Annotated in this window: 34 protein-coding genes and 2 pseudogenes; 10 read left to right on the forward strand and 26 right to left on the reverse strand. The window is 64.7% G+C overall.

The features are described 5' to 3' along the window. Window positions 1-495: 495 nt before the first annotated feature. From HWY30_RS32375 to HWY30_RS32390, 4 genes are all read left to right on the forward strand, one after another. Window positions 496-1341 (forward strand): IclR family transcriptional regulator, encoded by an 846-nt coding sequence (locus HWY30_RS32375; RefSeq protein ID WP_090804023.1) that lies wholly within the window; start codon window positions 496-498, stop codon window positions 1339-1341. Window positions 1342-1773: 432 nt separating this feature from the next. Further along, window positions 1774-3135, forward strand: coding sequence for an MdtA/MuxA family multidrug efflux RND transporter periplasmic adaptor subunit (locus HWY30_RS32380; RefSeq protein ID WP_090804022.1), 1362 nt, complete (start codon window positions 1774-1776; stop codon window positions 3133-3135). 23 nt (window positions 3136-3158) lie between these two features. Beyond that, window positions 3159-6293: an MdtB/MuxB family multidrug efflux RND transporter permease subunit gene (locus tag HWY30_RS32385; protein WP_090804020.1), complete on the forward strand. Its 3135-nt coding sequence runs from the start codon at window positions 3159-3161 to the stop codon at window positions 6291-6293. A gap of 3 nt (window positions 6294-6296) precedes the next feature. Continuing rightward, complete coding sequence (locus HWY30_RS32390) at window positions 6297-9623, forward strand: efflux RND transporter permease subunit (protein ID WP_090804019.1); 3327 nt, start codon at window positions 6297-6299, stop codon at window positions 9621-9623. A gap of 17 nt (window positions 9624-9640) precedes the next feature. Here HWY30_RS32390 and HWY30_RS32395 read toward each other — a convergent pair whose 3' ends face one another. The 3 genes from HWY30_RS32395 to HWY30_RS32405 all read right to left on the reverse strand — a co-directional run bounded on the left by HWY30_RS32395 (window position 9641) and on the right by HWY30_RS32405 (window position 12209). Next, window positions 9641-10105, reverse strand: coding sequence for a hypothetical protein (locus HWY30_RS32395; protein WP_090804017.1), 465 nt, complete (start codon window positions 10103-10105; stop codon window positions 9641-9643). Window positions 10106-10172: 67 nt separating this feature from the next. Further along, window positions 10173-10736, reverse strand: a complete 564-nt coding sequence (locus tag HWY30_RS32400) for a peroxiredoxin (protein ID WP_090805681.1) — start codon at window positions 10734-10736, stop codon at window positions 10173-10175. Between the two features lie 171 nt (window positions 10737-10907). Beyond that, window positions 10908-12209, reverse strand: a complete 1302-nt coding sequence (locus HWY30_RS32405) for an EAL and HDOD domain-containing protein (RefSeq protein ID WP_090804016.1) — start codon at window positions 12207-12209, stop codon at window positions 10908-10910. A 353-nt stretch (window positions 12210-12562) separates the two neighbouring features. On the opposite strand from HWY30_RS32405, the gene HWY30_RS32410 reads away from it, so the two are divergent. Both HWY30_RS32410 and HWY30_RS32415 read left to right on the forward strand, forming a co-directional pair. Further along, the gene (locus HWY30_RS32410; protein ID WP_090804014.1) at window positions 12563-14377 is read left to right on the forward strand and encodes a putative bifunctional diguanylate cyclase/phosphodiesterase; all 1815 of its coding nucleotides are present in this window, start codon (window positions 12563-12565) and stop codon (window positions 14375-14377) included. Window positions 14378-14472: 95 nt separating this feature from the next. Next, window positions 14473-15930, forward strand: coding sequence for an HDOD domain-containing protein (locus HWY30_RS32415; protein ID WP_090804012.1), 1458 nt, complete (start codon window positions 14473-14475; stop codon window positions 15928-15930). A 100-nt stretch (window positions 15931-16030) separates the two neighbouring features. Here HWY30_RS32415 and HWY30_RS32420 read toward each other — a convergent pair whose 3' ends face one another. The 15 genes from HWY30_RS32420 to HWY30_RS32490 all read right to left on the reverse strand — a co-directional run bounded on the left by HWY30_RS32420 (window position 16031) and on the right by HWY30_RS32490 (window position 33477). Beyond that, a complete protein-coding gene (locus HWY30_RS32420) occupies window positions 16031-17407 on the reverse strand; it encodes an EAL and HDOD domain-containing protein (protein WP_090804011.1) in 1377 nt (458 codons plus the stop codon). Window positions 17408-17657: 250 nt separating this feature from the next. Beyond that, window positions 17658-18452: an ABC transporter substrate-binding protein gene (locus HWY30_RS32425; RefSeq protein ID WP_090804009.1), complete on the reverse strand. Its 795-nt coding sequence runs from the start codon at window positions 18450-18452 to the stop codon at window positions 17658-17660. A 146-nt stretch (window positions 18453-18598) separates the two neighbouring features. Further along, window positions 18599-19681, reverse strand: coding sequence for a succinylglutamate desuccinylase (gene astE, locus HWY30_RS32430; RefSeq protein WP_090804008.1), 1083 nt, complete (start codon window positions 19679-19681; stop codon window positions 18599-18601). Further along, entirely contained in the window at window positions 19665-21005 is a 1341-nt protein-coding gene (astB, locus tag HWY30_RS32435; protein WP_090805678.1) for an N-succinylarginine dihydrolase, read from the reverse strand. The genes astE and astB overlap by 17 nt, the downstream gene beginning before the upstream one ends. Window positions 21006-21017: 12 nt before the next feature. Next, the gene (gene astD, locus HWY30_RS32440; RefSeq protein WP_090804006.1) at window positions 21018-22481 is read right to left on the reverse strand and encodes a succinylglutamate-semialdehyde dehydrogenase; all 1464 of its coding nucleotides are present in this window, start codon (window positions 22479-22481) and stop codon (window positions 21018-21020) included. Beyond that, a complete protein-coding gene (astA, locus tag HWY30_RS32445; RefSeq protein WP_090804003.1) occupies window positions 22478-23521 on the reverse strand; it encodes an arginine N-succinyltransferase in 1044 nt (347 codons plus the stop codon). The genes astD and astA overlap by 4 nt, the downstream gene beginning before the upstream one ends. Next, window positions 23518-24570 carry an arginine/ornithine succinyltransferase subunit alpha gene (gene aruF, locus HWY30_RS32450; protein WP_090805680.1) on the reverse strand — a complete coding sequence of 351 codons (1053 nt, stop codon included), beginning with the start codon at window positions 24568-24570 and terminating at the stop codon, window positions 23518-23520. Before aruF ends, astA begins: the two co-directional genes overlap by 4 nt. Before the next feature lie 67 nt (window positions 24571-24637). Then, window positions 24638-25873, reverse strand: a complete 1236-nt coding sequence (locus HWY30_RS32455) for an aspartate aminotransferase family protein (protein ID WP_090804001.1) — start codon at window positions 25871-25873, stop codon at window positions 24638-24640. A gap of 157 nt (window positions 25874-26030) precedes the next feature. Beyond that, a complete protein-coding gene (locus HWY30_RS32460; RefSeq protein WP_090803999.1) occupies window positions 26031-27074 on the reverse strand; it encodes a GlxA family transcriptional regulator in 1044 nt (347 codons plus the stop codon). Window positions 27075-27102: 28 nt separating this feature from the next. Beyond that, on the reverse strand, window positions 27103-27894 hold the full coding sequence (locus tag HWY30_RS32465) for an ABC transporter ATP-binding protein (RefSeq protein WP_090803998.1): 792 nt from the start codon (window positions 27892-27894) through the stop codon (window positions 27103-27105). A gap of 91 nt (window positions 27895-27985) precedes the next feature. Beyond that, complete coding sequence (locus tag HWY30_RS32470; RefSeq protein WP_090803996.1) at window positions 27986-28699, reverse strand: ABC transporter permease; 714 nt, start codon at window positions 28697-28699, stop codon at window positions 27986-27988. 5 nt (window positions 28700-28704) lie between these two features. After that, entirely contained in the window at window positions 28705-29394 is a 690-nt protein-coding gene (locus HWY30_RS32475) for an ABC transporter permease (RefSeq protein ID WP_090805677.1), read from the reverse strand. Window positions 29395-29749: 355 nt separating this feature from the next. Continuing rightward, window positions 29750-30703, reverse strand: coding sequence for a patatin-like phospholipase family protein (locus HWY30_RS32480; protein ID WP_090803995.1), 954 nt, complete (start codon window positions 30701-30703; stop codon window positions 29750-29752). A gap of 59 nt (window positions 30704-30762) precedes the next feature. Continuing rightward, window positions 30763-31314 carry an outer membrane protein assembly factor BamE domain-containing protein gene (bamE, locus tag HWY30_RS32485; protein ID WP_090803993.1) on the reverse strand — a complete coding sequence of 184 codons (552 nt, stop codon included), beginning with the start codon at window positions 31312-31314 and terminating at the stop codon, window positions 30763-30765. A 561-nt stretch (window positions 31315-31875) separates the two neighbouring features. Then, window positions 31876-33477 carry a rhodanese-related sulfurtransferase gene (locus HWY30_RS32490; protein ID WP_090803992.1) on the reverse strand — a complete coding sequence of 534 codons (1602 nt, stop codon included), beginning with the start codon at window positions 33475-33477 and terminating at the stop codon, window positions 31876-31878. Window positions 33478-33802: 325 nt separating this feature from the next. Between HWY30_RS32490 and HWY30_RS32495 the strand changes: the two genes are divergently transcribed. Next, window positions 33803-34798, forward strand: a complete 996-nt coding sequence (locus HWY30_RS32495; RefSeq protein WP_090805675.1) for an LLM class flavin-dependent oxidoreductase — start codon at window positions 33803-33805, stop codon at window positions 34796-34798. Between the two features lie 126 nt (window positions 34799-34924). Here HWY30_RS32495 and HWY30_RS32500 read toward each other — a convergent pair whose 3' ends face one another. After that, window positions 34925-35716, reverse strand: a complete 792-nt coding sequence (locus tag HWY30_RS32500; RefSeq protein WP_090803990.1) for an SDR family NAD(P)-dependent oxidoreductase — start codon at window positions 35714-35716, stop codon at window positions 34925-34927. A 357-nt stretch (window positions 35717-36073) separates the two neighbouring features. Between HWY30_RS32500 and HWY30_RS32505 the strand changes: the two genes are divergently transcribed. Further along, window positions 36074-36274 carry a hypothetical protein gene (locus HWY30_RS32505; protein ID WP_090803988.1) on the forward strand — a complete coding sequence of 67 codons (201 nt, stop codon included), beginning with the start codon at window positions 36074-36076 and terminating at the stop codon, window positions 36272-36274. Between the two features lie 51 nt (window positions 36275-36325). Here the strand turns inward: HWY30_RS32505 and HWY30_RS32510 are convergent, their stop codons facing one another. After that, window positions 36326-37243 carry a LysR family transcriptional regulator gene (locus tag HWY30_RS32510; protein ID WP_090805674.1) on the reverse strand — a complete coding sequence of 306 codons (918 nt, stop codon included), beginning with the start codon at window positions 37241-37243 and terminating at the stop codon, window positions 36326-36328. 129 nt (window positions 37244-37372) lie between these two features. Between HWY30_RS32510 and HWY30_RS32515 the strand changes: the two genes are divergently transcribed. Further along, the gene (locus HWY30_RS32515; protein ID WP_090803986.1) at window positions 37373-38305 is read left to right on the forward strand and encodes a DMT family transporter; all 933 of its coding nucleotides are present in this window, start codon (window positions 37373-37375) and stop codon (window positions 38303-38305) included. A gap of 159 nt (window positions 38306-38464) precedes the next feature. On the opposite strand, the pseudogene HWY30_RS32520 reads toward HWY30_RS32515, so the two are convergent. From HWY30_RS32520 to HWY30_RS42025, 6 genes and pseudogenes are all read right to left on the reverse strand, one after another. Beyond that, window positions 38465-38730: pseudogene (locus HWY30_RS32520) on the reverse strand (alpha/beta fold hydrolase); the annotation flags it as partial. Between the two features lie 5 nt (window positions 38731-38735). Next, window positions 38736-40997 (reverse strand): two-partner secretion domain-containing protein, encoded by a 2262-nt coding sequence (locus HWY30_RS32525; RefSeq protein WP_090803985.1) that lies wholly within the window; start codon window positions 40995-40997, stop codon window positions 38736-38738. A gap of 484 nt (window positions 40998-41481) precedes the next feature. Beyond that, on the reverse strand, window positions 41482-41811 hold the full coding sequence (locus HWY30_RS32530) for a hypothetical protein (RefSeq protein ID WP_090803983.1): 330 nt from the start codon (window positions 41809-41811) through the stop codon (window positions 41482-41484). A gap of 598 nt (window positions 41812-42409) precedes the next feature. Then, the gene (locus HWY30_RS32535; protein WP_090803982.1) at window positions 42410-44017 is read right to left on the reverse strand and encodes a hypothetical protein; all 1608 of its coding nucleotides are present in this window, start codon (window positions 44015-44017) and stop codon (window positions 42410-42412) included. A gap of 34 nt (window positions 44018-44051) precedes the next feature. Beyond that, window positions 44052-45506, reverse strand: coding sequence for a flavin monoamine oxidase family protein (locus tag HWY30_RS32540; RefSeq protein WP_143037147.1), 1455 nt, complete (start codon window positions 45504-45506; stop codon window positions 44052-44054). A gap of 503 nt (window positions 45507-46009) precedes the next feature. Continuing rightward, on the reverse strand, window positions 46010-46750 hold the full coding sequence (locus HWY30_RS42025; protein ID WP_090803979.1) for a hypothetical protein: 741 nt from the start codon (window positions 46748-46750) through the stop codon (window positions 46010-46012). Between the two features lie 224 nt (window positions 46751-46974). Here HWY30_RS42025 and HWY30_RS32550 point away from each other — a divergent pair. Continuing rightward, window positions 46975-47184, forward strand: a pseudogene (locus HWY30_RS32550) (IS4/Tn5 family transposase DNA-binding protein); the annotation flags it as partial. Window positions 47185-47343 lie beyond the last annotated feature (159 nt).

Genomic DNA, 47343 nt, shown 5'->3' on the forward strand with positions numbered 1-47343 from the left:
CTTCCCCTTGCCGGGTGTGCAGAGGACTTTCACCCCCAAGTCATCCGGCTCGCCACCACAGCGGGTCGGACAGCGCCAGTCACGGCGCTACGCGCCATGCCTGGCGCACCAAAAAAAAAGCGTCACGTTGCCGTGACGCCTTAAAAAGTTCTAGCCATTCCGAGGGCCGTGCTAGAACCTGAGAGAAGGTCATTCGAAAGGCGCAAGCGCATTGGACGGGCAATCGATCCTGGATTTCGGGATTTTTCCGCTCGCGCGCACCAAAATGCAGCGGAGACAAGCGACTTTCGAAATGCGGTTCCATTTTTTATGGTTATGCTGACTAAGTCAAGCAAAAAGATGTAGTCGGCCATCGATCGGCAATTTCTTCCGATACAATGATTTTTCTTAAAAATGTATGAATGGGTGCCCCGGTTTGGAGATGTCCCTGCCTCTGTGAGCGGCCATCAACAGGTTGTCGCACGAACAATTTGAAATGCTGTTCCAAAAAAACGCATGAACCGATCCACTCCCAACCAACCCGTCGCCGCCAAGGTCACCGCCAGCAAAGACCGAGACGGTCCGGGCGATGAAGTCACCGCGCTCGCGCGCGGCCTGACCGTACTGCGCGCCGTCGCCGCCGCACACGCACCACTCAGCAATCGCGAACTCGCCGAGTTGACCGGCATCCCGAAGCCCACCGTGTCGCGCATCACCGCGACGCTCGTGGGCACAGGTTTTCTGCTGCGACTACCCGACAGCGAGCGCTTCGTGCTGACTTCGTCGGTGCTCGAACTGAGCAACGGCTTTCTGCGCAACTTCGACATCCGCTCGCGCGCGCGGCCGTTTCTGATCGAACTCGCGGAACGCACCGCGTTGTCGGTGCATCTGGCGGTGCGCGACCGCTACGACATGGTCGTCATCGACGCGATCCGGCCGCGTTCGGCGGTGCTCGTGTCGCGACTCGAAATCGGCTCGCGCATGAGCTTGACGCGCACCGCCGTCGGCCGGGCGTACCTCGCGGCGCTCGCGCAACCGGACCGCGACCGTCTGCTGGTCGGCCTGCAGACGGCCGAAGGTGACGATTGGGGCTATATCGGCAGCCGTCTCGCAAGCGCGATCCAGGACACCCTCGAGCGCGGCTTCGCAATCGCCACCGGCGAGTGGTACAACGGGCTGAACGCGATCGCGCTCGGCTTCGTCGGGCCGTCGGGCGAGCGCTACGCAGTCAATTGCGGCGGCTCGGCCGACCAATGTCCGCGCGACTGGCTGATCGCGCGCGCCGCGCCCGCGCTGCTCGAATGCATCGACAAGATCGTCCTGGAGATCGGCGGCACGCCGGGGCGCCGGCTCGACGAATAAGCCGTCGGCGGCAACGGGCGCCAAACGGCGCCCCGCGCGGATCGAACGCGGCGCCAGCCGCCCGTGATCTGCGAGAGTGGCGACGGCGGCCCGCCCTCGCCCGACGATGCGCCGACATGCTGTAACCTTCGTAATCAACCGAAAAATACGCGGCTGGACTGTTACAGACGCCGCAACGTACGATCACGCATCCCGTTGCGGGACCGCGCGCCGCGAGCCGTGAGCCTCGTCGAACCGGCCGCGTCCAGCCGTGATGATTCCGCATTGCGTTAACATCCCTGTCCCGCGCCTCGGGTAGCATCGCGCTGAACATTGCGCGGCGCCCGCCGCCACGACCGCCTGACATGCCGCCCATGTGCCGGCCCACCGCCCTTCGATGGCGGCGACCGCATCGGCGGCTCACATCATCAAGCCAGCCACCCGACCGAACCAATGGACGAACAACAAAAGCACCCGGAAACCGAACGCCCTGCCGCTCCCCAGCCGTCCGCGAACGGCGCGCAATCGAGCGCGCCCGGCGCGGTGAAACGCCACCGCGGCCGCACCGTCGCGCTGATCGTCGCGGCGCTGGTCGTGTTCGGCGTCGTGCTGTGGCGCTGGCATCCGTGGGGCGGGCCCGGCAGCGGTGCGAGCGCGCCGGGGGCGGCGAGCGGCGCGCGCAGCGGCCGCTTCGGCCGCGGCGGTCCGAACGCGATGGCCAACATGGCGCAGCCGGTGCACGTCGCCGCCGCGACGCAGGGCGAGATGCCGGTCGTGCTGACCGCGCTCGGCACGGTCACGCCGCTCGCCACCGTCACCGTGCTGCCGCAACTGAGCGGCGTGCTGCAGGACGTCTATTTCAAGGAAGGCCAGATGGTCAAGAAGGGCGACGTACTGGCCCAGATCGACCCGCGCCCGTACGAAATTTCGCTGCGCAACGCCGAGGGCACGCTGGTGCGCGACGAGGCGCTGCTCGCCACCGCGCGTCTCGATCTGAAGCGCTATCAGACGCTGCTCGCGCAGGACTCGATCGCGAGCCAGCAGGTCGACACGCAGGCGTCGCTGGTGCGGCAATACGAAGGCACGGTGAAGTCCGACCAGGCCAACGTCGACAGCTTCAAGCTCGACCTCGTGTACGCGCGCATCACCGCGCCGGTGTCGGGACGCGTCGGTCTGCGTCAGGTCGACCCGGGCAACTACGTGACCTCGGGCCTCACCAACGGCATCGTCGTGATTACGCAGCTCGATCCGATCAGCGTGGTGTTCACGACTTCCGAAGACAATCTGCAGCAGATCATCCAGCACATGCAGAACGGCGAGTCGCTGTCGGCCACCGCGTACGACCGCAGCAACACGCATCCGCTCGAAGTCGGCTCGCTAAAGACGATGGACAATCAGATCGACACGACCACCGGCACGATCAAACTGCGCGCGATCTTCGAGAACAAGGACAACGGCCTGTTCCCGAACCAGTTCGTCAACACTCGCCTGCTCGTCGATACGATCAGGAACGCGGTGATCGTGCCGACCTCGGCGGTGCTCAACGGCTCGATGGGTACCTTCGTGTACGTCGTGAAGCCCGACAACACGGTCACCGTGCGCCAGGTCAAGGTCGGCCCGGTCGACGGCGAGCGCACCAGCATCCAGTCGGGCCTCGCGGTCGGCGAGCGCGTCGTGATCGACGGTTCGGACCGGCTGCGCGAAAGCGCGAAGATCACGATTCCGGCCGAGCGGCCGCGTGGCGCGTCCGGCGCATCGGCCGCATCCGGCGCGCACGCGCATCGCGGCCGGCACGCGGCGCAAGCATCGCAATAAAGTAAAGGCACGGCACTTACCGCATGAATCCATCCCGCGCTTTTATTCTGCGTCCTGTCGGCACCGCGCTGCTGATGGCGGCGATCATGCTGGTCGGCCTCGTCGCGCTGCGCTTTCTGCCGCTGTCCGCGCTGCCCGAGGTCGACTATCCGACGATCCAGGTGCAGACCTTCTATCCGGGCGCGAGCCCGGACGTGATGACGTCGTCCGTGACGGCGCCGCTCGAGAGGCAGTTCGGGCAGATGCCGTCGCTGAACCAGATGTCGTCGCAAAGCTCGGCCGGCTCGTCGATCATCACGCTGCAGTTCAGCCTCGACCTGCCGCTCGACATCGCCGAGCAGGAGGTCCAGGCGGCGATCAACGCAGCGGGCAACCTGCTGCCGTCCGACCTGCCCGCGCCACCGATCTACGCGAAGGTCAACCCGGCCGACGCGCCGATCATCACGCTCGCGATCACGTCGAAGACACTGCCGCTCACGCAGGTGCAGGATCTCGCCGACACGCGTCTCGCGCAGAAGATTTCGCAGGTCGCCGGGGTGGGTCTCGTGAGCCTGTCGGGCGGCCAGCGCCCGGCGATCCGCATTCAGGCGAACCCGCGCGCGCTCGCCGCGTACGGCCTGAATCTCGACGACCTGCGCACCACCGTCTCGAACCTGAACGTCAACACGCCGAAGGGCAATTTCGACGGTCCGACGCGCAACTACACGATCAACTCGAACGACCAGTTGACCGACGCCGACGAATACAAGAGCGCCGTGGTCGCGTACAAGAGCGGCCGTCCGGTGATGCTGACCGACGTCGCGAGCATCGTGGCGGGACCGGAGAATACGAAGCTCGGCGCGTGGGTCGACAACACGCCCGCGATCATCCTGAACGTGCAGCGCCAGCCAGGCGCGAACGTGATCCAGGTGGTCGACAGCATCAAGGCGCTGCTGCCGCAGTTGCAGCAGTCGCTGCCCGCCGCGCTCGACGTCGAGGTCGTCACCGACCGCACCACGACGATCCGCGCGTCGGTGCGCGACGTGCAGTTCGAACTGGCGATGTCGGTCGTGCTGGTCGTGCTGGTGATGTACCTGTTCCTCGCCAACATCTACGCGACGATCATTCCGAGCCTGTCGGTGCCGCTGTCGCTGATCGGCACGCTCGCGGTGATGTATCTGTGCGGCTTCTCGCTCGACAACCTGTCGCTGATGGCGCTGACCATCGCCACCGGCTTCGTCGTCGACGACGCGATCGTGATGATCGAGAACATCGCGCGCTACGTCGAGGAAGGCGACACGGCGCTCGACGCCGCGCTGAAGGGCTCGAAGCAGATCGGCTTCACGATCATTTCGCTGACGGTCTCGCTGATCGCGGTGCTGATTCCGCTGCTCTTCATGGGCGACGTGGTCGGGCGCCTGTTCCACGAATTCGCGATCACGCTCGCGGTGACGATCGTCATCTCCGCGGTCGTCTCGCTGACGCTCGTGCCGATGATGTGCGCGAAGCTGTTGCGCCACACGCCGCCGCACGACAGTCACCGTTTCGAGGCGAAGGCGCACCGCTTCATCGACTGGGTGATCGCGCGCTACGCGGTCGCGCTCACGTGGGTGCTGAACCGTCAGCGCTCCACGCTGGTCGTCGCGGTGCTCACGCTGGTGCTGACCGGCCTGCTGTACGTGTTCGTGCCGAAGGGCTTCTTCCCGGTGCAGGACACCGGTGTGATCCAGGCGATCACGCAGATGCCGCAGTCGGTGTCGTTCGCATCGATGGCCGAGCGTCAGCAGGCGCTCGCCGACCAGATCCTGAAGAACCCGGACGTCGAAAGCCTGACCTCGTTCATCGGCGTGGACGGCAGCAACATCACGCTGAACAGCGGCCGCATGCTGATCAACCTGAAGCCGCGCGACGACCGCAGCAATACCGCGAGCGAGGTGATCCGCCAGTTGCAGAAAGACGTCGCGCATATTCCGGGCGCGTCGCTGTACATGCAGCCGGTGCAGGACCTGACGATCGACTCGACCGTCAGCCCGACGCAGTATCAGTTCATGCTGACCGATCCGAACATCAGCGAATTCACCACGTGGGTGCCGAAGCTGGTCGACCGGTTGAAGCAGTCGCCCGAGCTCGCGGACGTCGCGACCGATCTGCAGGACAACGGCCGCTCGGTATTCATCGAGATCGACCGCGCGACCGCCGCGCGCTTCGGCATCACACCGGCTACGATCGACAACGCGTTGTACGATGCGTTCGGCCAGCGCATCATTTCGACGATCTTCACGCAGTCGAACCAGTACCGCGTGATTCTCGAAGCGCAGCCGACGATGCAGCACTACACCACGTCGCTGAACTCGATCTACCTGCCCTCTTCCACGTCGACGGGCGGACAGGTGCCGCTGTCGTCGATCGCGAAGTTCATCGAGCAACCCGCGCCGCTGCTGGTCACGCACCTGAGCCAGTTCCCGGCCACCACGGTGTCGTTCAACCTCGCGCCGGGTTCGTCGCTCGGCGCGGCGGTCAAGGCGATCCAGCAGGCCGAGAAGGACGTCGGTCTGCCCGCGTCGTTCCAGACGCGCTTCCAGGGCGCGGCGCTCGCGTTCCAGGCGTCGCTCGCCAACGAGCTGTTCCTGATCCTCGCGGCGATCGTCACGATGTACATCGTGCTCGGCGTGCTGTACGAGAGCTTCATCCATCCGATCACGATTCTGTCGACGCTGCCGTCGGCCGGCGTCGGCGCGCTGCTCGCGCTGCTGATCACCGGCCACGATCTCGACATCATCGGCATCATCGGCATCGTGCTGCTGATCGGTATCGTGAAGAAGAACGCGATCATGATGATCGACTTCGCGCTCTACGCCGAGCGCGAGGAAGGCAAGCCGCCGCGCGAGGCGATCTACCAGGCGTGTCTGCTGCGCTTCCGGCCGATCCTGATGACCACGCTCGCCGCGCTGCTCGGCGCGCTGCCGCTGATGCTCGGCACCGGCGCGGGCTCGGAGCTGCGCCGGCCGCTCGGCATCGCGATCGCCGGCGGTCTGATCGTGAGCCAGCTGCTGACGCTGTTCACGACGCCGGTGATCTACCTCGCGTTCGATTCGCTCGGCCGCCGGCTGCGCGAGCGCTTTAACCGCGGCGATTCGTCCGGTAGCGCCACGCCGCCCGCCACCGATGCAGGGAACTGAGCGATGAACCTGTCGCGTCCGTTTATCTCCCGTCCGGTCGCCACCACGCTGCTGGCGATCGGCATCGCGTTGTCGGGGGTATTCGCGTTCACGAAGCTGCCGGTCGCGCCGCTGCCGCAGGTCGACTTCCCGACCATCTCGGTGCAGGCGACACTGCCGGGCGCGAGCCCGGAGACCGTCGCGACAAGCGTCGCGAGTCCGCTCGAGCGGCATCTCGGCTCGATCGCCGACGTCACCGAGATGACGTCGCAGAGCTCGGTCGGCTCGACGCGCATCACGCTGCAGTTCGGCCTGAACCGCAACATCGACGGCGCCGCGCGCGACGTGCAGGCGGCGATCAACGCGGCGCGCGCCGACCTGCCCGCGAGCCTGCGCAGCAACCCGACCTACCACAAGGTCAACCCGGCCGACGCGCCGATCCTGATTCTCGCGCTGACGTCGAGCACGCTGACGGCGGGCCAGCTCTACGATTCGGCCGCGACGGTGCTGCAGCAGTCGTTGTCGCAGGTGCAGGGGGTTGGCGAAGTGGATGTCAGCGGTTCGGCGAATCCGGCCGTGCGCGTCGAATTGCTGCCGCATGCGCTGTCGCATTACGGCATCGGCCTCGAGGACGTGCGCGCGGCGCTCGCCGCGGCCAATGCCAACAGCCCGAAGGGCTCGATCGAGTTCGGCGAAAACCGCGTACAGCTGTACACCAACGACCAGGCGAGCAAGGCGTCGCAATACAAGGACCTCGTCATTGCCTATCGCAACGGCGCGCCGGTCAAACTCTCCGACATGGGCGAAGTCGTCGATTCGGTCGAAGATCTGCGCAACCTCGGTCTCTTCAATGGCAAGCGCTCGGTGCTCGTGATCCTGTACCGGCAGCCGGGCGCGAACATCATCGAGACCGTCGACCGCGTGAAGGCGATGCTGCCGCAACTGCACGCGTCGCTGCCCGCCGACGTCGACATCGCGCCGACCTCGGACCGCTCGACGACGATCCGCGCGTCGTTGAGGGATACCGAGCGCACGCTCGTGATCGCGGTCACGCTCGTCGTGATGGTGGTGTTCCTGTTCCTGCGCAACTGGCGCGCCACGCTGATTCCGAGCGTGGCCGTGCCGATCTCGATCGTCGGCACGTTCGGCGCGATGTACCTGATGGGCTTCTCGATCGACAATCTGTCGCTGATGGCGTTGACCATCGCGACCGGCTTCGTCGTCGACGACGCGATCGTCGTGCTCGAAAACATCTCGCGCCACATCGAAGACGGCGTGCCGCGCATGAAGGCCGCGTTCATCGGCGCGCGCGAGGTCGGCTTCACGGTGATGTCGATCAGCATCTCGCTGGTCGCCGTGTTCCTGCCGATCCTGCTGATGGGCGGCATCGTCGGGCGGCTGTTCCGCGAGTTCGCGCTGACGCTGTCGCTCGCGATCGCGGTGTCGCTGGTCGTATCGCTGACGCTCACGCCGATGATGTGCTCGCGCCTGCTGCGCGAGCCGCACGAAAAGCATGAGGAAAACCGCTTCGGCCGCTGGCTCGAACGCGGCTTCACGTCGATGCATCGCGGCTACGAGCGCACGCTCGGCTGGGCGCTCGTGCATCCGCTCCTGATCGTCATGGTTCTGCTGCTGACCATCGCGCTGAACGTGGCGCTTTATATCATCGTGCCAAAGGGCTTCTTCCCGCAGCAGGATACGGGGCGCCTGATCGGCGGCATCCAGGCCGACCAGAGCACGTCGTTCCAGGCGATGAAAGGCAAGTTCTCGGAGATGATGGCGATCGTCGGCAAGAACCCCGCGGTCGACAGCGTGGTCGGCTTTACCGGCGGCCGGCAGACCAACTCAGGCTTCATGTTCGTGTCGCTGAAGTCGAAAAGCGAGCGCAAGCTCTCCGCCGACCAGGTGATCCAGCAGCTGCGCGCGCCGCTCGGTGACGTGGCCGGCGCGCGCACGTTCCTGCAGGCGGTGCAGGACATTCGCGTGGGCGGCCGGCAGTCGAACGCGCAGTATCAGTTCACGCTGCTCGCCGACTCGACGCCCGATCTCTACAAGTGGGGGCCGAAGCTCACCGAGGCGCTGCAGGCACGCAAGGAGCTCGCGGACGTGAACTCCGACCAGCAGCAAGGCGGTCTCGAAGCGATGGTGACGATCGACCGCGCCACGGCATCGCGCCTCGGCATCAAGCCCGCGCAGATCGACAACACGCTGTATGACGCGTTCGGCCAGCGCCAGGTGTCGACGATCTACAACCCGCTGAACCAGTATCACGTCGTGATGGAAGTCGCGCCGCAATACTGGCAGAGCCCGGAGATGCTGAAGCAGATTTTCGTCAGCACGTCGGGCGGCAGCGCGAGCGGCGCGCAGACCACCAACGCGCCGGCCGGCACCGTGACGTCCAGAGCGACCAGCACGTCGACCACGACGAGCGCGGCAACCGGCGGCATGGCCGCCACCACCGCGACGAGCGCGGCCAGCATCGCAGCCGACTCCGCGCGCAATCAGGCCATCAACTCCATCGCGGCGAGCGGCAAGTCGAGCGCGTCGTCGGGCTCGGCGGTGTCGACCGCGAAGGAGACGATGGTGCCGCTGTCGGCGATCGCGAGCTTCGGGCCGGGCACCACGCCGCTATCGGTCAATCACCAGAGCCAGTTCGTCGCCTCGACGATCTCGTTCAACCTGCCGCCGGGCGTGTCGCTGTCCACCGCCACGCAGACGATCTACGACACGATGGCCGAGATCGGCATGCCCGCCACCATTCACGGCAGCTTCCAGGGCACCGCGCAGGCGTTCCAGCAGTCGATGTCCGACCAGCCGATCCTGATCCTCGCCGCGCTCGCGGCGGTGTATATCGTGCTCGGCATCCTGTACGAGAGCTACATCCACCCGCTGACGATCCTGTCGACGCTGCCGTCCGCGGGCGTGGGCGCGTTGCTCGCGCTGCTGCTGTTCAAGACCGAGTTCAGCATCATCGCGCTGATCGGTGTGATCCTGCTGATCGGCATCGTGAAGAAGAACGCGATCATGATGGTGGACTTCGCGATCGACGCGTCGCGCAAGGGAATGTCGTCGCGCGACGCGATCTACCAGGCCTGTCTGCTGCGCTTCCGGCCGATCATGATGACCACCTTCGCCGCGCTGCTCGGCGCGTTGCCGCTCGCGTTCGGCAGCGGCGAAGGCGCGGAAATGCGCGCGCCGCTCGGTATTTCGATCGTCGGCGGGCTGATCGTCAGCCAGATGCTGACGCTCTATACGACGCCGGTCGTCTATCTGTACATGGATCGCATCCGCGTGCGCTGGGAGGCGAGAAAGGCACGCCGCGCGGGTGGCGCGGCGCCGACGTCGTCATGACGTAGTGAAGGTGGCGCTCACAGCTTCTGCTCGATGGCCAGCGAGAAAATCCGCTGCCATCGGCGCGCCGCCCGCTCGTTCGACATCGGCACGAGCCACTCGCCGTGCCGCGAGTCCTTGACCTTCAGCGCGAGCCGCGCCTGTGCGTCGCGGCCCTGTGCTTCGGCGCCGAGCAGATCGGCGAAGATATACGCGCCTTGCTGGTCGCCGACGCGAATCTCGCAGAGCCGCTTGGCCGCCGCGAGCCGCACCGAGCCCCAACTGCCCTTCAATTCGTGCGTCCAGTCGCCGTCGCGCACGTTCGGCGCGACTTCGCGGCGCCGCTGCCGCCAGTACGCGAGCGCACCGGCGATCAGCAACGCAACCAGCACAGCCACACCCTCCGCCACCGCCAGCCCGAAAGCGGCCTGCAGCGCATAAAAGGCACGCACCGCGCCGTACCCCAGCGCGATCAGCGCAATCAACGCAACGACAATCGGCATCGCAAGCTCATCCGGCAAATGGTTTTAGTCGGCTAGCGCGGGCAAACGCGACGGCGCGTTCGGCCCCTCACTGCGCCTTATGCGCGGCCGACCACTCCTTGAGCGCGTTCAGCGTGTTCTCGACATGCTTGTCGGGCGACAGGCTCGTGTACTCGTAGATGATCTTGCCGTCGGGCGAGATCACGTACGACACGCGATTCGCCATGCCGGCCTTGAACGGCATGGCCGCGTCGTACGCATTGATCACCTTCGCGTCGGCGTCGGCCGCGACCGGGAATTTGCTGCGGCATTCGCTGACCGAAAACTTCGTCAGCGTATCGATGTTGTCGTGCGACACGCCGATCACCGTCGCGCCGTACTTCTTGTATTGGTCGACCGCATCGGCGAAATCGTGCGCCTCGATCGTGCAGCCCTTCGTGAACGCGGCCGGATAGAAGTACAGCACGACCGGGCCCTTCTTCAGTTCGTCGGCGAGCGAATACGTGTAGGTCTTGCCGCCGAGCGAGGCCTCGGCGGTAAACATCGGCGCCGTATCGCCGGGCTTCAGGGTTGCCGAGGCGAGCGGCGAATGCATTGCGAATCCGAACGCCATGACGGCGGCCAGTACCGCCGGTATGTGTTTTGTCTTCATCTGCTCCTCCACGCGTGAGCGCACGCAATTGATCGGGTCCATCGGAGACAGCTTCGGCCGACGTCACAGGCCGTCGCTGAACTTTCTATTGGACCACGGATGCGCACGCGGCGTGGCTCGTCGCCCGGATCACAAGCGAATCGAAAGGGTGCGGCGCGCGAGCTCGACGCCTCAAACGCCCAATTCGGCCACGTGCGCGCCGAACCACGCCGCCGCCGACAGGTTCAGCTCCGACAGCACGTCGGGCGTCAGCGCGTGAAAGCCCGCCGCCGTCGCGACCGGCGCCGCGTCGCCGCCCTCGCCCGCGACCTCGGCGATCAGCAGCAGCGCGCCCAGTTCGCCCTTGCGCGCGACGATCGCGTCGCGAATCTGCGGCGCCAGGCCGAGTTTCTCGAGCACCGCGTCCGGCGTGCTGTCGAGCACGATGTGCACGAGCGAAAAAATCCCGGTCATGAACGCGGCGTCGGCGAATTCGCCGTCGGCCGGACGCAGCCAGTTCGCGGCGAGTTCCATGAAGCGCGAGCGCGTCGCCGCCAGTTGCACGAGCGGATCGGCGCGCCACGGCAACTCGCCGGTGTCCGAGTACAGCAGCAGTTGCGCCCAGCGTGCGATCTGCCGCGTGCCGGTCGCGATGATCGCCTCGCGCAGCGACGCGATGTTGCGCCCGAGGCCGAATGCACTCGAATTGACGAGCCGCAGCAGTTGCACGACCACGCCCGGATTGACCTTCAGCTCCGCCTCGAGCTCGACGATGCCGGCGTCGCGCGACAGCAGCGCGAGCAGCCGCAGCAGGCCCGGACGCAGCGAGCGGTTGCGCGGCGCGGCCAGCACCTGCGGCCGCGCGAAGAAGTAGCCCTGGAACAGATCGAAACCGAGCTCGTGGGCGAGCGCGAAGTCCTCGCGCGTCTCGACCTTCTCGGCGAGCAGCGTCTTGCCGTGGCCGCGCAGCGTCGACGCGAGCTTTGCGACGGCGCGGCGCGGCGTCTGCACGAAATCGATCTTGACGATGTCGGCGTACGGCAGCATCGCGCTCAGCTCGTCGGACAGATCGTGCACGTCGTCGAGCGCGACCTGGAAGCCGGCGCCGCGCAACTCGCCGAGACGACGCGCGAGCGAGGCGTCGTAGCGCACGGTTTCGAGGATTTCGAGCACGAAGCGCTCGGGCGGCATCAGATGGACGATGTCGCTAAAGAGCAGCGCGCGATCGATATTGACGAAGCCGCGATGCTGGCCGAGCACGGCGGGTACGCCGATTCCGCCGATCGTGCGCGCGACCACCTGCGCGGTGGCCTGCGTGTCGTCGCTGATTTCGGCGTAGTTGTACGTTCCGGCACGAAACAGCAGCTCGTAGGCGTGAAGCGCGCCATCGCGATCGAGAATCGGCTGGCGGCCGACATAGACGTACTGCGGGGCAGCGTCCAGCCCCCCGTGCTCACGATAGCCGGCCGACGCGCCGGCGAGGACATCACGCACCTCGACGTCCCGCGGGACGGGCCGTGGGGCTCTGGCGGACCTGACGACGGGGCGTTCGGACATGGATCATCAGTGCAAGGTTCGGAAAGTCTATGCAGCGCGACGTCATCAGCGTCGCCAAATAAAGGGGATTCGCCGTATTAACGGCCGCGAGGCGACGTCACTTTAACCGAATCGTCCCGGCGACGGCGCCGGGCTTCTCCTTACCAGATGTTTTTCTCCACGGGCCGCTAAAGATTTCCCCGCATGCGTCGTTATCTCGTTCTGATGGGGCGGCCTGCTATCTCCTGGCCGCCCGGAGCGGCGGACAAGCAGCCCCGCCTGCGGACGAACCCAGGTTGCCAGCGACAAACATGGAAGCGAACACGATCACCGCGCCCCGCCGGGGCTCCTTGCGCACGGTCATCGACCGGCTGTGGGCGTTCGGCCGGCGCGAGGACGACGACCAGCCGAGCAGCGCGAACCGCCCGCCCCCACTGGAACAGGTGGTCGGCGCGGTCGATCTGCTCGCGCACGTCGACGATGCGCTGCGCTTCATCTACGTGTCCGACGCGAGCCTGCGCTTCATCGGCTATCACCGCGAATACCTGAAAACCGCGACGCTGCACGATCTGGTCGCGCCCGCCGACGTGCCGCGCCTCGACGCGCTGCTCAAGCTGGCGGCGGCCTCGGGCAACATCGAGAAAGCGACGCTCGGGCTCGTCAAGTCGCTGACCTATCCGATCACGGTCGAGCTGCGGGTCGTGCGCAGCAGCCACGACGGCGTCGACGGCTACGCGATCGCCGGCTTCGACGTGTCGTCGTGGCGCGCCACCGAAGAGCGCCTGACCCAGGCGCTGCATCTGGACCGGCTGACCAGCCTGCCGAACCAGTCGGGCTTGCTGCACGCGTTGCTCGACGCGCAACAGAAGGCCGACGCGCACGGCACGCCGGTCGCGCTCTTGCTGCTCGATCTCGACGACTATCAGCGCGTGAATCGCGCACTCGGCTACGACGCCGGCGACGAGATGCTGCGCGACACGTCGCGGCGCCTGTTGAACATGACGAGCCCGAACGAAACGATCGCGCGCGTCGCCAGCGACGAGTTCGCGATCCTCGTGAAGCCTGCCGCGAGCCGCACCGACGCGGCGGCGGCCGCCGAAGCGCTGGCGCGGCGTCTGTTGACCGCGATCCAGCAGCCGTACGTGTTCAAGGGTCAGCAGGTGCACCTGTCGGCCAGCATCGGCATCGCGCTGTACCCGGACGTGCGCCACGCCAACGACACCGGCGGCCACGACACGCACCTGCTGCGCTGGGCCGACCACGCGCTGTTGCAGGCGAAGGCCGCGGGCGGCAACACGCTGGCGTTCTACGTACCCGACGACAACCCGGCCGACGCCGAGCGCCTCAAGCTCGAGGCCGACCTCTACGACGGCGTACGCAACGGCGAGTTTTCGCTACACTTCCAGCCGATCACGAGCAGCCGCACGCGGGGCGTGGTCGGTGTCGAGGCGTTGATTCGCTGGACGCATCCGGTGCATGGCCTCGTGCCGCCGTCGATGTTCATTCCGCTCGCGGAGTCGATCGGGCTCATCAACTTTCTCGGCAACTGGGTGCTGAAGGTCGCGTGCATGCAACTGATCCAGTGGGACGCGAAGGGCATCTCGCTGCAGTACGTGGCCGTCAACGTGTCGCCGCAGCAGTTTCGCGATCCGCGCTTCAAGGACTCGGTGCGCGAGGCGATCGAGCTGACCGGCATCGATCCGCGCCGCCTCGTCTTCGAGATCACCGAAAGTCTGCTGATGCACGATCCGGCGCACGCCAAAGGCTTGCTCGAAGAGCTGACCGCGATGGGCATCCGCTTCGCCGTCGACGACTTCGGCACCGGCTATTCGAGCCTCGCGTACCTGCAGCGTTTTCCGCTCGCGAAGCTGAAGATCGACCGGAGTTTCGTGGAGAATCTGCTAACCTCGCGAAACGATCAGGCAATCGTTAGCGCTGTCGTCGGCCTTGCGCAGACGCTCGACCTCGAACTGGTAGCCGAGGGCGTCGAAACGGAAGCGCAACGCGCGTTGCTCACCGAGATGGGCTGCGATCACATTCAGGGCTGGCTCGTTTGCAAGGCGCTGCCGTCCGAGGAACTCGCGCAGCGCTTCGAATCGCGCGAGCTTCAGTTGCACGGCGCGTAACGGGCGATGCAGACACGACGCCCAGGCAGCGCAACAAGCCGGCTCACGACCGGCATGGCATTCACTGGAACACGTATGGCTTTTGCGGGACTCACATGGTAAAGGCGGCAGTGCTCGACCGGCTCTGGACGCGAATGAGCGAGCGCGGCGATTTCCCTATGCTGTCGCAATCGCTGCGCACCACCATGGCGGCAGTGACCAACGACGACCTCGACTTCACCGGCCTCGTGCAAGTGGTGCTGTCGGACTTCGCGCTCACCCAGAAGGTGCTGCGCCTCGCGAACTCGGCGATGTACATCGCGTTCGGCGGCAACATCACGACCGTGTCGCGCGCGCTGATGGTGCTCGGCATGGATGCGGTCGGCCATCTGGTCGTCGGTCTGAAAATCGTCGATCACTTTCATCAAAGCGCGCCGCGCCGCATCGACGCGAAACTCGAACTGAACCGCACGCTGCTGTCGGGCTGCGTCGCGCGCAAGCTGACCGAGCGCGGCGACCTGCGCGCCGGCGAGGAAGCGGTGGTCTGCACGCTGATGCGGCAGATCGGCAAGCTGCTGGTCGTGTTCTATCTCGACGCCGAATGGGACCAGATTCGCCGCCATATCGACGGCGGCGCACTCGAAACCGATGCGTGCGTGCTCGTGCTCGGCGTGACGTTCGATGAAATCGGCGCCGAAGCCGCGGTGCGCTGGCGCCTGCCTGACACGATCCGCTCGGGCATGGGCGAGTTCGATCCGGAGGATGTGACCCAACCGCGCCAGGTGCAGTGGCTGCGCGCGATCACCAATTACTCGACCGCGGTCGCCGACGTGCTCACCCAGCAGAACATGCCCGAGGGGGAGCGCGAGGCACGCATCGGCGAGCTTGCGCACGAGTACAGCGGCGCGCTGAACACCGACCCCGAGGTGCTGCTGCAGATGAGCGTCGCGCTATCGCGTGAGGATGGCGGCGACAGCGTGATGCGCGAGATCGTCGAGTTACGCGCGAATGCCGATGCGATCGCGCGCGAGGCGCTTACACCCGAGGCGCGCATCGAGATCGGGGTGAAGGATCTGCGCGGCCTGCCCGAGGGCAGCCCGCTCGCACCGACGCTTGCGATGGCCGCCGAGACCGTGCTCGCGGCGCTCGGCTTCTCGCGCACCGTGGTGTACGTCAAGCACAGCAGCGGCACGTTCAAGGCGCGTCTCGGCTTCGGGCCGAAGATCGACGCGGCGCTGCCGCGGCTCTCGTTTAGCACCGCGTTCGAACCCGACGTATTTCATCTCGCGATCGCGAACTCGGTGGGCATCTTCATCGAGAATGCGCGCGATCCGAAGATGGTCGCGCGGCTGCCCGAGTGGTTCCGGCGCTCGTTCGACGACGCGCGCGCGTTCGTGCTGCTGCCGATCGTCGACGAAACCGATCAGACGGTCGCGCTGCTCTACGGCGACTGGTCGCATACGCAGGAGGCGCGCCGCATCTCGCAGAAGGAGATGAGCGTGCTCAACGAACTGGCACGGGAGTTAGGACGTTTTTTCGGCCAGGGGCAGATGCGGGAAATGGAGACGATGTGAAGACCTGGCGTGATCGTTGATCACGCCGCTTCACGTCGATCCTTTCCGTGTTTGCCCGCAAACGATTTTATCCGGGCACCGTGTGGGGCTTTTACCCCACTCAATCCTCGATCCGCTCGAGCCCTTCCGCGCTGCGATCCGCGACGCCGGCCCATGCGCCGGCCGCGAGACCCATCTGCGCCACCTCTTCCACGGTCAATGGAGCAAGACGCTCGCATAGCGTGGCGACGCGCTCCCATGCGCCGCCTTCGAGCGCTTCGACCGCGCTCAACAGCAGACCCAGCCTGCCCTCGCGATGCAGGATTGCGGCCTGGATCGGTCGCGACAGCGTAAGGATGTTCAACGTATTTTCGAGCGAGCCGCCGAACACCGCATCGACGAACGAAAACACACCGGTCAGGAAGGCCGCATCGGCTTCGTCGCGGCCCGCCTCGGGCATGCGCTCGATCGCGAGTTCCATGAAGCGCGCGCGCGTGGCCGCGAGTTGCAGCAGCGGATCGTCCTCCAGCGCGACCTTGCGGCCGTCTGCGTAGAGCAGCAGCTGAGTCCAGCGCGCGATGCGGTCGGTGCCGGTCGCGTTGATCGCGTCGCGCAGCGTCGTCACCTTGTGACCGACCGCGAGGCCGCTCGAATTCGCGAGCTTCATCAGATGCATGACGAGCACCGGGTTCAGCTTCAGCTCGGCTTCGAGCTGCGCGACCGTCGGGTCGCCCGCGAGCAGTTGCAGCAGATTGAGCAGCGCGTGGCGCGGCGCGCTGACGCGGCGCGTCGCCGAGCTTTGCGCGCGCGCGAAGTAATAACCCTGGAAGCGGTCGAAGCCGAGCTCGTGCAACGTTTCGAAGTCGGCCTGCGCATCGACACCTGATGCGAGCAGCAGCTTGCCAGCCGACTTCAGCACGCTCGCGAGCTTCGGCAGCAGCGCGCGCGGTGTGCGCGTGACGTCGATCTTGACGACTTCGGCGTACGGCAGCAGCTTCGCGAAAGTCTCGTTGGGCTGCGTGACGTCGTCGAGCGCGAAGCGGTAGCGGCGGCCATGCAGATACACGACACGCGCGATCAACGCGTCGTCGACTTCGAGCGATGAAGGCAGCTCGAGCATGAAGCGCTCGGCGGGCAGTCTCAGGATCGCGTCGTCGAGCAGCAGCTCGCGGCTCACGTCGACGTAGGCCGGATGGCCGGTCAGCGCGCCGCGCACGTCGCCCTGCACGAGCCCGCGCACGATCGCGCGCGCGACGCGTTGCACCGGCGTGGGCGCGCGGCCCGGCAACGCGTCGGTTTCGGGCGGGAGATCGGTATTGGCTTGCGGGGCGGTGAGGTCCGCGTCGGCGAGCGGCAGCTCGGGCGCACGCACCTTGATCTCATAGCCGCACAGCATGCCGTCCCGATTCAGAATGGGCTGCCTTGCGTAGCTGGCGGTGAGCGACGCGTCGTCGGTCGTGCCGCTGTGGCTCAGAGTCTCGATTGCGATGGTGGTCATTCCAGTCCCCCGCTCGGCGCCGCTGGCGCCTGGCCGCTATGTTCTGTTTTTCGCTGCACGTTGGCGCGTTTCTGTGACGTTGCAAGCTCCGTCGCGCGCGGCAGTGTGCGTCGCAATTTTATCGCAGCGTCATTGGGCACGAACAGGCTTACGAGGCAATATCTCGAAATATTTGCTGAACGTTTGCGACACGCGTGCAGAAAGCAAAACGGCCGCAACGCGCGGCCGTTTTGCACACTTCGATGCATCGTTACTTCAGCACGACTTTGACGTCGAAGTATTTGGCGGCGAGGCGGTCGATCGTGCCATCCGCCTTCAGCTCCTTCAACGCGCCGTTCAGCGCATCCTTCAGTGCCTTGTCGTTCTTGCGCACGCCGTAGCCGACACCCGCGCCGAGCAGCTTGTCGTCGCTGACGGCCGGACCGGCGAACTCGAAGCCCGCGCCCTGCGGCTTCTTCAGAAAGCCCTTCGATGCCGCTTCGGCGTCCTGGAACGACGCATCGAGACGTCCCGACGCGAGGTCCGCGTAGATCTGGTCCTGCGTCTGATAGGGCACGACGTCGACCCCGGCCGGCGCCCAGCGCGCCTTCGCATAGGTTTCCTGGATCGTGCCCTGCAGCACGCCGACGTGCTTGCCCTTCAGCGATGCGGGCGTCGGCTGCAGAGCGCTGCCCTTCTTCGCGATCATCTGGTTCGGGATCGTGTAGATCGGATCGGTGAAGTCGATCGCCTGGCGACGCTGGTCGGTGATCGTCATGTCCGAGTTGATCGCGCTGAACTTGCGCGCTTCGAGCGCCGGGATCAGGCCGTCGAACGAGTTCTCGACCCACACGCATTTGGCCTTCAGCTTCGCGCACACGGCATTGCCGACGTCGATGTCGAAGCCCTGCAACTCGCCAGCGGGCGACTTCGATTCGAACGGCGCATACGACGCCTCGACGCCGAAGCGCACTTCCTTGATCTCAGCCGCCGACGCGGTGCCTGCCGTCAACACCGCCGTCGCGACCAGCGCGAGCGCGGCCAGGTTGGGCCAATTCTTCTTCATTACGGATGTTCCTTTACGGTGTGGACTGAAACGGAGCCGATTCGGCGCGCACAGGTGGATTACGCCCGCCGCGCTTCGGACTCGCGCGGCCGGCGTGACCCGTAGATGCGACAGCCGCGAAGCCCGCGATTGTACATGGAACCTGTCTAGACAAGCCTGGACAGTGTGTCGGCGGTGGTGTCGACGACGAGCAGACCGGCGCGCAGGCCGGGCTTAACCGTCGGGTTCGGAAACACGATGCGCTCTTCGTCGCGCTGCACCGTGTATTGAAAGTCGCCGTCGCGCGCCAGCAAGCTGCCCTTTATGAGCGGCGTGAAGTTCGGTACGTCCGGCGCGAGCAGCAGTTCGAATGCGTCGCTTTGCTTGGTCAGTTGATCGACGACGGTGAACACACGCGGCAGAGCGGCTTGCGCGTCGGCTCGCGTATTGGCTTGCGAACCCACGCGCGTGCCGGCCAGCAGCGCGCGCACCGCGAGATCCGCGCCCTCGAAGCGTGTCAGGTCGTTCTCGCCGAACGGCCGCACCTTGCCGAGTTCGAGCGTGCACGCAGCAGCGCCACACGCTTGCGCGGTGAAGTGCGAATAGGTGTTGCCCTTCGTCGTGTGCAGCAGCACCGCGCTGATACGCGCGTCGCCGAGCCATTCGAACATCGCGCGCGAAAACGGCTTGCCGGTATGCGGCAACAGCGCGAAGCGCTCGAACACCGACGCGCGGATCGCCGTATGCATGTCGATATGCCAGCGCGCGCCGGGCGCGGCGGACGCGTCGGCGAAAAAGCGCGTCGCGGCCTGTTCGAGCGCGGCCGCGCGCGGCGCCTCATGACTGTGCGGCAGTTGCAGATGACGGCCGCTGAACAGCCGGTTCAGATCGTCGTCGCGATAGCGGCCGCCGTCGCGCATCGCCTCGATGTTGCCGAGAATCACGAGCAACCGGCATGCAAGCACGGCGCGGCCCTGCGCGATATCGGCGACGATGCGCGACAGCAGTTCGATCGGCGCGGTTTCGTCGCCATGCACGCCGGCCGACACGAGCACGCTACGGATGTCCGCGTGCTGCTCCGCGGGCTCGATGACGAGGACACCGTCGCCCTGCCACGTCCAGCGCACGCCGTTCGCACACGTGCCTTGCGCCTGCTGCGCGGCAGGCCGGGACCCCGCGAGCGTCCACGCGAGAAAATCGTCGAGCATCGCGCTCGGGGCCGCCATCGGGTGCTCAGCGCTGGAAGTCATACAGCGAGCCCAGAGCGAGGATTTGCGTCAGCTCATCGAGCGCGGTGCGCGACTCGACCAGCAGCTTCGGATCGGTCAGATCGGCGGGTGCGAGACGATCGCGGTAGTGCTTTTCGATCCACGCATCGAGACGGCCGAACAGCGTGTCGTCGAGCCACACACCCGGCGCGACCGCCGCGCGTTCCGTGTCGTCGAGTACGACGCGCAGACGCAGACATGCGGGCCCGCCACCGTTCTTCATGCTCTCGCGCAGATCGAACACGAGCACTTCGTCGATCGGACCGCTGTGCGCAGTCAGCTCATCCAGATACGCGGCCACGCGCGGATTTTCGCGGCATTCCTGCGGCACGACCAGCACCTGCTTGCCATCGGGCCGAGTCAGCAGCTGGCTGTTGAACAGATACGACGTCACCGCGTCGGCGACGCTGACCTGAGCGTCGGGCACTTCGATTACGTTGAACCCTGCGTGCAGGCTCGCGAGCTTCGCGCGCAGCTCGTCGTACACCGCCTGCTGCTCGACGAACGCGAGCTGATGGCAGAACAGCGTGTTGCGATTGCCGACCGCGATCACGTCGTTATGGAACACACCCGCGTCGATCACTTCAGGGTTCTGCTGCGCGTACACGGTCGCCGCTTCCTGCAAGCCATGACGATGCGCGACCGCGCGGCTCGCCTCGAACGTCTGGCGCGCCGGATAGCGCTTCGGTTCCGGCCCGCGACGATACTCGCTGCGGCCATACACGAAGAATTCGACACCGCGCGCCTTGTATTGCTCGCAAAAGCGCGTGTGATTCGCCGCGCCCTCGTCGCCGAGCGCGGGCGTGCCGGGCAGCGCCTCGTGCACGACGAAGCGGTCGGTGTCGCTGAACATCGCGCGCAGCGTGCGGCGTGTCGACTCATGTTCGATCGCGCGATGCAGCTTGCTGCACAGATTGGCCGGCGTGAAATGCACGCGGCCGTCGTGCGTATCCGCGGACGGGCTCACCGTCGCCGCGTTCGCGGTCCACATCGCCGAGGCCGAACTCGCCGCCGCGAGCAGTTCGGGCGCGTTGTTCGCGACGCGCGCGATCACCGAAGCATCGTCGCCGGAAAAACCGAGCTCGCGCAACAGACGCATCGACGGACGCTCCTGCGGCGGCAGCACGCCCTGATGAAAGCCGAGGTCCGCCAGCTGCTTCATCTTGCGCAGACCCTGGCGCGCCGCGGCCTTCGGATTCGCGACCGACTTCTCGTTGTTCTGCGACGCGACGTTGCCGAACGACAAGCCCGCGTAGTTGTGAGTCGGGCCGACCAGGCCGTCGAAATTGGCTTCAGTGGCTTGCAGCATCGTCGATCCTTAGAATTGGAGGCCCGGCGAGACGCTCGCGGGCATGTTCAGTTGCGCGCTCTCGACGGAAGCCATCGGGTACGCGCAGTAGTCGGCCGCATAGTACGCGCTCGGCCGATGATTGCCGGAGCGGCCCGGCCCGCCGAACGGCGCTCCTGAAGAAGCGCCATTGGTCGGCCGGTTCCAGTTGACGATGCCCGCGCGAATCGTGCGCTGGAAATGCGTCCACAGCGCTTCGTCGTCGGCGAGCAGGCCCGCCGAGAGACCGAACTCCGTATCGTTCGCCCGTTCGAGCGCGTCGTCGAAATTGCGGTAGCGGATGATCTGCGCGAGCGGACCGAAGTGCTCCTCGTCGGGCAGGTCCTTTACGTCGGTCACGTCGAGAATCGCGGGCGTGACGAAGCCGAGTTGCGGATCGCGCTGCTCCATTTTCAGCAGAGCCTTCGCGCCGCTCGCGAGCAGACGCTCCTGCGCGCCGATCAAACGCGAGGCCGCGCGCGCCGACACCACGGCGCCCATGAACGGCTGCGGCTTGGCGTTGTATTCACCGACGCCGATGCGCGCGGTCACTTCCGTCAGGCGCGCGAGGAAACGCTCGCCGAACGCATCGTCGGGCACGAAGATGCGGCGCGCGCACGTGCAGCGCTGCCCCGCCGACAGAAACGCCGATTGAATCGTGTGGTGCACGGCGGCGTCGAGGTCCGCGACCGGGCCGATCACGAGCGGATTGTTGCCGCCCATTTCGAGCGCGAGCACGATCTCCGGCCGTCCGCCGAACTGTTTGTGCAGCAATGTTCCGGTATCCGAACTACCGGTGAAGAACAGTCCGTCGATCTGCCGGTGATTCGCGAGCGCGATGCCGGTGTCCTTCTCACCCTGTACGAGATTCAGCACGCCGGCAGGCAGCCCCGCGTCGCGCCAGATCTGCACGGTCAGCGCCGCGACGCCGGGCGCGAGTTCGGACGGCTTGAACACGACCGCATTACCGGCGATCAGCGCGGGCACGATATGCCCGTTCGGCAGATGGCCCGGGAAGTTGTACGGCCCGAACACCGCCACCACGCCATGCGGACGATGCCGCAGCACCGCGGTGCCGTCGGCCATCGCCGAGCGCTTTTCGCCGGTGCGTTCGTTGTAGGACTGAATCGAGATCTCGACCTTCGCGGCCATCGAGGCCGCTTCGGTGCGCGCTTCCCACAGCGGCTTGCCGGTCTCGCGACCGATCGCTTCAGCGAGCGCTTCCTTGCGCTCTGTCACGAGCGCGGCGAAACGGCGCACCACCGCGCAGCGCTCGTCGAGCGTCAGCGCCGACCACGCGGCGAACGCGCGGCGCGCGCTACGTACCGCGCGATCGACCTCGTCCGCCGACGCGCTGTTGCCTTGCCACACCACCGCGCCCGTGCCGGGATTGCGCGATGCGAATACGGGTCCTGTGCCGGCGGCCCATTCGCCGTCGATGAAAAGCTCGCTCATGATCGTCCTTGTTTGTGTTTCAACGGCAGCACCCGCAGCGGATCGCCTGCCTGCACGCGCAGCGCGTCGGCCTCGGCCGCGCTCAGGCGGCACACGCCGTTGCGCGGCACGCCCGCCACGACGCCTACGCGAAAATCGCCGAGCGACGTATTCGATACCATCGACTTCGGCCCGTCCTGCGCGGCTTGCTCCGCTGCCTCGCCGATTTCAGCCGCGACCAGCACGCTTTCGCGCACCGTGCGCAAATCGGCGATATGGCATTCGAGCACCGGGCCCGCGTCGAAAATATCGACGTGATTCTCATAGCGCAGCCCTTCGGCTTCGAGCATGCGGCGCGCGGGAATCGTGTCGTTATGCGTGAGGCCGACGCAGCGCTGCGCCTCTTCCGGCAACAGTTCGACGTACACCGGATAGCGCGGCATCAGCTCGGCGAGAAACGCCTTGCGGCCGTGCGAGCTCAAATAGTCGGCCGCGTTGAAATCGATCTGGTAAAAATGCGAGCCGACGGCGCGCCAGAACGGCGACGTGCCCTGCTCGTCGAAATGGCCGCGCAGCTCCGCGCACAGACGCTGCGGAAAACGCTCGCGAAACTGCGCGAGAAACATGAAGCGCGAGCGCGACAGCAAGCCGCCGACGCCGCTCGTGCGATAACGCGGGCTCAGGAACAGCGAGCACACTTCCGCATAACCGGTGAGGTCGTGCGAGATGTTCAGCGCGTGCATGCGCGTCCAGATGCCGAGATCCTGGCTCGCGTGCACGACCGTGCTCACGCGATAGTTGTAGAACGGCTGCTGCAGACCCACCGCCGTTTCGATGCCGCAGACGCCGGCCACGTCGCCGGTCGCGGTGTCTTCCATCACGAAGAAATAACCGGCCTCGTGCGGCGCGGCCTGATCTTCCATCGTGCGGCGCGCGCGCTCGACACGCGCCGCGAGCGCATCGCGATCCGGTTTGAACGTGGTCAGGCCCGGCCCGGTTTCCTGCGCGAGCCGCATCAGCGCATCCACATCGCCTCGTTGTACTACGCGAACGACGATCATTGCGCGTCTCCCGATGGTTCATCCTGCGGCTGATGCAGCGGTACGCAGCGCACCGCATCGCCTTCCCGTACGCCGAGCGCGGCGCGCGCGGCCTGTGACAACCCGGCGCCCGATTCCTTGCCGGGCGCGAGATCGCCGAGCACGCAACGGAACTCGCCGGCGGCGCCGTTGTGCGCGATCAGGTACGTTGCGCCGTGCGTCGCGGGGGCCTCGCGCACGACGCGCGTTTCGTTGTACTTCACGCTGACACTGCGATCCAACAGCGCGGTCAGTACCGGACCCGCGTCGAAGATGTCGACGTAGCGATCCGTCTCGAAGCCTTCCTCGAGGTGAATCTCATACGCGAGCAGCGCGTTCGCGTCCGGCTCGCCGAGCACGCGCTGCGCCGCCTCGGGCAACAGCGGCACATACACGGGATAGGTCGGCATCACTTCGGCGATGAAGGTGCGGCTGCGGCCGCCCGATTCGACTTCGATGTCGGCGAAATCGCGGCCGAAAAACTTGCGCCCCACCGCTTCCCAGAACGGCGATACACCGTTTTCGTCCGTCACGCCGAGCAGCAGCGAGAACACCTCGGGCGTGAAGCGCTTGCGATTCGCGGCGATGTACATCATCCGCGCGCGCGAGATCAGTTGCGCGGCCGCGTCGCCGCGCAGCGACGGGTCGATGTAGTAGCCCGCGAGCCGGCTCTTGCCGGTCAGCTCGTGCGACATCGTCAGCGCGTGAATCTTGCGATTCACATGCAGTTCGCGCGACGCATGAATCAGCGCGTCGTTGCGAAACACGTAGAACGGGTCCGCGTACCCGGCCGCCGCGACGATGCTCGCGGTGCCCATCAGCTTGCCGGTCTCCGAGTCTTCGAGCACGAACAGATAAAACTCCTCGCCCGGAAAATCGACCTCCGCGCGAAACGAGTCTTCCGACAACGCGACCCGCGCTTCGAGCGCGCGCCGGTCGTGCGGCAGGGAATGCAGCACCGGCTGCGCGGTGCGCGCCATATGCTCGAGCGCATCGAGATCGGCAAGGCGGCCTGGACGTACGAAGAGCATCATCGTTCCTGTTGAATGTGACGCATGATCCGCTGCATCAGCGTGGGCGTGCGGGACCGCCTGAACATCAATGCGACGCCGCCTGGGCGTTCGCGCCGACGAGTTCGCCGAAGGCCGTCTCGAGACGCGCGAAGCCTGCGGCCATGTCGTCGAGCGGCATGATCAGCGACGGCACGAAGCGCAGCACGTCCGGACCCGCCATCAGCATGATCACGCCGTGCTGGCCGGCCGCGGTGACGAAGTCCTTCGCGCGGCCCCGGAACGTGTCGTTCAGTTCGGCGCCGATCAGGAGACCCTTGCCACGCACTTCGGTAAATAGCCCGAAGCGCTCGTTCAGTTTCGCGAGATGACCCTTCAGCACTTCGCTGCGCGAGCGTACGCCTTCGAGCAGCTTCGGGTCGCTGACGAGTTCGACCACTTTTTCCGCGATCGCCGAGCCGAGCGGATTGCCGCCGTAAGTCGTGCCGTGCACGCCGACCTTGAAGTGCGCGGCGAGCTCTTTGGTGGTCAGCATCGCGCCGATCGGGAAGCCGTTGCCGAGCGCCTTCGCGGTGGTCAGGATGTCCGGCGTCACGCCGGTGTCCTGGTACGCGTAGAAGAAGCCGCTGCGGCCCACACCGGTTTGCACTTCATCGAAAATCAGCAGCGCGTTGTGCTGGTCGCACGCTTCGCGCAGCGCCTTCAGGAACGCCGGATCGGCCGGGATCACGCCGCCCTCGCCCTGGATCGGCTCGACGATCACCGCGCAGGTCTGCGCGCCGATCGCCTTCTTCGCCGCTTCGATGTCGTTGTACGGCAGATGCGTGATGCCGGCCGGCACCGGGCCGAAGCCTTCCGAGTACTTCGGCTGGCCACCGACGCTGACGGTGAACAGCGTGCGGCCGTGGAACGACTGGGCGAACGAAATGATTTCATCTTTCTGCGCGCCGTGACGGTCGAACGCGACCCGGCGCGCGAGCTTCAGCGCGGCCTCGTTCGCCTCGGCGCCCGAATTCGCGAAGAACGCGCGGTCGGCGAACGTGAGGCTTTCGAGGCGCTTCGCGAGGCGCAGCACCGGCTCGTTCGTGTAGCCATTGCCGATGTGCCACAGCTTGCTGCCCTGCTCATGCAATACCTTCAGCAGCTCGGGATGCGCATGACCGAGCGCGGTGACGGCGATGCCGCCGGCGAAGTCGATGTAGTCGCGGCCTTGCGTGTCCCACACGCGCGAGCCGAGACCGCGATCCGGTACGAAGGCGGCGGGGGCAAACACCGGCACCATGACTTCGTCGAAGGTCTCGCGTGTCACAGTCAGGTCGTTCATGGCAATTCCTTTTACGGGTGACAGGTAATACAGCTAGTGTAGGAAACCGCGCGCGGCACGTCTTGCGCATACGCGACGCTTTCTATGAGGTTCCGCGCGTCGCGGCTGTCGAGCTTTGCGCTGAACTTGCCGCGGTTTCGCTTTCAGATGGCTTGCATCAATCGAGCTCGGGCCGCTCGATCAGCGCGGCCGGCCGCGGCTCGCTCGCGCCGCCGTGCGCGCCGCTCTGGCGGTCGATCCAGTTGCGGCGATCCTCGCGCGGGGTGACGCCGAAGCGCTCCCGATACGCATTCGAAAAGTGCGCCGCCGACGCAAACCCGCATGCGAGGCTGATCTGCACGACGGATTTGCTGGTGCGCTGCAATTGCGTGCGCGCCTTCGACAGCCGCAGCCCCAGATAGTATTTGGACGGCATCGAGCCGAGATACTGGCGAAACAGGCGCTCGAGCTGCCGCCGCGAGACGCCGACGAAGCCGGCGATTTCATCGGTGGTCAGCGGGTCCTCGATATTGGCTTCCATCAGCAGCAGCGCGTCGTTCAGGCGCGGGTGGCGCTCGCCCGGCGCGGTCACGAACGGAATGCGCTGACGCTCCTCGCCCGCGCGCAGCACGCCTACGCCGAGCGTATCGGCGATGCGCTCCGCGAGTTCGGGCCCGTGCTCGCGGCCGATCATCGCGAGCATGAAGTCGACGGTCGCCTGGCCGCCCGCGCAGGTCGCGCGATCGCGATCGATTTCGAAGATCTGCTGCGTGACGATCGAGCGTTCGAACTGTTCAGAGAACTGCTGATAGGTTTCCCAGTTCACGCTGACGCGATAGCCGGACAGCTGCCCCGCCATCGCGAGCCACCACACGCCGTGGTGGATACCGGTGACGAGCGGCGTACGCTGACCGACGCGCGCGAGGCTCGCGAGAAACAGCCGGTAGTCGGCGAACTGCTGGAACCGCTCGCTGACGATGATCAGCCAGTCACACGCGATCGCGTCGCCGAACGCGGCATCGGCCGGCCATTGCGCGCCGCCCGCGAGCGGCACCGCGCGGCCGTCCCACGAACATACCTGCACGCGATACAGCGCACGGCCGTCGATTTCATTGGCTAGACTGAGCGCGTCGACGATCGGCCCGACGCCCGACATCGACACGGGCGGCAGTGCCACGATCGCGACCTGGGTCGTGCGAGCCGGGGTGGACGTGCGGGCCATCGGGTGTCCGTGAAAAGCGAGCCGCGCGTTACTTGAGGCTGCCGGACAGGAACTGCTTCAGGCGCTCGCTGCGCGGCGCGCTCAGCACCTCGGCGGGATTGCCCTCTTCCTCGGTGCGGCCCTGGTGCAGGAACATCACATGGTTCGACACATTGCGCGCGAAGCCCATTTCGTGCGTGACGACGATCATCGTGCGGCCTTCTTCGGCGAGCTTCTGCATCACCTTCAGCACTTCGCCGACCAGTTCGGGGTCGAGCGCGGAGGTCGGTTCGTCGAACAGCATCACGTCCGGGTCCATCGCGAGCGCGCGCGCGATCGCGACACGCTGCTGCTGGCCGCCCGACAGATGCGACGGATACTGCTTCTCGAGACGCGGCGCCAGCCCGACCTTCTCCAGATACTCGCGCGCCCGGTCCTCGGCCTCCTTGCGCTTCAGACCGAGCACATGAATCGGCGCTTCGATCACGTTCTCGAGCACGTTCATGTGCGCCCACAGGTTGAAGTGCTGGAACACCATCGCGAGCTTCGTGCGGATGCGCTGAAGCTGCTTGTGATCGGCGACTTCGAGATTGCCGGCGCGATCGGTCTTCGTCTTGACCGCTTCGCCGTCGACGATGATCTGCCCGGCGTTCGGCCGCTCGAGAAAATTGATGCAGCGCAGGAAAGTGCTCTTGCCCGAGCCGCTCGCGCCGATGATGCTGATCACGTCGCCCTTGTTCGCGTTGAGCGACACGCCCTTGAGCACTTCGTTGTCGCCGTAGCTCTTGTGGATGTCCTGTACGGCGAGCTTGCAAGCTTCGGTTTGAGTGGTATGGAGCAAGATGCTCTCCCAGTGAGAATACGGATCGGTCTGGTGCGGACGCCGCCCTGCCGAAGCTCGAGGCGCCCGATGCTATGTCGTCAACGCGCGCTCAGTGCGTACGCACCGCGAGATGCGCGAGCCAGCGACGCTCGGCGCGCCGGAACAGCGCGACGAGCGCGAACGACACCATGAGATAAATCAGCGCCGCGAGCCCGAACGCGTTGAACGACTGGTAGGTCGCCGAGTTCGCGTCGCGCGCGACCTTCAGGATGTCGGGCACCGTGGCCGTGAACGCGACCGTAGTCGCATGCAGCATCAGGATCACTTCGTTACTGTACAACGGCAACGCGCGGCGCAGCGCGGACGGTATCACAATGCGCCGGTACATCGTGAACGCGCTCATGCCGTAGGCACGCGCCGCCTCGACTTCGCCGTGCGAGGTCGAGCGGATCGCGCCCGCGAAAATCTCGGTCGTGTACGCGCAGGTGTTCAAGGCGAACGCGAGGATCGCACAGTGAAAGCCGCTGCGAAAGAACGCGTCGAGCAGACTGTGCGAACGCACGAACGCGAGACTGTACACGCCGGTGTAGATCAACAGCAGCTGGACGTAGAGCGGCGTGCCGCGAAATACGTAGGTGTACAGACGTACCGGCGTCGACAGCCAGCGCTTCTTCGACACGCGCGCAACCGCGAGCGGCACGGCGCACACGAAGCCGATCGCGATCGACGCGACCAGCAGCCACAGCGTGACCGCAAGACCCGACAGGCGTTGCCCGTCCCAGAACAGATACGCCTTCCAGAATTGATTGAGGATGTCGATCATGACGCTCAGAGCTCCGCGTGTCGCACGCCGATCGAATAGCGGCGGTTCAGCCAGATCAGCACGAGGTTCGATACGGTGGTGATCGCCAGATAGATCAGCGCGGCGACGAGAATGAAGAAGAACATGTTGAAGGTGCTTTTGCCCGCGTCCTGCGCGGCCTTGACGACGTCGGCGAGACCGATGATCGACACGAGCGCGGTGGCCTTCACGAGCACCTGCCAGTTGTTGCCGATGCCGGGCAGCGCGAAGCGCATCATCTGCGGGAACAGGATGCGCGTGAACACGCGCACGCCGCTCATGCCGTACGCGCTGCCCGCTTCGAGCTGGCCGCGCGGCACCGCGAGAAAGGCGCCGCGAAACGTCTCGGTGAAATACGCGCCGTAGATGAAACCGAGCGTCAGCACGCCGGCCACGAACGGATCGATGTCGATCTGCTCGATGCTGAACATGTCGGTCAGATCATTGAGCCAGATCTGGATGCTGTAGAACAGCAGCAGCATCAGCACGAGGTCGGGCACCGAGCGGATCAGCGTCGTGTAGCCGGTCGCGATGACCCGCAGGGGCCGGTTGAACGAGAGTTTCGCCGCCGCGCCCGCGAGGCCGAGCAACACAGCGGCCGCCAGCGACAGAACGGACAGCTCGATCGTCTGGAGCGTGCCGGCGAGCAGCACGGGACCAAAGCCGTATAGGAACACGCGTGTCTCCATCCAGGTTCGTAGAATTGGCGCGGATGGCGGCGGCTTCATGGGCTGCTCGCTGCTCCGGCATGGCGCGGAGTCTCGCAAGCTGAAATCAATTTCTCAAATACCCGGCGGGTGGTTTGCTGCGACGCAACATGACACTTCGACGCACGACGGAACCCTCGTAGCGCTTGGTTTCACGGCGGTTATCGTGTTGTCGGGCGCGCCGCGCGCGCCTGGCCGTGCGGCGATTTCGCAAGTTTCGGGTCGCTTTTTCGATAGGCCGCGCCGACGGCGGTGGCACCGCCCGATCGCGTCGCGCCGTTGCATCAGCGCGTTCACGCCGGCTCCGACGCCTGACAGCTCGCGCTCAGTCGAGCCCGAGCCGCGCGCGAATCGCCGGCAGCATCTGCTCGACCGCCTCGCGCCCTTCCTCGATGGCTGGCGCCGCACGATGAAAATCAAAGATGCCCATGCCGCCGAGACGCGGCTGGATCAGGATATCGGCCGGTTCGCCAGCGAGCCGGCTGCGCGTGATGCGCACTTGCATGATGTCGATGCTTTGCGCGATCGAGCTCAGCATCGACGGCACCTGCGCGCTTGGCTTCGGCGGCACGCGCACGTCGTCGGTGGCGCTCGCCTCCGCCGGCGCGAGCCAGCGCGGCCATGGCTTGCCGTTGCGGCGCAGCGCGACGGGCGGCGGTGCGGTGGGATCGAGCGCGGGCGTTTGAATGACCGGGCCGCCGAAATCGCGGCCGTTCAGGATGTCGTTGTTCAGATCGATCGCGATCACGCAGTCCGCGCGCATGCCCCGCGCGACCGACACCGGCACCGGATTGCTGAGCCCGCCGTCGACGAGCCACACGCCGTTGTGCCATACCGGCGTGAAGATGCCCGGAATCGCAATCGACGCGCGCACCGAGTCGATCGTGCTGCCGTCCTGCAGCCAGATTTCGCGGCCGGTGTCGAGTTCGGTCGCGACCGCCGCGAACGGCATGTGCAGTTGCGCGATCGAGCGGCCGGCGAATTTGTCGGCGAATAGCTGGATCACCTTGCGCCCGCCAAGCAGGCCGCCCGAGATGCGCAGATCGAGCAGCCGCACCACGGTCTGCCACGTGAGACGCGACACCCACTCCTCGAGCCAGTCGAGATCGCCGTTCGCATAGACCGCGCCGACCAGCGCGCCGATCGACGTGCCGCACACGACGTCGGGCCTGATGCCCGCGTCTTGCAGCGCGCGAATCGCGCCGATATGCGCCCAGCCGCGCGCGGCGCCGCCCCCCAACACCAGCCCGATCCGGCTGTATCGACGTCGACGTATCATGCCTACCCCGCTTTTTCGGCCCGCTTATCCGGCCGTCTTCTGATCGACATTGCCCCCGCCTATCGCCCGCGGATCACGTCCGAGCGTGACGTGGTGTACACCCTCTGGTTCCGGTCGAAGTGAACGTTGAAGATGCCTTCTTCGGTCACGCCGCCCTCGCGCCATTTCCAGCTCCACACGGTTTCCGGCTTCAGCGGAAACACCGCCACCTGTCCAGGCTTGCCAAGCAAGCGCCGCACCTCGTCCTCGGTCATGCCCGAGCGAACCTGCGCGAAGTTGTCCGCGGTCAGCACCTGCGTGATCGCCTGCAGCTTGCCGTCGCGATCGATGTCGACCATGTAGGTGTTCAGGCCTTGCGGGCCGCGCGGATATTCGAAGCGCTTCGAGCCATCGGTGAAGGTGCGCGTGGTCTCGGGCTTGCCCATCTGCGCGAGGATTTGCGCTTCGGTCGTGACGCCCGGCGTCATGTTCTTGAGCAGCAACGCGTCCGGTTTGACGGCGTTGAAAAAGTCCTTGAGTTTTTGCACGGCTTGATCGCTCTGCTGTTGGTCGCAGCCGGTCAGCGCAAAGCACGCTATCAGTAGCGTGACGCCCAGCGGTTTGAGGCTCACTTCGGTTCCTGTCCGGATGTGTGGGATCTGTCGTCGCGGCGCCTGGCCGGTCTGTAGTGTGTACTACAAGGATAACCGCGCACGGAGAAAACCGCGAGCAACGCAGGCGGGTCGGGTGCGGCGACGCACGCAACGTGTTGCGCGTAGCGCTAATGGATCGGCTGAGATCGGCTGAGATGGGCACGCCAAAAGCAAAAAGGCGACGCTGTGTACAGCGTCGCCATGTCGGTCGATAGGATCAACCGGAAGTGACGGCGGTTCATTGGCCGCCTTGCGCGAAGCACCGCGGACGACGCGCAGCGGTCTGCTCCAGACGAAGCGATGAGCAACCTTGGCTACTCACCTTGCGCCATCGCCGAATGACAAACCGCTGCCTTTTATGGCCGCCCTGGTCCCTCGAAAAGCCTTCCAGATGCCGCTAATCTAAACGCATCGGAGGCTTTCGACGAGAGCGCGTTTACACCGAATCGGCAGAAGATTCGCGTGGCGCAAGAGGGGTGCCGGATGGCCGGCCCCCGGATCGCCGGCCGCCGGATGGCCGGCCCCCGGACGGCCGGCCCATCAAATCACACGAAAGCCGTGCGTGCCGTCGCGCGCAAGTTGCGCGACGAGCCCATGCTCCCACTCCAGATACGCGCTCATCGCTTCACGCGCGTTCTCGGTGCCCTCATACGGCCGCTGATAACGATCGATCCGCGGCGACGCCATCCGCGTGCCGCCCGACTCCACGGGCAAGCCCGCGTCGATCCACGCGATCGTGCCGCCGCGCAGCACCTGCACCGGCCGCCCGGTCGCCGCGGCGAGCTCCGGCGCGACGAAGCGCGCGAGCACGTCGCTGCCGCACGTGAGCACATAGCGCTTCGCGTCGGGCAGTGTGCGCAGCGCGTCGGCGAGCTGACTGCGGATCACGAACCACGCGCCCGGAATATGCCGCCTCAGATAGTGCGTGCTGCTCGTGAAGTCGAGCACGACGGTTCCCGTCGACTGCAGCAGCGCGGCGAGCTCGGCCGGCGCGATGTCGTCGACGTCGGGCGGCGTGACCGCGTTGCGCGCCAACGGCGCCATGCCCTTCTCGGCGAAATCGGCCGCCGTCAGGCCATCGACCACGTACACCTCTACGTTCATCTGCGCGAGCCACGATGCGGTCATGTTCGCGCGCACACCGTCGCTGTCCGCGAGGATCACGCGCGCGCCGCGCACCGTCACGAACAGGTCGGTTTCCTGCACGAGCTGGCCGCCCGGCGCGCTGCGAAAACCGGGAACGTGGCCCGCCTCGTATTCCTCGGGGTTGCGAACGTCGAAGCGATAGACGGTACGCATCGCTTCGTCGGCCCAGCGGCGCGCTTCGTCGCGCGACGTGCGGCGCACGCGCGCCCGGTCGGCAAGCGCGCGCGCGCCGTCTGCCGCGGCGAGACGGGAAGCGTCGTCGACCGCGCCTTCGACACGCCGCGCGCTGCCGTGCGCGAGCGGTTGACCGGCGAGCGTCCAGCCCATCGTGCCGTTGCGCAGCGCGGCCACCGGATTCGGCACGCCCGCGTTGATCAGCGACTGCGCGCCGATGATGCTGCGCGTGCGCCCCGCGCAATTGACGATGATGCGCGTGGCCGGATTCGGCGCGAGCTGCCGGGCGCGCAGCACCAGCTCCGCGCCCGGCACGCTGATGCTGCCGGGGATGTTCATGATCTGAAACTCGTCGAAGCGGCGCGCGTCGAGCACCACGACATCGGCCTCGCGATCGAGCAGCGCCTGCACCTGCTGCGCGGACAGCGACGGCGTATGACGCACGCTTTCGACCAGTTCGCCGAACGCCTTGCTCGGCACGTTGACATCCTTGAACAACTCGCCGCCCGCTTCGCGCCAGCCTTGCAGGCCGCCTTCGAGCAAGGCGACGTTGGTATAGCCGAGTTCGGCGAAGCGCTCGGCCGCACGCCTCGCGAGGCCTTCGCCGGCATCGAACACGACGATCGGCACGGCCGGGCGAGGCAGCCGCAGCGGCGCGTCGAGTTCGAGCCGCGACAGCGGCAGATTGGCGGCGAACAACGGATGACTGCGCGCGTGCGGATCTTCCTCACGCACGTCGACGAGCGCGATCTCCTCGCGGTCGAGCAATGCATGGGACACGTCTTGGAATGACCGGGTACGAAACTCTTTGACGACATTCATGGGATCGGGAACTCCTTCGCTACATTCCGGATGTCCGGCAACGGGTCGCGTCACCGCACCGATACTTAACCGTACACTCGAATTCCGATCGGCGCACGGTCACTCGCTGGATTGCATATTCGGGCGCACTGCGAATGCGAAGCACCGCCGCGCGAACACGCTACGCATGCGCAATTTCCGCGCCATGGGTCGCGCCTCAGCGCGCCTCATCGGTCCTGCCGACCCTTCGGTCGACAGGGGCATCGCCGCGCCGCCAGCAGAAAAGGCGCCGCTTTGCCACAATGCCCCATCGCGCGAAAGCGCCGCCCATCGCAATCAACAGACAATGATCCCCTTCTCGGTTCTCGATCTTTCGCCGGTCACCGCGGGTGCCACGCCGGCTGACGCGTTCAGGAACACACTGTCACTCGCGCAGCACGCGGAAAAGCTGAACTACAAGCGTTACTGGCTCGCCGAGCATCACAACATGACCGGTATCGCGAGCGCGGCGACCTCGGTCGTGATCGGCTACGTGGCCGGCGGCACGAAGACGATTCGCGTCGGCTCCGGCGGCATCATGCTGCCGAACCATGCGCCGCTCGTGATCGCCGAGCAGTTCGGCACGCTCGCGTCGCTGTATCCGGGGCGGATCGATCTCGGCCTCGGCCGCGCGCCCGGCACCGATCAGACCACCGCTCGCGCGCTGCGCCGCGATCTCCAGGCGAGCGCCGAAACCTTCCCCGACGACGTCGTCGAATTGCAACGGTATTTCGCCGAGCCGGTCGCGGGTCAGCGCATTCGCGCGGTGCCGGGCGCGGGCCTGAACGTGCCGCTGTGGCTGCTCGGTTCGTCGCTGTACAGCGCGCAACTGGCCGCGGCGCTCGGGCTGCCGTTCGCGTTCGCGTCGCACTTCGCGCCCGATTACATGATGACCGCGTTGCAGGTGTATCGCACGCAGTTCCGGCCGTCCGCGACGCTGGCGAAGCCCTATGCGATGGTCGGCGTCAATCTGTTCGCCGCCGACACGAACGACGAAGCCGCACGCCTGTTCACGTCGCTGCAGCAGCAGTTCATCAATCTGCGGCGCGGCACGCCGGGACAATTGCAGCCGCCGGTCGAGCGGCTCGACGCGTCGGAGATGGAGTTGAACAACGTCGCGCGTGCGCTCGCCTGCACGGTGCTCGGCGATCGCGACGCAATCCGCGAAGGTCTGCAATCGATCATCGAGCAGACCGGCGCGAACGAGTTGATGCTGACCGCGCAGATTTACGATCACGCCGCGCGGCTGCGCTCGTTCGAGATCGGCGCCGAGGTGCGCGATGAAATGATGGCGGCCAGATAAGCGGTTCGCGAACCGATCGGCGGACACGGCGACGCACGAAAAAAGGGCGGCTCATGGCAAGCCGCCCTTGTCTTTGCACTGAATTGGGGCCGGTCGTGCGAGAAGCCGGTCCGATGCCTTCGGGGTCTAGAAGGCGCTTTTTATAACGCCCCCGTCGGCCCGCAACGCGGCTCCCGTCGTGGCCGACGAAAGCGGACTGGCGATATAGGCCACGAGCGACGCGATTTCCTGCGGCGAACCAAATCGCTTGATGAGCGAGGTGGGACGGACCTTCTCGAAGAACTCTGTTTCGAACGCTTCAAACGATTTGCCGTCGGCCTTGGCAAGGGTCTCCACGAATTCACCCACTCCCCGCGATTTCGTCGGCCCCGGCAGCACGCTATTGACTGTAATGCCCGTGCCGGCAACCGCTTCGGCGAGCCCCCGCGAGACCGCCAGCTGCGCGGTTTTCGTCATCCCGTAGTGGATCATTTCAGCGGGAATCTGCACTGCGCTTTCGCTCGAAATGAAAATGATGCGCCCCCAGTTGGCCTGCCTCATCGCAGGCAAAAACAGGCGAGCGAGGCGTACCCCACTCAAGACATTGACGTCGAAGAACCGCTGCCAGTCCGCATCGGGGATCTCTTCAAACGGCTTGGGCTCGAAGATGCCCAGGTTGTTGACCAGAATTTCCACGTCCGGATAGCGTCGCGCGAGCTCTTCTGCTGAAGCGGCGGTACTGAGATCGCCCGCAAATCCCTGCACGTCGCTGCCCGTCTGCGCTTTCAGCCGCGCGACCACGTCGTCCACAGATGACTGGGCGCGGCCGTTCACGATCACACGAGCGCCCTCCTGCGCCAACGTGGTGGCGATAGCGAGACCGATGCCGGCTGTGCTGCCGCTCACCAGTGCGAGCTTGCCTGTCAGGTTCAGGTCCATGGGTGATTTCCTTTCAATGGATGAATTAAAAACGGCGACATCGGAACTTGAACGTCGGATGCCGCCAGGAGGTCCACGTACGTGTAATCGATGCGCCACCATCGACCAGTGAGGCGGTTCGGTCAAGAACGCCTGCGATTCGTTGCTGTTGTAGGAGAAGGAAAACAAGGCCATGTCAGCGATTTTCCAACTTCGTTTGGCTAAGTGATGGTGGCGCCCAAACTCGCATCATCGCGATTCACTGGGGATGCGCGCTCCGCGCAGATCACGCCCGGATGGCATGACATGTGCGTTGTGTGCTGCAAGCAGCCGGCCGCTTAAATGTTTGTACAACCCTCTTGTTCAAGGAGACACATCATGAACACGCTGACCATCGACGACATCCAGAACGCTGCAGAACTTGATCACCAGGAGATGACCAGAATTCAAGGCGGCCGGATGAAACTACCCGGCCAGCACATCGGCTCGATCCTCACGTCCGCTGATGGCGACCCTGTCGGCGTCTATGTAGACGGCGTGCTGCAAAACTCGGTCACCGACGGCTTCTACCACGGCTGACAGCAAAGGAGGCGCGCAGCCCTGCGCGCCTGATGCCGTCGGTGTGGCAGCCTACCTGTCGTGGAGCTGGCTCACCAGGTAATCGATGAGCGCACGTGCTCGAGACGGTAAAAAACGACTCGACGGATAAAGCAGCCAGACCGGTCCCATATATGTACGGGCCTCGAATTCCCAGTCGGTCAGCACCCGGACTATGTCGCCCCTCGAAATCGCCTGGGCAGCAGCAAAATCGGGCAAGCTCGCAATGCCCAGGCCATGCAGCGCAGCATCCAATCGCGCGCCCGCATCATTGGCGATGTATCGCCCCTTCACTTCGACCGACTGTGTCTCAGAGTCGCGGCGGAAATGCCATCGATTGTCGTCGACCGTCTCCCCTAGATACATGCATGCATGCCGAGCAAGGTCGTGCGGCTCGGCCGGGGTCCCCCGTTCCGCGAGATAGGCAGGTGACGCGCATAGAACCCATTTGACCGCTCCAAGTCGCCGGGCAGCAAGGCCTGGCGGAGGCGAACGCGTGAGTCGGATCACCATATCGACATCGTCACGTAGCGGATCGACTTCGTGGTCGGCAAAGACCAGATGGACATCCGCGTCGGGCCACATGCGCAGAAATTCAGGAACAAGCGGATGGATGACAGATCTCGCAAATGAAATCGGCGCACTGATGCTGACCTTGCCTCGCGGATCACCCGTCACTTGTCCAGCGACGTCGACGGCACCCGACGCTGCGCCGACCATATCCCGGCAATACCGGTAGATCTGCGCGCCTGAATCCGTCAAACGGATGCTACGGGTCGAGCGCTCAAGCAACCGCGTGCCAAGCGAATCCTCAAGGCGCTTGATCTGCCGACTGACAGTCGACGGTGTACTGCCCAGTTGCCGCGCGGCAATGGAGAAGTTGCCGGCGTCGACGACCCTCGCAAACGTCGCCATGTCGGGTAGCAACGCAAAGAGTTCATTGGGATTCATCGCGACCCTCGCACCCGCACCAGTCATTTGTGCATCTCAAACATAAAAGATGTTCCACTGACCCGGATTATATTTGTCAATGCAATACCAGACAATTTGGGCCGTTCGAATGAAAACAGAAGGTCCGTCATGTCGAAGCAAAAGAGCGCGTTGTGGATATCCGACCTCATGCTGCTTGCGGTCGCGATGGTGTGGGGCACCAGTTATGGGGTCGTGAAAGGCGCGCTCACGATCTATCCCGTGCTCGGTCTGCTGGCGTTGCGCTTTGGGCTGACGTTCCTCGTGTTGTCGCCGGCGTTGCGCTCGCTGCGACACGTCAAAGCGTCCGCCTTGCTGGGTGCGCTCGGCTCCAGTGCAATCCTGCTCGGCATCTTTTTGGCCGAGACTTTCGGGATAGCGCACACACGCGCGTCGAATGCGGCGTTCCTTATCAGTCTGTGTGTCGCGCTTACGCCGCTGGTCGAATGGGTGTTGCTACGACGAAAGCCGTCGAGTGGCGAATGGATCGCCGTGGGCCTGTCGCTGACGGGCGCCGCGTTCGTGAGCGCAGGCGTGATCATTCCGACCGCGGGCGACGCGCTGATTCTTCTTGCGGCGTTACTGCGTGCGCTGATGGTGTGCGTGACCAAGCGTGTGATGCGCGAATCGGAACTTGCTCCGCTGTCGGTGACGGCGGTCCAGGCAGGCGTCGTTGCATTGGGCAGTGTCCTGGCGGCGTTCGTGCTGCCGTCACAACATTGGGATGCGCTGCCGTCGCTCAGTGGGCACGGTGACTTCTGGGCGAGCATCGCTTACCTCGTGCTCGCCTGTACGTTGTTCGCTTTCTTCGCACAGAACTTCGCCGTCAAGCGCAGCAACCCAACGCGCGTCGCTTTGCTGATGGGAAGCGAGCCCGCGTTCGGCGCGCTATTCGCATACGTATGGCTCGGTGAGCATCTTTCTGGCTGGGCATGGTTTGGCGGAGGTCTGATGGTACTTGCATCGGTGCTGGCGGCGGTTCCGTTTAAAAGGGACGCCAACGCGGCGCTTGAAATGCATCCCGCCACTTCGGTCGGCGGTTAGGCTGCCTTCAGGGCGCAAGCAGTTCCTGGCCGACTAGAGCCTGTCCGCAAGCGTCCTCCGTGGAAATCCGCGAAGGGCCATAAAGTAGCTACCAGGACGTTTCGCCTGGCGGTGAACGACGCAGGAGTACGGTAGCGGGACAGAAGGCCCTTTGAACGCTCAACGATTGGTCGGCACCGCCGCCAGTCCCTCCAGCAGTGCCTGATGAAACGCTTCCGGGTCCTGCATCTGCGGCGAGTGACCGAGCCCCGCGAACTCGACCAGCGTCGCATGGGGAATCGCCTTCGCGGCCGCGCGGCCCAATTTAGGGTAATGGCCGAGCTTCGCGCGCACCTCGGGCGGCGAGGCGTCCTTGCCGATCGCCGTCGTGTCTTCTGGCCGATCAGCAGCAGCGTCGGCATGCTGAGCTGGCCCAGCTCATAAATATGGCTCACTGCCCGGTGACTTGCCAGGTCAGGACGGGGTGCGTGGCCCCGGGCGGCATCGTCCAGGCGCCACTCGGACCGAAGTCCCAGCCGACAAAACTCGCCGGGGCGCTCATCTGGGCGGTAGTGAGCCCGTTCGATGCTGGCAGGTTGCCGCCACTCGACGACTGTCCCGTTGTCTGTACGTTCCAGTAGACGTCGTTGCCGAGACCACCGCAACTGGCGCAGACACCGCCTACCAGCCCCGATACCGACCCCACGGGACCCGACACAAAGGACTGTGTGATCGTTCCGCCGTTGTACGCGACGAGTCCTCCCGCTGGGCCGTGCGAGCTGATTCCGGAGACTCGGCTGATGGAGTATGACTCGGTGATCGTACCTTCGTTAAGGATAACCAGCCCAGCGACAGAACCGTCGGCCGTAACCGTCGCGCTGCTGCCCGAGCGCGCGATCAGCCCGTAGTTAGTGGCGACAAGCCCGGCGAATGAGTCGCCTGCATCACTGGACTGTGAGGTAATGGCCCCGGATGTAAAGACGTTGGCCACCGTGCCGTGATTGCTGGTGGCCAATATTGCGGTCCCGTCAAAAAAGAAAACCGTTGTGCCGACCTTCGAGTTGACGTTCACGTCGCGCACGACACCCTTCGCCCCAATATCGTTAAAAACCGCGTCGAAACGCGGAGAGATGTTGGAAATCGTATGCCACATACCGTCGAACTGACCCGTGAACGGCGTGGCGGAAGAGTAACCGAGCGTTGTGAACGCGGAATTGCTAGCATCGATGTCCTTGCCGAGTGCGTAGTTGCCGGCAAGATCGTTCTCGATGCTCTGCAGGTCCGTGACCGAATTGACGAGTTTATAGCCGGTTATCTGCGTCACAAGCCCGCTGTAGAGCGGCACGCTCCAGGCCGCATTGCCGACAAGCGTGCCGGGGCTGTAACTGCCGTTCATATCGTAGAGCGTGCTGACGATGCCCGTACTTTTCGACCAGTCGATGGTGCCATTGTTGATGACGCTGCCGCCGTTATCGATGCCCGAAGCGTCGGAGCGCAAGGCCAGATTGCCCGCACCATTGTTCGCTATCGTCGTGCCCGTCGTCACGGAGACGTTGTGGTACGCGGCAAGCGTGAGCGAAGCCGGACCGCTCCAGCTCAGGCTCGAAGCAATGCCCAGGTCGCCCGTTGCGCCGTTCGCGCCTGTGGTCGTGACATCGATCGACGTGCCGGCGTTCAGGCTGCGCTGCAACGCGCGCGCGGCGGCATCATCGATCGTGAAAGCCGGCGTCAAAAGGTTCCATTGGCCCGCGTGAACGGCTGCATGCCTGCCGAATGCGAGTTGCGCCGCTTGCGTGTCGACCGTTCCGCCGCTGCCATCCGCGTTGCTCGCGGAGATCTTGCCGAGTTGACTGACACGGCCGCCATCGGCGACGAGCCACACGTGACCGTCACGATCCGCCGTGCCCGTCGCGCGGATGCGCGTGCCGCCGCCAGCGAGCGCGTAGACATTGCCGTCGGCGGCCTGCAGGCTGACCTGCGCGGCCTTTATGTGCCCTCTATTGACCACGGTGCCCCGACTGCCCATCTGCACGAATACCTGTCTGTTGCTGCCCGAGTCCTGTAACAACACCTGTTCGCCTGCAGCCAGTTCGGCCGTACCGTTGGGCGCTGTGATAGTGCCCGCGTTGATCACGGCGTGTCGCGCAATCAGGAACACATCGCCGCTGCTCGAACTGATCTTGCCGAGGTTGATCACGCTTGCGTTCGGGTCGCCCGACAACGTGAGGGAACCACCGCCCTGCATGAACGCGGAGTCGCAGACATCGAGCGTTGACGCGACGAAACGGCCACCGGTGCTGATCACGCCCGATGGCCCCACGACGATGCCTTGCGGATTGATCACATACAGACTCCCCGTTGCACTGAGCCTGCCGAAGATGGCGGACGGCGAGCCGCCCGTCACGCGGTTCAGCGTCGCCCCCGAGCCGTTGTCGAACGTCACGCTGTTGTTCCTGCCGATCGAAAAACTGTTCCACTCGATCACGCCGCGCGTCGACCCCGGTTGCGTGATCACGAGGCCGTTGGCCTGGCTTGCTATCGCGCCCGTGCCGGCCACGTAAGTGCCGCCTTGTGGAAGAGTGCCCGCTGCGAGCGCCGCATGTGCAAAGGACAGACCGGTGAGCGAACTGCCGATGACGAGCCACATGCGTGCGTTTGACTGCCGACGACGCAGTGCGCGTCGCGTGCGCCGAGGTAGTTCTGGACGTGACATACACCCCCTTTCCGCGTGGGGCGCGGAATGGCTGCCGACGACCCGCAGAGCCGGCCGCAAACGCAATAGTCGCAGCGTCTGAAGAATAGCCGCTGGCGTCGCCGACGCATGCCGATATCTCTGCGTTTTGCGCCTTCTTCGCCTTTTATTCTGTGCGCTGTGGCCGCCTGGCGTGTACCGGCATCTCCGGATGCTTTTACGAATTCAACGCGAAACTGCGCCACGACGCGACCGGGTTCTGCCAGTCGCCTGTGACACGTGCTGTGGACAGCCTATGGCGATGGACGATACCGGCGCTCGTGTCCCAAAGACCAAGGACCGTTTGCAATGCGGAGCCGACGTCTGAACGTCTGTCTAACGGGAGGGGCAAATGACGCTTGATGGCCGGTACTGACCGTGCTACAGGTGATTCTGCGGGCGTATCTCGCCGTTGAAAACATTATCTGAGGGACGCAGCTACTACAGCGTCAAGGCGTGCGAGTCTTCAGTGCGACTTTTCCGCCTTTTTCCCCTCGTCTGCTGTACGTAGTGCGGCGTTAGCTGTGACCAGCAGTTTCGCATCGTGGTCCTGGACTGCAGCGTCAACCGTGTCGAACGCTTTCTTCAGATCCTTTTGTGCCAGCTTTGTCGCGCTTCCATTTTCCAAAATGGTTTCCGCTTCCTTTCTCAGGCGCTTAACTAGTTTCGCGGCGCATCTGGTGTCGAGCGTCCCATTGATGACGAACTCACTGATGTATTTCGCCAGCGCGGCCAGCGTCGCAGCGGTCGACTCATTCGCGCCGCTCTTACCGCTCGTTTCGGACTTCTTGCTCATCAGGACTCTCCCGTTAGGACACACTTCCGCAATGCAGGACCAGCGCTACGCTCACGGTCGGTGTCGCATGAAATGGTGACAGATTTCGAGCGAAAATAAGACGGTTTTTTTGGATGAAGAGGCGCTGTCATATCGCAACGTTCGGATATCGGTCGATTGTTGCCGCGTGGGGCTATGGGCGCGGTACCGCGGGGTGAATTTTGGTTTGCTACAGAATTGCTACAGCTGGAGTGAGCCGCTATATCTGGCGGGCCTTGGGCTTGTCATTCCACCCTCTGAACTATCGCCCACGTGAAGGGGCAAAGTAACTTTGAACGTCCCAGTTCGACCGAGGCTGTGTGAAAACACACGCCGAACGCTCCCATCGGAAAACTCGACCCTTCAGATCGTCCTGTGTTGGCTTGAATGCAATTCGGGAAGGGTAAAGCGACACCCGAAAACCGAGCAGTTTCGCGTTTCCACACAGCCTCGACCCTCTCCGGTCATACGCGGCTTCGCTAGTACGGACGACCGCTCGTTTGGATATAGCGGTCGTCCAATCGTTGTCACGGCGCCGCCGGGTGATGGCGCCCGTGCCGGCATGAACGGAGAGCGTGCCTCAGTGCAACGGAACCGTCGCATAGTAATCGCGGACGATATCGGGGAAACAGCACGCGCTGAGGTACCGTTCGACTTTGCGCTCGAGCAAGACGCGGCCGGCTAGCCCGGGAAACTCGTCTAGCATGCTCTTCATCAGATCGCATGCTTTCGGCGCAACGCTGAACGCGGGCTCTCCCTCACGACAACCGGTATCGTCGAGCGCGCTAACATAGCGGAACGTGAAGGCATCCCAGCGCTTGTCGCGACAAACGTCGGCGAGCACGGCCAGCGCCTTTCTTGCGACCTGTTTCTTGAGCAGCAGGTAGTTGTCGCCATTGGCGATGTTCGCATGCTCGAAGAACGGCAGCAGACCACGCCAAACCTGCGCCTTGGTCCCCGAGAGGCCTGGGGTCCCCTTCGGGACGCGCGGCCAGAGCGCGTCGCCGTCTTTGTCGCAGATCACGAACAGAATCCAAACGTAGGCCGAGAAATAGCGGGGAGTCGATGCCCCACCGTCCGGTCGCGGCGCGATCGGCTCGTCCAGGCATTCAAGCAGCAGCCTGCTGCGGTTCCCGTCGGCATTCGAATGGTGACGCTGGGCATCGGGCAGGATCGCGTCGTGCGAATCCCAGCGCAACCGCCCGGTCACCGAGGTCTGGAACGCCAGCGGGCTGGCACCGTTCTGCGAGCGCTTGTTGACGGACCGCTTCAGATATTCAATGGCCCACGCGCCGTCGTCGGATTTTGACGCGAACAACGGAATCGAGACATCCTCGTCGCCGTACCCGAACTGGAACCCGACTTTTCCTCTCCACCGCGAGCACGTGCAAATCGGAATACTCGGCCCCCACGCCAGCCAGCAGATGAACTGAAACGCCTGGAGTTCACGTAGATCAACCGAGCCGTGCTCGCCGTCGTCCAGTTCCCCAAAGTGGTGGAAGGGATCGGTCATGGCGCGGCCATAGTCCAGGATGGCTGGCTGCCACTCCTCGTTCAGTTCCGGCAACAGCCCGGCGACGAGATAGTGCGCCGCCAGAAAGCCCTCGATGACGACGACGGGCACTAGAAACTGGGTGGCGCGTTCGTCCGTAACACGGGCGGGCTTGTGCTTCCCCAGGGCTCTGAAGTAGTCGGCAATCTCGTCCTTCTTGTCGTAGATCTCGCCGATGGTATTGACGACGACCGGCTCGACGCGCACGTCCACGGGGGCCCTATGCTTGCGCCGCAGTAAATTGCGCTTATCCGGATCGTCCGCCAACAGGATGTAGACTTCGATGCCGAGTCTCACACGCTCGAACAGATCGAAGCCGTTGCGCTGCCGCGGCAGGTACTCAAGAAAGCTCAGGAGCGCGTTCAACTCCGAGTTCACCTTGCCAAGGAAAATTGAGTCCCTCAGCAGGCAAAACGCCGACCACATCTCCGTACGCCTAAAGGCCCACGAGACGGCCAACAGCACGATCGCCGCCGCGACCACCACAAGAAAATACATCTCGATCGTTTGGATCTTAAAGAAATCGGTGAGCAGCGCCACAAGTGCGCTCAGCAGGCCGGCCAACCCGATGCCCAACGACACGATCTGAAACTCGCTCTTGTCCCAAAAGCGCTTCTGCTCTGCTTCGCTCTTCATTCCCGCCCCCGTATTGGCGTCCGATACGCGTCGCCTAACGGATCCGCTGCAAGATTGCATCGGCCGCGCGCCACCCCGTCTCCACCGCGCCGTTCATGAAACCCTGAAACGCCGCGCTGCAGTGTTCGCCAGCGAACTGAAGATTGCCAACTGGCTCGAACTCGGCGCCCGCGAGCGTCGTCCATTGCTCGGGCCGGTAGCACGAATAGGCGCCGCGCGAGAACGGGTTCGCGGTCCAGCCAGTATGCGCCGACACGCCGCTGTAGGCCTGCGCCATTCCGGCAAAGAGACCGTCGGCAGCCCCGACGTAGGCATGAGCCACCGCAGCGGGATCGCGCGCGCCCAGACGCACGGCCTCGGCACCGCCGAGATAGAACGTATAGGCACCCCCGGGCGCGCGCTGCAATCGGCCCGAATCCCAGCCGGTCTGGAAGGCGCAGTCTGAATAAGCGTCGCCGTTGCATTCTTGCGCGCGCCAAAGCGGCGTCTTGACGCCGACGATCACCTTCTCGTTGGCGCCATAGCCAAGATGGTCGATCGCGCGTCGTTTCCAGGGCGGCAGGGCGGCGGGTAACTCAATCGCCCGCAAGACGGTAAACGGCACGCACAGCACTACGAAGTTGGCCTTGACTGAGCGGATGCCGCCTGCGGTGCCGAACTCAAGGCGGTACCCGTCGAGTGTCGGGCGCAACGCGAGCAACGTGTGCTCGAATCTGACCGCATCGCCGAGCCGCGTCGCGAGCGCTCGGGGCAACAACTCGTTGCCACCGGCAATCTTGTAGCGCTGATCGCTGCTACCGAAAATCTGGAACCCGTTGGACAAATCCAGGGACAGCATCTTCAGCAGGTTCAGGCACGATTGCTCGCCGGTATCGAGACCGTATTCGGTTGCATAGGCCACGTCGAGCAGTTGCCGCACCCAGCCGGTCATCCCAATGCGATCGAGGTATTGCTCGATCGACACGGCGTCGAACGCGGCGTCGACCGGCGAGTGATGACTGTGCGAGATCATGTCGGACAGCTGCCGCGCGTCGTCGCTCATGCGCCGCGCGAACGGCTCGAGCGCCTCTATGACATCGGCGTTTGAATAGCGCCGGCCGCCGAAATGGTAGATCGGCGTCAGCGCGCTTTCGTCAGGAATGGCCGTATCGATCAGGGGCAGGCGAAACTCGCGCACGAGGCTGAGCAACTCGGCATGCGTGCTGTCGATGAACTCTGCGCCGAGTTCGGAGACAATCTCCGGCGACACGAGCCCGCGCGCCGATTGCACGCGCCCTCCCACGCGCGAGCTGGCCTCATAGATCGTGGCGACAATGCCGGCGCGCGCGAGCCGCCATCCTGCCGCGAGCCCGGCCAGCCCCGCGCCGACGATGGCGACGCGCGCCGTCGAACGTGCAGCGGCCTCGCCTCGCGCTTGAGCGTCGGCGTGGATGTCCGGCCGCCCCCGTGGCAACGCCGCGCCCCCGGCCGAGCGATGCGCCAGCCTCATGCCAGCCGCACCGCTCGCGCCGCATGCGTAACCGGCGCGGCGCAGCACAGCGTCAACGTTGCCGCGAACAATGAGGTGTTTCCCACGTGCCGTCCTGGCCGGGCGGCGGTACTCGTATGTGCGTCCTGCCTCATCCCGGTTTGCTCCGTTCGTGCGTCAGCATCTCAGCAAGGATAGACAATTGCCGTTGGCGATTTCTAACTTTCTGCATCGTCTGCGCGGTTTGCCACACACATAGCAACGCCGTAGCGCTAAGGGAACGCCGATTTCGGCATTTCCTTGCTTCTTCGTGCGCGATCGACCGGTGATACCAAGACGGCGCGGCCTGATCGGCCCGGCTGCGCCTGACCGGTCGCGGCGCACGTTGTGCCACTGTCTGGGCCGAACGCAATCCGACATGAAACGGCCGACGCGGTTGGTCATCGATCGTTTGCGTTGGGTAGTAGTCGACCCAAACTGGCCAGATGGCGCATTTGATACCCGCCGTTAAACGGAGCTATACGTTACGCGCTCACCTGACGAAGCTTGTTCGCAAGCGTACCAACCAGACTCTCAATGCCTTCGCCATTCGGTAGGTACTTCAGAATTCGATGGTGCGCCATGTCAAATGGAACGTCGTCGAGAGATTGAGAGATCGGAACGACATGCTTGCCTAGAGTGTGAGCGATCCCGGTTTCGTACATCACGTTTGGATTCTTTCCAGTGAAATCAACAACCACGACATGTGCCCTGAAAATCAAATTGAAAATGTCTTGAATTACGGTGCTTTCCTCCCAGATGTCGTCCACCCGGAAGCAGCGATACCCCGCATCTGCGCAAGCACGACGAATTCCTTCGTGCACTGCGGTAAACGCAGCGTTGAACGGCATCATTACGGCAACCAAGTCGGTTTCTATGGTTGTGTTTTCCGGGACCTGGAAGACGTTCGGAGCGAAGGTAATCTTCCGTTCGGATGGCTTGGCGGACACGAATTGGCTTTCCTCGGGATATTTCTCGGCTACGTGCTTCTCGAAAATCTCAAAGGCATCCTCGTCCTGTTCTGCAATCTTCTTGATCATCGTGAGTGCATTTCCTGCGTAATCTTCGTCGCCCCAAGCGAGACTACGCAATAGGCGCGGGTGCTTAGAAATTTGGTCAGAAAAGCCCGTAAGAAGACCGACTTCCTCCCAATCCCCAGCATTGAAATCCGCGACGACCTTCTCTCGTAGCGCGAGAATTCTCTTTCCAAGCCCGAAATCAACCATTGGCGGCAACCTATGTGTAACGCATATTAACGCATCAATTATGCCGCCCGAATCCGCCATCCGACAACGAAAGTGCCTCAGCCGGGTACGTATAACCATAGCGTTATACACATCTCGCTGCGGCAGCCGCCCGCGCCAGCAAGCCGTTTACATTCAATGACTTGAAAGCCGTGCTTGTAAACTTTGGCCGGATCGCGTCTACTCTCGTAATTTGGGCGGACGCGGTGACGAAGGCGGCACAGCAGTGGATCGAGCAGGAATTTGCGGGGCTGGACCTTGGCGACGCCCGCCTGGACAGGAGGGCAAAGAAATTGATGGAACGACTTGCGGCCAATCCGACGGCCAGTATCCCCCAGGCGTGCGATAGCTGGAGCGAGACGTGCGCAGCGTACCGTTTTTTGCGCAATACGGATGTGGCCTGGGAAGCCATCCTGGAGCGAATGGCACTTACTTAAGCCCGTGGAGCGTGCCCATATTTTTGGACGCGCTCACGTGCGATGTGACGAGGCTCTTTCAGCCATGGGTAGGACTTCGGTCTTCGTTTGCGCATTCGTGGTTCGATGCGACCGGGGCGACTCCCAACGCAAGACTGC

Source organism: Paraburkholderia tuberum STM678 (assembly GCF_902833905.1).
Classification (GTDB): Bacteria; Pseudomonadota; Gammaproteobacteria; order Burkholderiales; family Burkholderiaceae; genus Paraburkholderia; species Paraburkholderia tuberum.

Coding starts and splice junctions, on each gene's coding strand:
- HWY30_RS32380 (WP_090804022.1), top strand. CDS start 1,774: ATGGACGAACAACAAAAGCACCCGGAAACCGAACGCCCTGCCGCTCCC.
- HWY30_RS32500 (WP_090803990.1), bottom strand. CDS start 35,716: ATGGACCTGAACCTGACAGGCAAGCTCGCACTGGTGAGCGGCAGCACA.
- HWY30_RS32425 (WP_090804009.1), bottom strand. CDS start 18,452: ATGAAGAAGAATTGGCCCAACCTGGCCGCGCTCGCGCTGGTCGCGACG.
- HWY30_RS32515 (WP_090803986.1), top strand. CDS start 37,373: ATGTCGAAGCAAAAGAGCGCGTTGTGGATATCCGACCTCATGCTGCTT.
- HWY30_RS32530 (WP_090803983.1), bottom strand. CDS start 41,811: ATGAGCAAGAAGTCCGAAACGAGCGGTAAGAGCGGCGCGAATGAGTCG.
- HWY30_RS32460 (WP_090803999.1), bottom strand. CDS start 27,074: ATGGCCCGCACGTCCACCCCGGCTCGCACGACCCAGGTCGCGATCGTG.
- aruF (WP_090805680.1), bottom strand. CDS start 24,570: ATGCTCTTCGTACGTCCAGGCCGCCTTGCCGATCTCGATGCGCTCGAG.
- HWY30_RS32410 (WP_090804014.1), top strand. CDS start 12,563: ATGGAAGCGAACACGATCACCGCGCCCCGCCGGGGCTCCTTGCGCACG.
- HWY30_RS32510 (WP_090805674.1), bottom strand. CDS start 37,243: ATGAATCCCAATGAACTCTTTGCGTTGCTACCCGACATGGCGACGTTT.
- HWY30_RS32505 (WP_090803988.1), top strand. CDS start 36,074: ATGAACACGCTGACCATCGACGACATCCAGAACGCTGCAGAACTTGAT.
- HWY30_RS32420 (WP_090804011.1), bottom strand. CDS start 17,407: ATGACCACCATCGCAATCGAGACTCTGAGCCACAGCGGCACGACCGAC.
- HWY30_RS32375 (WP_090804023.1), top strand. CDS start 496: ATGAACCGATCCACTCCCAACCAACCCGTCGCCGCCAAGGTCACCGCC.
- HWY30_RS32455 (WP_090804001.1), bottom strand. CDS start 25,873: ATGAACGACCTGACTGTGACACGCGAGACCTTCGACGAAGTCATGGTG.
- astA (WP_090804003.1), bottom strand. CDS start 23,521: ATGATCGTCGTTCGCGTAGTACAACGAGGCGATGTGGATGCGCTGATG.
- HWY30_RS32490 (WP_090803992.1), bottom strand. CDS start 33,477: ATGAATGTCGTCAAAGAGTTTCGTACCCGGTCATTCCAAGACGTGTCC.
- HWY30_RS32400 (WP_090805681.1), bottom strand. CDS start 10,736: ATGAAGACAAAACACATACCGGCGGTACTGGCCGCCGTCATGGCGTTC.
- astE (WP_090804008.1), bottom strand. CDS start 19,681: ATGACTTCCAGCGCTGAGCACCCGATGGCGGCCCCGAGCGCGATGCTC.
- HWY30_RS32525 (WP_090803985.1), bottom strand. CDS start 40,997: ATGTCACGTCCAGAACTACCTCGGCGCACGCGACGCGCACTGCGTCGT.
- HWY30_RS32390 (WP_090804019.1), top strand. CDS start 6,297: ATGAACCTGTCGCGTCCGTTTATCTCCCGTCCGGTCGCCACCACGCTG.
- HWY30_RS32470 (WP_090803996.1), bottom strand. CDS start 28,699: ATGATCGACATCCTCAATCAATTCTGGAAGGCGTATCTGTTCTGGGAC.
- HWY30_RS32540 (WP_143037147.1), bottom strand. CDS start 45,506: ATGAGGCTGGCGCATCGCTCGGCCGGGGGCGCGGCGTTGCCACGGGGG.
- HWY30_RS32395 (WP_090804017.1), bottom strand. CDS start 10,105: ATGCCGATTGTCGTTGCGTTGATTGCGCTGATCGCGCTGGGGTACGGC.
- HWY30_RS32415 (WP_090804012.1), top strand. CDS start 14,473: ATGGTAAAGGCGGCAGTGCTCGACCGGCTCTGGACGCGAATGAGCGAG.
- HWY30_RS42025 (WP_090803979.1), bottom strand. CDS start 46,750: ATGGTTGATTTCGGGCTTGGAAAGAGAATTCTCGCGCTACGAGAGAAG.
- HWY30_RS32480 (WP_090803995.1), bottom strand. CDS start 30,703: ATGATACGTCGACGTCGATACAGCCGGATCGGGCTGGTGTTGGGGGGC.
- HWY30_RS32535 (WP_090803982.1), bottom strand. CDS start 44,017: ATGAAGAGCGAAGCAGAGCAGAAGCGCTTTTGGGACAAGAGCGAGTTT.
- HWY30_RS32385 (WP_090804020.1), top strand. CDS start 3,159: ATGAATCCATCCCGCGCTTTTATTCTGCGTCCTGTCGGCACCGCGCTG.
- astD (WP_090804006.1), bottom strand. CDS start 22,481: ATGAGCGAGCTTTTCATCGACGGCGAATGGGCCGCCGGCACAGGACCC.
- HWY30_RS32495 (WP_090805675.1), top strand. CDS start 33,803: ATGATCCCCTTCTCGGTTCTCGATCTTTCGCCGGTCACCGCGGGTGCC.